This window comes from Flagellimonas maritima (genome assembly GCF_003269425.1).
GTDB lineage: Bacteria > Bacteroidota > Bacteroidia > Flavobacteriales > Flavobacteriaceae > Flagellimonas > Flagellimonas maritima.
This window is the reverse complement of record NZ_CP030104.1, coordinates 1,909,556-1,967,226: the sequence shown is the minus strand read 5'-3', so window position 1 is coordinate 1,967,226 and position 57,671 is coordinate 1,909,556. Positions and strand designations below refer to the sequence as shown.

The 57,671-nt window shown below is 37.6% G+C and carries 55 protein-coding genes and 2 tRNA genes (2 of these 57 running past the window's edge); 34 read left to right on the top strand and 23 right to left on the bottom strand.

Going from position 1 to position 57,671, the window contains the following annotated elements; all coding sequences use genetic code 11:
• Window positions 1–446, bottom strand: partial view of a BfmA/BtgA family mobilization protein gene (locus HME9304_RS08750; RefSeq protein WP_112378226.1) — the 5' portion only. It extends 214 nt beyond the left edge of the window; the window shows 446 of its 660 coding nt (coding positions 1–446); the start codon lies at window positions 444–446; its stop codon lies off the left edge, out of view.
• A 293-nt stretch (window positions 447–739) separates the two neighbouring features.
• Here HME9304_RS08750 and HME9304_RS08745 point away from each other — a divergent pair, with 293 nt between their 5' ends.
• Entirely contained in the window at window positions 740–1,420 is a 681-nt protein-coding gene (locus HME9304_RS08745) for an N-acetylmuramoyl-L-alanine amidase family protein (protein WP_112378225.1), read from the top strand.
• A complete protein-coding gene (locus HME9304_RS17300; protein ID WP_112378224.1) occupies window positions 1,398–1,613 on the top strand; it encodes a helix-turn-helix domain-containing protein in 216 nt (71 codons plus the stop codon). Before HME9304_RS08745 ends, HME9304_RS17300 begins: the two co-directional genes overlap by 23 nt.
• Before the next feature lie 1,285 nt (window positions 1,614–2,898).
• Here HME9304_RS17300 and HME9304_RS08735 read toward each other — a convergent pair.
• The 4 genes from HME9304_RS08735 to HME9304_RS08720 form a co-directional block, all read right to left on the bottom strand.
• Window positions 2,899–2,970 (bottom strand) — tRNA-Arg (locus HME9304_RS08735).
• Window positions 2,971–3,116: 146 nt separating this feature from the next.
• Window positions 3,117–3,521, bottom strand: a complete 405-nt coding sequence (locus tag HME9304_RS08730) for a response regulator (protein WP_112378223.1) — start codon at window positions 3,519–3,521, stop codon at window positions 3,117–3,119.
• A 132-nt stretch (window positions 3,522–3,653) separates the two neighbouring features.
• Window positions 3,654–4,067, bottom strand: coding sequence for a DUF6691 family protein (locus tag HME9304_RS08725; RefSeq protein WP_112378222.1), 414 nt, complete (start codon window positions 4,065–4,067; stop codon window positions 3,654–3,656).
• Entirely contained in the window at window positions 4,064–4,627 is a 564-nt protein-coding gene (locus HME9304_RS08720; protein WP_112378221.1) for a YeeE/YedE family protein, read from the bottom strand. Before HME9304_RS08720 ends, HME9304_RS08725 begins: the two co-directional genes overlap by 4 nt.
• 310 nt (window positions 4,628–4,937) lie before the next feature.
• On the opposite strand from HME9304_RS08720, the gene HME9304_RS08715 reads away from it, so the two are divergent.
• Window positions 4,938–5,819 (top strand): sterol desaturase family protein, encoded by an 882-nt coding sequence (locus tag HME9304_RS08715; RefSeq protein ID WP_112378220.1) that lies wholly within the window; start codon window positions 4,938–4,940, stop codon window positions 5,817–5,819.
• A gap of 140 nt (window positions 5,820–5,959) precedes the next feature.
• Here the strand turns inward: HME9304_RS08715 and HME9304_RS08710 are convergent, their stop codons facing one another.
• The 6 genes from HME9304_RS08710 to rseP all read right to left on the bottom strand — a co-directional run bounded on the left by HME9304_RS08710 (window position 5,960) and on the right by rseP (window position 11,928).
• Window positions 5,960–6,340 carry a rhodanese-like domain-containing protein gene (locus HME9304_RS08710; RefSeq protein ID WP_239023218.1) on the bottom strand — a complete coding sequence of 127 codons (381 nt, stop codon included), beginning with the start codon at window positions 6,338–6,340 and terminating at the stop codon, window positions 5,960–5,962.
• Window positions 6,341–6,342: 2 nt separating this feature from the next.
• Window positions 6,343–7,755, bottom strand: coding sequence for an MBL fold metallo-hydrolase (locus HME9304_RS08705; protein WP_112378219.1), 1,413 nt, complete (start codon window positions 7,753–7,755; stop codon window positions 6,343–6,345).
• Window positions 7,756–7,812: 57 nt separating this feature from the next.
• Window positions 7,813–9,546: a SulP family inorganic anion transporter gene (locus HME9304_RS08700; protein WP_112378218.1), complete on the bottom strand. Its 1,734-nt coding sequence runs from the start codon at window positions 9,544–9,546 to the stop codon at window positions 7,813–7,815.
• Between the two features lie 64 nt (window positions 9,547–9,610).
• Complete coding sequence (locus HME9304_RS08695) at window positions 9,611–10,243, bottom strand: Crp/Fnr family transcriptional regulator (protein ID WP_112378217.1); 633 nt, start codon at window positions 10,241–10,243, stop codon at window positions 9,611–9,613.
• Between the two features lie 110 nt (window positions 10,244–10,353).
• Window positions 10,354–10,427: transfer RNA gene (locus HME9304_RS08690), tRNA-Asn, on the bottom strand.
• 184 nt (window positions 10,428–10,611) lie between these two features.
• A complete protein-coding gene (gene rseP / locus HME9304_RS08685) occupies window positions 10,612–11,928 on the bottom strand; it encodes an RIP metalloprotease RseP (RefSeq protein WP_112378216.1) in 1,317 nt (438 codons plus the stop codon).
• A 155-nt stretch (window positions 11,929–12,083) separates the two neighbouring features.
• On the opposite strand from rseP, the gene HME9304_RS08680 reads away from it, so the two are divergent.
• The 8 genes from HME9304_RS08680 to HME9304_RS08645 all read left to right on the top strand — a co-directional run bounded on the left by HME9304_RS08680 (window position 12,084) and on the right by HME9304_RS08645 (window position 19,348).
• Window positions 12,084–12,758, top strand: coding sequence for an SCO family protein (locus HME9304_RS08680; RefSeq protein WP_112378215.1), 675 nt, complete (start codon window positions 12,084–12,086; stop codon window positions 12,756–12,758).
• A gap of 87 nt (window positions 12,759–12,845) precedes the next feature.
• Window positions 12,846–13,088 carry a FeoA family protein gene (locus HME9304_RS08675; protein ID WP_112378214.1) on the top strand — a complete coding sequence of 81 codons (243 nt, stop codon included), beginning with the start codon at window positions 12,846–12,848 and terminating at the stop codon, window positions 13,086–13,088.
• The gene (feoB, locus tag HME9304_RS08670) at window positions 13,085–15,322 is read left to right on the top strand and encodes a ferrous iron transport protein B (protein WP_112378213.1); all 2,238 of its coding nucleotides are present in this window, start codon (window positions 13,085–13,087) and stop codon (window positions 15,320–15,322) included. Before HME9304_RS08675 ends, feoB begins: the two co-directional genes overlap by 4 nt.
• A gap of 434 nt (window positions 15,323–15,756) precedes the next feature.
• Window positions 15,757–16,281, top strand: coding sequence for an RNA polymerase sigma factor (locus tag HME9304_RS08665; protein ID WP_123877412.1), 525 nt, complete (start codon window positions 15,757–15,759; stop codon window positions 16,279–16,281).
• A gap of 2 nt (window positions 16,282–16,283) precedes the next feature.
• On the top strand, window positions 16,284–17,075 hold the full coding sequence (locus HME9304_RS08660; RefSeq protein ID WP_112378211.1) for a HEAT repeat domain-containing protein: 792 nt from the start codon (window positions 16,284–16,286) through the stop codon (window positions 17,073–17,075).
• A gap of 45 nt (window positions 17,076–17,120) precedes the next feature.
• Window positions 17,121–17,873, top strand: a complete 753-nt coding sequence (locus tag HME9304_RS08655; RefSeq protein WP_112378210.1) for a DUF4097 family beta strand repeat-containing protein — start codon at window positions 17,121–17,123, stop codon at window positions 17,871–17,873.
• Window positions 17,874–17,938: 65 nt separating this feature from the next.
• Entirely contained in the window at window positions 17,939–18,604 is a 666-nt protein-coding gene (locus HME9304_RS08650; RefSeq protein WP_112378209.1) for an ankyrin repeat domain-containing protein, read from the top strand.
• 30 nt (window positions 18,605–18,634) lie between these two features.
• Window positions 18,635–19,348, top strand: coding sequence for a DUF4097 family beta strand repeat-containing protein (locus HME9304_RS08645; RefSeq protein WP_112378208.1), 714 nt, complete (start codon window positions 18,635–18,637; stop codon window positions 19,346–19,348).
• A 139-nt stretch (window positions 19,349–19,487) separates the two neighbouring features.
• Here HME9304_RS08645 and HME9304_RS08640 read toward each other — a convergent pair whose 3' ends face one another.
• The 4 genes from HME9304_RS08640 to HME9304_RS08620 all read right to left on the bottom strand — a co-directional run bounded on the left by HME9304_RS08640 (window position 19,488) and on the right by HME9304_RS08620 (window position 23,594).
• Window positions 19,488–19,880, bottom strand: coding sequence for a DUF423 domain-containing protein (locus HME9304_RS08640; RefSeq protein ID WP_112378207.1), 393 nt, complete (start codon window positions 19,878–19,880; stop codon window positions 19,488–19,490).
• Between the two features lie 350 nt (window positions 19,881–20,230).
• Window positions 20,231–20,593: a DUF2141 domain-containing protein gene (locus tag HME9304_RS08630; RefSeq protein WP_239023217.1), complete on the bottom strand. Its 363-nt coding sequence runs from the start codon at window positions 20,591–20,593 to the stop codon at window positions 20,231–20,233.
• 534 nt (window positions 20,594–21,127) lie between these two features.
• Entirely contained in the window at window positions 21,128–21,562 is a 435-nt protein-coding gene (locus HME9304_RS08625; RefSeq protein WP_112378204.1) for a hypothetical protein, read from the bottom strand.
• On the bottom strand, window positions 21,555–23,594 hold the full coding sequence (locus HME9304_RS08620) for a S9 family peptidase (RefSeq protein WP_112378203.1): 2,040 nt from the start codon (window positions 23,592–23,594) through the stop codon (window positions 21,555–21,557). The genes HME9304_RS08625 and HME9304_RS08620 overlap by 8 nt, the downstream gene beginning before the upstream one ends.
• Window positions 23,595–23,708: 114 nt before the next feature.
• Here HME9304_RS08620 and HME9304_RS08615 point away from each other — a divergent pair, with 114 nt between their 5' ends.
• The 6 genes from HME9304_RS08615 (at window position 23,709) to HME9304_RS08590 (ending at window position 30,445) form a co-directional block, all read left to right on the top strand.
• A complete protein-coding gene (locus HME9304_RS08615; RefSeq protein ID WP_112378202.1) occupies window positions 23,709–24,470 on the top strand; it encodes a DUF6090 family protein in 762 nt (253 codons plus the stop codon).
• 25 nt (window positions 24,471–24,495) lie between these two features.
• The gene (locus HME9304_RS08610; RefSeq protein WP_112378201.1) at window positions 24,496–25,254 is read left to right on the top strand and encodes an SDR family NAD(P)-dependent oxidoreductase; all 759 of its coding nucleotides are present in this window, start codon (window positions 24,496–24,498) and stop codon (window positions 25,252–25,254) included.
• Window positions 25,255–25,513: 259 nt separating this feature from the next.
• On the top strand, window positions 25,514–25,873 hold the full coding sequence (locus tag HME9304_RS08605; RefSeq protein ID WP_112379774.1) for an endonuclease domain-containing protein: 360 nt from the start codon (window positions 25,514–25,516) through the stop codon (window positions 25,871–25,873).
• A 201-nt stretch (window positions 25,874–26,074) separates the two neighbouring features.
• On the top strand, window positions 26,075–26,548 hold the full coding sequence (locus HME9304_RS08600) for a hypothetical protein (RefSeq protein WP_112378200.1): 474 nt from the start codon (window positions 26,075–26,077) through the stop codon (window positions 26,546–26,548).
• 135 nt (window positions 26,549–26,683) lie between these two features.
• Entirely contained in the window at window positions 26,684–27,595 is a 912-nt protein-coding gene (locus HME9304_RS08595; RefSeq protein ID WP_313789969.1) for a serine hydrolase, read from the top strand.
• A 27-nt stretch (window positions 27,596–27,622) separates the two neighbouring features.
• The gene (locus tag HME9304_RS08590) at window positions 27,623–30,445 is read left to right on the top strand and encodes an Npt1/Npt2 family nucleotide transporter (protein WP_112378199.1); all 2,823 of its coding nucleotides are present in this window, start codon (window positions 27,623–27,625) and stop codon (window positions 30,443–30,445) included.
• Here HME9304_RS08590 and HME9304_RS08585 read toward each other — a convergent pair.
• The 4 genes from HME9304_RS08585 to HME9304_RS08570 form a co-directional block, all read right to left on the bottom strand.
• On the bottom strand, window positions 30,435–31,679 hold the full coding sequence (locus tag HME9304_RS08585) for a serine hydrolase (protein ID WP_112378198.1): 1,245 nt from the start codon (window positions 31,677–31,679) through the stop codon (window positions 30,435–30,437). The genes HME9304_RS08590 and HME9304_RS08585 overlap by 11 nt on opposite strands.
• Before the next feature lie 4 nt (window positions 31,680–31,683).
• The gene (locus tag HME9304_RS08580; RefSeq protein ID WP_313789968.1) at window positions 31,684–34,578 is read right to left on the bottom strand and encodes a PEP/pyruvate-binding domain-containing protein; all 2,895 of its coding nucleotides are present in this window, start codon (window positions 34,576–34,578) and stop codon (window positions 31,684–31,686) included.
• 136 nt (window positions 34,579–34,714) lie between these two features.
• Entirely contained in the window at window positions 34,715–35,536 is an 822-nt protein-coding gene (locus HME9304_RS08575; RefSeq protein ID WP_112378196.1) for a ZIP family metal transporter, read from the bottom strand.
• The gene (locus HME9304_RS08570) at window positions 35,536–36,192 is read right to left on the bottom strand and encodes a metal-dependent transcriptional regulator (protein ID WP_112378195.1); all 657 of its coding nucleotides are present in this window, start codon (window positions 36,190–36,192) and stop codon (window positions 35,536–35,538) included. Before HME9304_RS08570 ends, HME9304_RS08575 begins: the two co-directional genes overlap by 1 nt.
• Before the next feature lie 236 nt (window positions 36,193–36,428).
• Between HME9304_RS08570 and HME9304_RS08565 the strand changes: the two genes are divergently transcribed.
• On the top strand, window positions 36,429–36,731 hold the full coding sequence (locus HME9304_RS08565; protein WP_112378194.1) for an antibiotic biosynthesis monooxygenase family protein: 303 nt from the start codon (window positions 36,429–36,431) through the stop codon (window positions 36,729–36,731).
• A gap of 28 nt (window positions 36,732–36,759) precedes the next feature.
• On the top strand, window positions 36,760–37,902 hold the full coding sequence (locus HME9304_RS08560) for a lycopene cyclase family protein (RefSeq protein ID WP_112378193.1): 1,143 nt from the start codon (window positions 36,760–36,762) through the stop codon (window positions 37,900–37,902).
• On the opposite strand, the gene HME9304_RS08555 is transcribed toward HME9304_RS08560, so the two are convergent.
• On the bottom strand, window positions 37,899–38,882 hold the full coding sequence (locus HME9304_RS08555; protein WP_112378192.1) for a polyprenyl synthetase family protein: 984 nt from the start codon (window positions 38,880–38,882) through the stop codon (window positions 37,899–37,901). The two genes, HME9304_RS08560 and HME9304_RS08555, sit on opposite strands and share 4 nt — an antisense overlap.
• A gap of 121 nt (window positions 38,883–39,003) precedes the next feature.
• Here HME9304_RS08555 and HME9304_RS08550 point away from each other — a divergent pair, with 121 nt between their 5' ends.
• The 7 genes from HME9304_RS08550 to HME9304_RS08515 all read left to right on the top strand — a co-directional run bounded on the left by HME9304_RS08550 (window position 39,004) and on the right by HME9304_RS08515 (window position 47,256).
• Window positions 39,004–39,546 (top strand): RNA polymerase sigma factor, encoded by a 543-nt coding sequence (locus tag HME9304_RS08550; RefSeq protein ID WP_112378191.1) that lies wholly within the window; start codon window positions 39,004–39,006, stop codon window positions 39,544–39,546.
• 11 nt (window positions 39,547–39,557) lie between these two features.
• Window positions 39,558–39,956 (top strand): hypothetical protein, encoded by a 399-nt coding sequence (locus HME9304_RS08545; RefSeq protein WP_112378190.1) that lies wholly within the window; start codon window positions 39,558–39,560, stop codon window positions 39,954–39,956.
• A 232-nt stretch (window positions 39,957–40,188) separates the two neighbouring features.
• On the top strand, window positions 40,189–40,794 hold the full coding sequence (locus tag HME9304_RS08535; RefSeq protein ID WP_112378188.1) for a TetR/AcrR family transcriptional regulator: 606 nt from the start codon (window positions 40,189–40,191) through the stop codon (window positions 40,792–40,794).
• On the top strand, window positions 40,795–42,129 hold the full coding sequence (locus HME9304_RS08530; RefSeq protein WP_112378187.1) for a TolC family protein: 1,335 nt from the start codon (window positions 40,795–40,797) through the stop codon (window positions 42,127–42,129). It abuts the gene before it with no gap.
• Between the two features lie 22 nt (window positions 42,130–42,151).
• Window positions 42,152–43,327, top strand: a complete 1,176-nt coding sequence (locus tag HME9304_RS08525; protein ID WP_112378186.1) for an efflux RND transporter periplasmic adaptor subunit — start codon at window positions 42,152–42,154, stop codon at window positions 43,325–43,327.
• 17 nt (window positions 43,328–43,344) lie between these two features.
• Window positions 43,345–43,707: a four helix bundle protein gene (locus HME9304_RS08520; RefSeq protein WP_112378185.1), complete on the top strand. Its 363-nt coding sequence runs from the start codon at window positions 43,345–43,347 to the stop codon at window positions 43,705–43,707.
• 39 nt (window positions 43,708–43,746) lie between these two features.
• The gene (locus tag HME9304_RS08515; RefSeq protein WP_112378184.1) at window positions 43,747–47,256 is read left to right on the top strand and encodes an efflux RND transporter permease subunit; all 3,510 of its coding nucleotides are present in this window, start codon (window positions 43,747–43,749) and stop codon (window positions 47,254–47,256) included.
• 66 nt (window positions 47,257–47,322) lie between these two features.
• Here the strand turns inward: HME9304_RS08515 and HME9304_RS08510 are convergent, their stop codons facing one another.
• On the bottom strand, window positions 47,323–47,673 hold the full coding sequence (locus HME9304_RS08510; RefSeq protein ID WP_112379772.1) for a toxin-antitoxin system YwqK family antitoxin: 351 nt from the start codon (window positions 47,671–47,673) through the stop codon (window positions 47,323–47,325).
• 363 nt (window positions 47,674–48,036) lie between these two features.
• Between HME9304_RS08510 and aspS the strand changes: the two genes are divergently transcribed.
• From aspS to HME9304_RS08480, 6 genes are all read left to right on the top strand, one after another.
• Complete coding sequence (gene aspS, locus HME9304_RS08505; RefSeq protein WP_112378183.1) at window positions 48,037–49,785, top strand: aspartate--tRNA ligase; 1,749 nt, start codon at window positions 48,037–48,039, stop codon at window positions 49,783–49,785.
• A 113-nt stretch (window positions 49,786–49,898) separates the two neighbouring features.
• Window positions 49,899–50,432: a hypothetical protein gene (locus HME9304_RS08500; RefSeq protein ID WP_112378182.1), complete on the top strand. Its 534-nt coding sequence runs from the start codon at window positions 49,899–49,901 to the stop codon at window positions 50,430–50,432.
• The gene (locus HME9304_RS08495) at window positions 50,404–51,237 is read left to right on the top strand and encodes a tetratricopeptide repeat protein (RefSeq protein ID WP_112378181.1); all 834 of its coding nucleotides are present in this window, start codon (window positions 50,404–50,406) and stop codon (window positions 51,235–51,237) included. The genes HME9304_RS08500 and HME9304_RS08495 overlap by 29 nt, the downstream gene beginning before the upstream one ends.
• Before the next feature lie 28 nt (window positions 51,238–51,265).
• Window positions 51,266–53,047 (top strand): chloride channel protein, encoded by a 1,782-nt coding sequence (locus HME9304_RS08490; protein ID WP_112378180.1) that lies wholly within the window; start codon window positions 51,266–51,268, stop codon window positions 53,045–53,047.
• A complete protein-coding gene (locus HME9304_RS08485; protein WP_112378179.1) occupies window positions 53,044–53,307 on the top strand; it encodes a hypothetical protein in 264 nt (87 codons plus the stop codon). The genes HME9304_RS08490 and HME9304_RS08485 overlap by 4 nt, the downstream gene beginning before the upstream one ends.
• An 81-nt stretch (window positions 53,308–53,388) precedes the next feature.
• On the top strand, window positions 53,389–53,583 hold the full coding sequence (locus tag HME9304_RS08480; protein WP_112378178.1) for a cold-shock protein: 195 nt from the start codon (window positions 53,389–53,391) through the stop codon (window positions 53,581–53,583).
• Between the two features lie 277 nt (window positions 53,584–53,860).
• Here HME9304_RS08480 and HME9304_RS08475 read toward each other — a convergent pair whose 3' ends face one another.
• Window positions 53,861–54,310: a nucleoside deaminase gene (locus HME9304_RS08475; protein WP_112378177.1), complete on the bottom strand. Its 450-nt coding sequence runs from the start codon at window positions 54,308–54,310 to the stop codon at window positions 53,861–53,863.
• 82 nt (window positions 54,311–54,392) lie between these two features.
• On the opposite strand from HME9304_RS08475, the gene dxs reads away from it, so the two are divergent.
• Window positions 54,393–56,168 (top strand): 1-deoxy-D-xylulose-5-phosphate synthase, encoded by a 1,776-nt coding sequence (gene dxs, locus HME9304_RS08470; protein WP_112378176.1) that lies wholly within the window; start codon window positions 54,393–54,395, stop codon window positions 56,166–56,168.
• A complete protein-coding gene (locus HME9304_RS08465; protein WP_112378175.1) occupies window positions 56,159–57,217 on the top strand; it encodes a DUF3078 domain-containing protein in 1,059 nt (352 codons plus the stop codon). The genes dxs and HME9304_RS08465 overlap by 10 nt, the downstream gene beginning before the upstream one ends.
• On the opposite strand, the gene dgt is transcribed toward HME9304_RS08465, so the two are convergent.
• Window positions 57,214–57,671, bottom strand: the final stretch of a protein-coding gene (gene dgt / locus HME9304_RS08460) for a dGTP triphosphohydrolase (protein WP_112378174.1). The gene runs 901 nt beyond the window's last position; only the last 458 of its 1,359 coding nucleotides appear in the window; its start codon lies beyond the right edge, outside the window; its stop codon occupies window positions 57,214–57,216. The two genes, HME9304_RS08465 and dgt, sit on opposite strands and share 4 nt — an antisense overlap.

The following is a 57,671-nucleotide window of genomic DNA, read 5'->3' as shown; positions in this document are numbered from 1 at the left end:
TTTATTTCAATTTTTTGCGCCTCTTCAGGAATGATTAAATCACCTATTTTCGACCCTTGAACCTCAGGGATTTTGAATGAAGGCTGCTCCTTGTTTTTTGCTTCTTTTTTTTGGCTTGATTCAAATCCGATTTCACCCGGGTGAAGGATGTCCAACGTTTCCAATGTTTGGTTGTGGACACGGACCATTTCACGAAAAGATTTTTCCATTGGAACAAAGAAATCCTGCTCCCTTTTTTTTAAGAAACCGATAAATTTTTTTTCTAGCTTTTTTAATTGGTCAGGAACGTTTGGAGCTATTTCGGTATAGATATCTAGACCTGTATTAAAGATATATAGGACCATTCTGTTCGCATATTCAGTTTCGGATTTACCACTTCTTCTGGCCAATAGTTTCATCTTCTCCTTATTGACCTTTCGAATCCGTATGTTATGATAATCAGACATAAATGTGGCACTAGTTGTGGCATAAATTTATGTTTAAGTAATTGGTTAGTAGGCTATCAATTGACAGATGCCACATTTGAATTGACGAATGAGGTTAATTTTATTTACAGTACCACTTAAATTTGTAGACAGTATATCTTTATATATAGTCAACAAGAGAAAAAAGCGTGAAAAAAATGCAACAATTCGAATCGGGGGTTCCCCGATTCCATCTCGCTTTCCTATTTTTTTTCACGCTACGCTTTGAAAAAGCGGAAACTGACGCAGTTAGTAAAAGATAACAAATTGAACCTATGAATAACTTGCTTGTGAAAGTAAAAATGAAGTTGTTGCCCTTTATCGTTTTAATATGGAGTATGGGTATGTATGGCCAGAGCTTGATCGATGGTCAGAACAAAAAATTTACAGTTGTGATTGATGCGGGGCATGGTGGCCATGACTCTGGAACCATAGATCAAAGCGGACGATACGAAAAGAACATCAACTTGTATGTGGCCAAATTTGTGAAACTCTATCTTGGGAAATATGCACCAAATATCCGGGTTATTTTGACCAGGGATAAAGATGTGTTTTTACCTCTGAAAAGAAGGCCTCTTTATGCTAAGTTATCAGGTGCTGATTTGTTCATTTCTTTGCACTGTAATCACAACCCGAATAGTCTGGCTCAAGGGGCTGAAATTTATCTCCAGGACACACATAGAATTGAAGCAGAAGTTAATCTTCAGATGGCAACTAAATTCGGATTGATTTTAGATAAAAATTTGGAGGAAAAATTGAACTATAAATCAAGGGGTATTTTACGGTCCAATTTACAGGTACTTAGGGAGAGTATTTCCTTTGTTCCCTCCGTTCTTGTAGAACTTGGATTTTTCTCAAATAACGATGAATCATCATACTTGAATTCAAAGAAAGGAATTAAGGGCATATCTTTGAGCCTTACAAAAAGCATTATTGATCACTTTGGAAAAATCTAATTCATTAAAAAAGTATCGCGAAATATTAGGACTGTCCCAAATCCAAATTTCAGAGGAACTTAAATTAAGTCAAGCAACCATTTCGAGAATAGAGCGTGGTAAGCTGTATGGGAAAGGTTTTGTCAGATACATCAAGTATTTGGTAGGAAAAAACTTTGATATGAACGAATATTTTAGGAATTGGGGCAATTAGACAAAATTTATTATTTTCACCGCTCATACTAGGAATTTTGACGAGTTACTACGTATGATTATTTGATGTGGGGGGATTGACAAAATCCCCCCTAAATCAAGGTCTACAAAAATTAAAAAAGGCGCCAATTGGCGCCTTTTTCTTTGACGAGTTATAGTATGACTATTTGAACGAAAAGTGGTTGAAAAAAACAACCAAGTTCATACTACTGCTCTAAAAATAATAATCTCAAAATATACGTATTAGTAATATCCATGAATCGTTGTTTTGGGTTTACGGATTGTATGTTTGAATTGATAAAACTAACTTCTGGGTCGTATTTTGGATTGAAAAAGATTTTCTTTAGCATTTTGGAACAAATGCATAAGAATTTGATGATATTCTATGTATTAATTTTTCTGCAAGTTTTAGCAATTTTCGATGAGACTTGGTCCAAATAATTAAATATTAAAATAAAGTACATACATTTGAAGCGCATGTGAGGAAGGACACAGCGGCAACGTGAGAACGACCGTGAGAAGCGCCGAAAGTCATGTGACGGAAGCATAAGACTTCTAAAAAAGCGGTGCATTAGTACCGCTTTTTTCTATTTAAACAGAAGCTCAGTGATGATTTTTGTAATTCTAAGGGCCATTTTACTTTAAGTTTGCAAAATGCTTTGAAAACGCCTTAAAATCAGTTTTTTTCTTTTATGCATTTGTTCCAAAATGCTGAAAAAAATCTAAGATAAAATTGCCGATGTTTTTAAGTCCATCATTTGTTGGACTTAAAAATTGAGACCTTATAAATATCACGGCTATATACCAAAAAGTAAATTAATTGAATTAAACCTTGCATATTCAAATTACGAATTATAAACGAATTATAATATAATTAGGGGCTTTCAAAACCCTTGTTGGTCAATTGGTTAGACTACCTAAAGTGTGCTTTGTTTACGGTAAAGTGTGCTTTGTTTACGCCAAAGTATGTTTTATTTACGAGATAGTTTTGACCAAATTCTTCGAATCAGGCTTGTAAACAACTGATTAGTTGCATATTGCCTCGAAAAATCCAAAATAATATTGAAAAACTTAAAGTGTTCTTTGTTTACGTAAAGTGTGTTTTAGTTACCAAAAGTGTTCTTTTTTTACGATCACTATATATCTGCGTTCGCAAAGATTCACACTCCCAAAGTGTGTTTTGTTTACGAAAAGTAGGGGTTTAAGTAGCTTTAATACTTAAACCCCATTTTCGACCCTAGTTTTAAAAAAACTCTTATATTTAGGGCGTTATAAGAGATGTTGAGTAGCCCTACCAGGATTCGAACCTGGATCTAAAGTTTAGGAAACTTTTGTTCTATCCCTTGAACTATAGGGCTAATTATTTTGCACATGAGCAAGGCTCTTCACTGTCCTTTGTATTCTAGCTGAACGCCTTTATTGTAACAGCTATGGAAGCCATATTTAATTGTGGATTGCAAAAATATGTTTTTTTGGAAATCTATAGATACCTAATTAAGGACTATTAAGAATTGGTCCTAACATTTTTTTCAAAAACCTTGTTCAACCCAACTTTGGTAAGAGGTTTATCATAATAACCAGAAACCACTTTATGTTTTTTTGCAATCTCCCTGTCCTTAGACCTAGAAAACGCTGATAATATATAAATTTCCGGTAATCTTTTTCCCTTGGCCAATAATTGAAAACTCTCAATGAATTCCCACCCATTCATGTTTTCCATAATTAGGTCAAGGAATATAATGCTTGGGAAAGCCTTTTTTTGAATTTTTAAATTTGAAAGTTCAGCTAAACCTTCTTCGGCACTTTCAAAAGTTTCTATTTTGAATTTTTCTTCATATTGTTCAAGACAGTATCTTGTGGCAAATTGAGAAACAAAATCATCATCGATAATCCAAATAGTTCTTGGCATAAGCTGTTGGCATTTATGAATGGGGAACCATCTTAATCAACCTGTAAAGTTAAACCATACTTTTTGAATAAGAAACCATATATCGTCTTACGGTATAAAATGCTCTTTAACTTGTAAAAAGTAGCTTAAAAATCAGTGTGGTAATCTGTTTTTAAGCAGTCCATACACATAAGTTCCAAAGATAGCGGAAACCAAAACCAGTAGCATTGGGCCGAATCCTGCTCCCAACAAGGTAAATATTGGTCCAGGACACGCGCCCGCCAAGGCCCAACCAAGTCCAAAAAGGATGCCTCCGAACAAATATCTTTTAAAGTTTCTTTCCTTAGGCTCAAATTTAATTTGTCTGCCATAAAAGGACTTGATATCAAACCTTTTTATCACCTGTATGCCCAATATACCCAAGATAAGTGCAGAGCCTATGATTCCGTACATGTGAAAAGCATGAAATTGAAACATTTCATAAATCCTGAACCAAGAGGCCGCTTCTGACTTAAACAAAACTATTCCAAAGAAAATGCCGATCAATACATACAAGAACTGTCTCATAGCTTAAATATTAAGGGAAATAAAATATGGATCATTACTAGACCACCAATAAAGAATCCTACAACAGCTATAAAAGATGGTATTTGTAGGTTGCTGAGACCCGATATTGCATGGCCAGATGTACAACCGCCTGCATAACGGGCTCCAAAGCCCACTAAGAAACCTCCCACTATCAGTAAAGTGATGCTTTTTATATCTGAAAACATGGATAGGGAAAAAAGCTCAGTTGGAAGATAAGCCTTCCCTGCACTATCAAAACCTAAAGAATTGAGCTGGGCAATGGTATCTAGACCAATACTAACCGATGTGTCCAAAGATAAAAAGTTAGCACCGATATAACCTCCAATACAAACCCCCAGTACTACCATAAGATTCCATTTTTGGGATTTCCAGTCAAATTTGAAAAAGTCCGCTTGTTTTCCTGCCCCACAAATAGTACAAAGTGTTCTTAGGTTTGATGACATTCCAAAATTTTTGCCCATCATAATCAATAAAAACATGACAAGCGCAATTAAAGGCCCTGAAATATACCATGGCCAAGGTTGTAAAATCCAATTCATTAGAAATTTTTTAAATTAAATACAAAAAAACCATTAGTTCCCAACATCAGACAAATAACGGGTTATGCACGAAATATTTTTTCATAATCTTATCGAAAATAATAGATTTTACACATTAAGGATTATGTAAAATTTTAGCGGTACTATAAATTTTAATTGTGAATCTTTTCCGTGATAAAATTTGTTCATAGTGATTCTCTTTTAAAATTCAAAACTATAAGGCTTCCATAGATTTTTTGGTAACCTTGGTTACATTACTATATACTAATTTGTCTTATTTTTAATACAACATGTCTGATAACGTTTTGCTATGCACGAATTAATTGAAGCTTTTACCAATGGTTTTTTGGGAACCACTCAATGGACATGGAAGTCAATTTTGTTTCAGGTACCATGGTACACCAATTATTTCTGGGGTTTGATTGTGATATCACTTTTAGTTTGGGTGCTGGAGATACTTTTTCCTTGGCGTAAAGAACAATCCATTTTTAGAAAGGATTTTTGGTTGGATGGTTTTTACATGTTTTTCAATTTTTTCATTTTCGCTATAATCATTAGTGGTATTTACAAGGTACTTGAAGTCTTGTTCAATAATTTAGGCATCAATGCCAAGAGCTTGGCTATTCTTGAATTTTCAAGCTGGCCGGTATGGTCACAGCTACTTGTTTTTTTTATTATTCTGGATTTTGTTCAATGGTTTACTCATTTGCTATTGCACAAATTTCCTTTTTTATGGCAGTTCCACAAAGTACACCATAGTGTAAAGGAAATGGGCTTTGCTGCTCACTTACGCTATCACTGGATGGAAAATATTTTCTACAAACCTTTAAAAACAATCGGTGTTATGTTATTAGGAGGTTTTGAACCTGAACAAGCCTACATCGTACATTTTGCTGCCATAAGTATAGGGCACTTGAACCACGCCAATATAAAGCTTACTTATGGCCCATTAAAATATATACTCAATAACCCGGTCATGCACCTATACCATCATTCTTATAAACTTCCAGAAGGAAAATTTGGGGTGAATTTTGGAATCAGTCTTAGTGCTTGGGATTATATTTTTAAAACTAACTATATCCCTGAAAGTAGTGGGAAAATTAAATTAGGGTTTCCTGGTGATGATGTTTTGCCAAAAAGATTTTGGGGCCAGTTACTGTACGGTTTTAAAAAAGATAAACATCAAAGCTGAGTCATATACAACATGCCATTAAAGGCACTTAAGCTAGTCCATTTTAAAAGAGCTATAAATTGGTTTTTACTTCCTTCTTAGCATTCAATAACACCAAATACATATACTATATTTAACAACATAGTTCATAGGTAGAACTATCAATTTTGAATACTCCAGTCATCATATCCTCCAGAGTAGTCGTAAACTATCTTGAAGCCATTGTCACTGAGAATTCCAGCTGCCTTATTGCTTCGGTTTCCTCTTCTGCAGTACAAATAAACAGGCCTGTTTTTATCAAGTGTAATAATTTGCTTCGAAAACATTATGCTATCCATAATATTAAAATTTACGGCTTTGTCAATATGTCCAATTTGAAATTCTTCAGGGGTTCGTACATCGATTAATTGAACTTCAGCCCCGATCACATCAGTTTTGATGGTCTTTTTATCAATTTTTTTAATAGTGCCTTGTTGCTGTGATTGACAAGCAATAAGGAGTAAGGAACAAAATACCAAAATTCTACTACTACTTTTCATCATAATTATTCTTTTAGGGTTGTCGGACATACAAAATCGGTGACGGGTATATCTGCTTCTTTTATTGCCTTAAACCCTCCAGCCACATCAACCAAATTGTGTATACCCCTACTTTTTAGAATTGATGCTGCAATCATACTACGATATCCTCCCGCGCAATGCACGTAAAACGTTTCTTTTTCGGGAAACTCCATTAAATGCTGATTTATAAAATCCAAAGGGGTCAATTTAGCGTTCTTAACATGTTCGGCAGAAAATTCTGTTTCTTTTCTAACATCGAATACCGGAACCTTTTCATTTAATTTATCCTTTAGGTCAATGGCATCAATACTTTTTACAGTATCAATTTCCTTCCCTGCAAGATTCCATGCTTCCAAACCCCCTTTCAGGTATCCAATTGTACCATCAAAACCTACTCTTGATAGCCTTGTAATTGTTTCTTCCTCTTTTCCCCTTGGGGCTACTAAAAGTATAGGCTGTTTTACATCTGCTATCAAAGCTCCCACCCAAGGAGCAAAGCTTCCTCCAAGACCAATAAAAATAGATCTAGGTATATGCCCTTTTGCAAAATCATCTTGATGGCGTACATCCAAAACTACTGCACCTGTTTCATTGGCAGCAGTTTCAAAGGCGGCTGGGGACAATGCTCGCGTTCCTCTCTCCAAGACCGTATCTATATCTTCATAGCCCTCTTTGTTCATTTTCACGTTTAAAGGGAAATATTGTGGCGGGGGAAGCAAACCATCCGTAACTTCTTTTACGAATTCTTCTTTGGTCATATCAGCTCTAAGTGCATAATTCATCCTTTTTTGATTGCCCAATGTGTCAACAGTTTCTTTCATCATATTTTTACCACATGCAGATCCCGCACCATGGGCAGGATATACGATTATGTCATCTGCCAAGGGCATTATCTTGGTACGAAGGCTATCAAAAAGAGTTCCAGCTAATTCTTCTTGGGTCATGTCCGCAGCCTTCTGTGCTAAATCCGGTCTGCCTACATCTCCCAAAAATAAGGTGTCGCCACTAAAAATGGCATAATCTTTTCCCGTTTTATCTTTTAGCAAGTATGTGGTACTCTCCATGGTATGGCCAGGGGTATGTAGCACTTTGATTGTTAGATTGCCCAATTTAAATTCTTGACCGTCCTCAGCAATGATTGCTTCGTAGGAGGGTTCTGCGTTTGGACCATATACGATTGGAGCACCAGTTTCTTTGGAAAGGGTAATATGACCGCTTACAAAATCTGCATGGAAATGGGTCTCAAAAATGTATTTGATTTTAGCACCATCACCTTCAGCTTTGGCCAAATATGGTTTTACTTCCCTAAGCGGGTCAATAATTGCCGCTTCCCCTTCACTTTCAATATAATATGCCCCTTGGGCAAGACATCCTGTATATATTTGTTCAACTTTCATCTGTCTAATTTTTATATCAAAGATACGTTTGACATATTTACCATACGGTTACCAAAGTTACAAAGGGTTCTTTTTTGACTGCAATGATATTCTTTCTTGAATTTTGCTTTTTACATTGTTGCTGGCACAGTATTCTACAGCTTCAAAAGTTCGTATAAAAAAATTTTCCTTTCCTATAATATCGATTAGTCCGCTTGTGTAAAATATATCTCGTGTAGGTCCTATGGCTCCTGCAATCAAAAATTGTATTTCTTTTTGTTTTAAATCTTCTACTATTCGCTTTAATGTAATTGCTGCACTGCTGTCAATATAATTGATTGCTTCAGCATTAAGAATGACATATTTCAGTTTTGGCCCTTTTATTTTTATATGCTTATAAAGTTCTTTTTTAAAATAATCCTTGTTGCCAAAATAGAGCTGGGCATCGAACCTAATGACGAGTTTGTCCTCCTCAATATCCACTTCGTTTGGAAATCTTGCAATATTCTTGAAATATTCTGTTTCTTTTATCTTTCCCAATACCGCAATATGTGGATGGGAAATACGGTACACCAGTAGTAAAAGAGAAAGCAATACACCCAAGAGGATTCCCTCTACCAAACCGATAAAAAGGGTCATGAAAAAAGTGATCATCAATAAAAAAAACTCGTCTTTTCTATTTTTGAACAGTACAATTGGATATTTAATATCAACAAGTTTGAAGACGGCAACAATAATAATCGCACCCAAAACAGCATTTGGTAGATTATAAAACAATGGAGTCAAAAACAATAATGTAAAAGCTATCAGAAGTGCACTAAAAATCAAAGCCATTCCTGTTTTGGCGCCAGCCTGTTCATTTATTGCGGTTCTTGAAAAACTGCCCGATACTGGAAAAGATTGAAAAAAAGACCCCAATAAGTTGGAAAGTCCCAATGCCCTTAATTCTTGATTTGCATCCAATTCGTATTCCGGATGCTTTTCTTCAACTGTTTTTGCTATGGAAATGGACTCCATAAATCCAAAAAGCGCAACTGTAATGGCAATCGGTATAAGTTGTCCCAATTTTTCAAATTGAATGTTTGGGGTTTGAAAAACAGGCAAACCTCTTGGAATCTCACCGACAATACGGATACCCTTTGATTCCAAACCAAGAAAGAGAACAGATAAAATTCCCAAAATCACTACCAATAATGGTGTTGGGATTCTTTTATTGATTTTGTTCATTAACAGGATGAAGAGAATAGCTACTGCCCCCAAAACCAGTGTATACGTATGTAGTTGGTCAAAGCTTCCTAAAATGCCAATGACAAGTGTGTGTATCTTGCTGGATTGTGGAAAATCAACCCCCAATACATGTTTTATTTGTCCCAATCCTATTAGAATGGCAGCTGCAGATGTAAATCCACTAATGACCGGCTTGGAAAGAAAGTTGACAAAAAAACCCATTTTGAGAAAACCCAACACCAATTGCAATCCTCCAATTATAAGCGTTAAGAACAATACTGTTGCTATGTATCCTTCGATTGAGGAAAGCTGTAAAATACCGATACCAGCGGCAACCAGCAGAGAATCCATAGCTACGGGACCTACCGCCAATTGTCTAGATGTTCCTGTCAGCGCATAAACAACTTGTGGGACCAATGCAGCATAAAGCCCATATATGGGAGGCATGCCCGCAATCATTGCATAAGCCATTCCTTGTGGGACCAGCATGACGCCCAAAGTAAGACCAGCAACAAAATCGTTGAACAGAAAGACCCGATTGTACTTAGTAATCCATGATAAAATAGGAAAAAACCGCTTTATCATTTAATAGAACTTTTTGTAAAAATAAGGCGCAAATCAATTTGTTGTTGTAACAAAGGATACAAACTTATAAATCTAAAATTTGAATATGGTTTCGGTGCAAGGTCAGTTTTTTCATGTTTTCCAGCTTTTTTAACAATCTGGAAATCACAACTCTTGACGTGTGTAGATCATAGGCTATCTCTTGATGCGTATTTTTAATGCTATTATCTTTGGTAACCTTTGACTTCTTTTTAAGATATGCAATCAATCTTTCGTCCAAATTTTTAAATGCAATGGTATCTACCGTGAAGAGCAGCTCGTTTAAGCGATTCTGGTAGCTTTCAAAAATGTAGTTGCGCCACCCTTTATATTTGGCCAGCCATAGCTCCATATATTTGACCGGTACCATCACAATTTTGGCTTCGGTCTCAGCAATGGCCTTTACCTCACTTTTCTTGTGTCCCATGCAACAGGCCATGGTAATCGAACAGGTCTCACCTTGCTCCAAATAATATAATAATAATTCATCCCCATTGTCGTCTTCCCGCATTACTTTGACAGCACCAGAAATCAACAATGGAATGCTCTTTACATAGTTCCCCACATTCATCAAGGTTTCACCGGAAGATACTCTGGTACACTTGCCTACCAATATAATTTCATCAATAAGCGATCGTTCAAATCGAGTTCCAAATATCTTGATCAATTCTTCTTTCATCTGTCTTTACTGAACTTCTAAGTTAAAGCATTTGTAGGAAGGTGTAGAAAGTTTGGTGCTGATTCTAAAAGAAAAAGAACCACACTTTCGTGCAGTTCTTTTTCTTTTTGCTCCCCCTCTTGGGCTCGAACCAAGGACCCTCTGATTAACAGTCAGATGCTCTAACCAACTGAGCTAAGGAGGAAGGTATTTCAATAAAACCTACAAATAAAATAATCAAAATCTTGCGGGCTTAACCGTCAAAGCTATTTTATTTTTGCGTAGGCGGGTGCAAATATAATTTTTTATTCAGAACACTACAAAAAAAACATCCTTTTTAAGGATTAATTTAAACCCATTGAATTTTAGGTGCCGTGGCAAAAAATTGATTAGATAAGTCTCTTTACAATATTCCAGATATCATTACCAAATATAACGGCCATAAGCCCCATCAAAATAACAAAACCCACAATTTGCCCACGCTCCAAAACCTTTTGGCTCGGGGGTCTCCCACTAATCATTTCATATAGTAAGAACATGACATGTCCCCCATCCAAAGCTGGAATCGGCAAGATATTTACAAATGCCAACCATACTGAAAACATGGCCATAAAATTCCAGAAAAAAGTCCAATTCCATGATGTTGGCATCATTTCAACGATGCCTATAGGACCTTTTACTTGTTTATATGCTCCCGTTTTTGAATTGAAGATTATCTTAAATTGCCTTACTTGATCTGTAAGGACTTTAATAGTTCTGGTAAAACCAGCTGGTATTGCTTCAAAAAATCCAAAAGTATCAGTAGTCCGTAAGTCTTCAAAATCTGGATATACCCCTATCCTGCCCTCTTCAGGTACCGTGATCAAAATCTCTTCCCTTCTACCATCTCTAAGTAATTCAATTTGTAATTCTTCGTTTGGTGAGGACTGAACTACTTGGGTGAATTCGTCCCAAAATCTAACTTCTTTACCGTTGACGCCTATGATTTCATCTCCAGCAATAATTCCAGCAGATTTAGCAATCGAAGAATCTAACGTAGCTGCAATCTTGGCTTTGCTTCTATAGGTCATGAAATTTCTTCCTTGGGTTTGGAGAACCTCTTTTTTGCCCTCATCTGTCAACGGAAAGGTCAATTTATTTCCGTTTCTATCGACTGTTACTTCATCCCCTAGAATAATATCAAGAAGTGCTTCATTGAAGCGTTTGGATTCCTTATCGTCTACGGCCAGTATTTTATCTCCTGTCTTAAATCCCAACTTCTCGCCAATAGAATCCACTTGGATGCCGTATTTTAAACTTTTGGATGGAATATAGGTGTCACCATTTCCGAATAACATAAATGTGTAGATGAACCAAGCCAGAAGAAAATTCACAATTACACCGCCCAACATAATAATAAGGCGCTGCCATGCAGGCTTGCTACGAAATTCCCAAGGTTTTGGTTCTTCCTTCATTTGCTCGGTATCCATGCTTTCATCAACCATACCGGCAATCTTAACATAACCGCCCAAGGGCAACCATCCTATGCCATAAACAGTTTCCCCAATTTTCTTTTTGAAAAGTGAGAACTTAACATCAAAAAAGAGGTAGAACTTTTCAACTTTTGTTTTAAATAATTTGGCTGGGATAAAATGTCCCAGTTCATGCAAAATCACCAAAACAGAGATGATCAATACAAACATCACTATTTGCGTAAATAAACCCATCGACAACTATATCTAATTTTAAGCCCACAAAAGTACGCTTTTAACACTTTCCCCAAAAAGATGCTTTGGTCAATTAACGTATTTAAGAAAGTTTTAGCAGCAAAACCAAAGGTTTATCTTGAAGAATCTACCCAGTGGTCGTAATTTTGCAATTCATGATGGATTTCTTTTCTAAATATAAGTTCTTCGGCGTTGTACTATTAATGTTATCCATGGTAATTATCTACTTGTTTTACAATGCACTGCAACCTGAAAAAACATTGCCTGTATACCAACCATCAATGGTGAGCCAAGAATTGGTGGACAGCACCTTACACTATAAAAAAAAATACCACACTATTTCGGATTTCAAGTTGATAAATCAAAACGGAAACGTTATCACCCAGAAAGATTACGAAGATAAAATATATGTCGCGGATTTCTTTTTTACCACCTGCCCCACTATCTGCCCGATCATGACCAAAAACATGGCACAGATACAAAATTCGATTTTGGATGATACAGATGTGTTGTTATTGTCGCATTCCGTTACCCCTGCCATCGATTCTGTTGCCCAATTAAAGAAGTATGCCAATGAGAAAGGCGTTATCGATAGCAAATGGAATCTTGTAACCGGGGACAAAAAACAGATTTACCAATTGGCGCGAAAATCATATTTAGCTGTAAAAACAGATGGTGATGGTGGCCCTTATGATATGATTCATACCGAAAACTTTATTCTAGTGGACAAAGAGAAACGAATACGCGGATTTTATGATGGCACCAATACAAAAGAAATAGAAAAACTTCTAAAGGACCTTGAGATTTTAAAGGCAAGTTATATTCAATAGGCTTCTTATCCACAAAACTTTAAAGAGTTTAGCTATTCTTTTTTACTTATTTTTGTCCTTAATTAAAATTAATCTAAATAAGAATTCTTGGCAACGGTTATCGATCTCGAACATGGACAAAAAGGAATTATCAGAGAATTTACCGGAATTACTCTTCCAATAAAACTGCTTGAGTTGGGATGTCTTCCCGGTAATATTTTGGAATTGATTCAGGTTGCACCTTTTAAAGACCCTATTTATATCAATGTAAATGGAAGCCATATTGCCATAAGACGTTCCTTGGCCAGACAGATTGAGCTTGACATTATTGAAGATTCGATGGGGGTATGAGCAAGAACATCAATGTTGCACTGATCGGAAATCCCAATACTGGAAAAACCTCTGTTTTTAACCAACTTACCGGCCTTAAGCAAAAAGTAGGAAACTATCCCGGTATTACCGTAGAAAAGAAAGAAGGAGTCTGCAAACTTCCAAGAGGCGTCAAAGCCCATATTCTAGACCTTCCAGGCACCTATAGCCTTAATACTACTTCATTGGACGAAAGTGTCGTAGTTGAACTATTGCTTAACAAGAATGACAAGGATTATCCAGATGTAGCCGTTGTAGTCAGTGATGTAGAAAATCTTAAAAGAAACTTGTTGCTCTTTACGCAAATAAAGGATTTGAGGATTCCAGCTATCTTGGTCATTAACATGTCTGACAGGATGACCCGAAAAGGGATTACTTTGGATATTGAAACATTGGAAAAAAAGCTTGATACCAAAATTGCCTTGGTAAGTACTCGAAAACGTATTGGGATTGAACGCGTTAAGGAGTTGATTGCCGATTATAAAACGTTGTCCTCTGTCCCAAATGTAAACACTTCCAGAATTTCCCCTAAATATTTTGAGCGTTTACAGAAAGCTTTTCCAAAAGAAGATTTGTACAAGCTTTGGTTGGTCATTACCCAAGACGTAAATTTTATGCCCATAGAAAAGAAGCGCATTCAAGACGCAACTTCTTTTTCTACAAAATCCAGCACAGAGCTCAAAAAATTACAGCATAAGGAAACCGTACTCCGTTATAAATTTATTAACGATACCTTAAAGGATACCTATAAAGTGGATTTTCAAGCTGCAAAGGGATTACGAGCGTCCTTGGATAAGGTTTTGACCCATAAGATCTTTGGGTATCTTATTTTCTTTGTCATATTATTGACCATCTTCCAAGCCATTTTCGATTGGAGCAGTTATCCCATGGATTTTATCGACGAGCAATTTGCAATGGCAGGCGAGTGGATCAAACACACCTTACCCCCTGGAGTTTTTACAGATTTATTGGCCGAAGGAATCCTTGCGGGCATAGGGGGCATCGTCATTTTTATTCCACAAATAGCCTTTTTATTTTTGTTCATCGCACTGCTCGAAGAAACAGGATATATGAGCAGGGTCGTTTTTTTAATGGACAAGCTCATGCGTCCGTTCGGGTTAAGTGGTAAAAGTGTCGTGCCGTTAATATCGGGTACGGCATGCGCCATCCCAGCAGTTATGGCAACAAGAACCATCGAAAACTGGAAAGAACGATTGATTACCATTTTAGTAACACCGTTCACCACCTGTTCTGCCAGATTACCGGTTTATCTTATCCTTATTGCGTTGGTCATTCCAAAAGGTCGCTTTTTAGGATTGAGCTATCAAGCCTTGACATTGATGTTTTTATATCTTTTAGGGTTTGGAATGGCCATTTTTTCGGCAATGGTCCTGAACAAAATTCTTAAAATAAGAAGTAGTTCGCTTTTTATGGTAGAAATGCCAACATATAGACTCCCTTTGATAAAAAATGTGGCTTACACTGTCTTGGAGAAAACGAAAAGCTTTGTGCTGGGAGCAGGAAAAATTATTTTGGCAATTTCGATTATTCTATGGTTTTTGGGATCTAATGGTTATTCTGATGATTTTAAGAACGCTGAAACAATCGTCAATAAAAGGATTGAAGAAGAAGGACTTTCAACCTACAGTAAGAATTACATTCAGAATAATATTTCCGCTTATACGCAAAGTACAAAAGTGAGTATTGTCGACCAGGCCGATGCCATTGGAATAAAATCTTTGCAGGATTCGGTTCAGACGATGAATGCCATCTTAAAAGAAAGAGCAAGAATACAGGAAATAGCAAGTTATAAGTTGGAACATTCCTATATAGGCAATGCAGGAAAAGCAATTGAACCCTTAGTCAGACCCTTGGGCTACGATTGGAAGATTGGGATTGCCGTAATTACTTCTTTTGCTGCAAGAGAGGTTTTTGTAGGTACTTTGGCAACCATTTACAGTGTTGGCAACGATGAAGAAGAAACCATTAAAAATAGAATGGCGGCAGAATTGCACCACTCAGGTAAAAAGCCGCTGTTCAACTTGGCTTCAGGTATTTCGTTAATGCTATTTTATGCCTTTGCCATGCAGTGTATGAGTACGCTTGCCATCGTAAAAAAAGAGACCAACTCTTGGAAATGGCCGCTACTTCAATTATTATCCATGAGCATTATTGCCTATCTTGTTGCATTGGCCGCTTATCAAATTCTAAAATGATGGAATTTCTACAACACATTTTAATGTACTTAATCTTAACCGCAGCGGTCGGGTATCTGTTATGGAAGTTTGTGCTGCCCAAGTCCTTTGTTTCAGGCAAAAAGAAGAACTCAAAATCTTGTGGCCAAGATGATTGTGGTTGTCATTAGTAGAATTGAAGTGTGAGAACATAAAATTTAGAACTTACGGCTTAATTCCCAGAGGTTATAGCTTAGACCTCAAAGAAACCTTTTCCCTACTCTCCACCTCATATTTTGTACTTCGTATTTTGAACATAGTTCAAAGCCCCTCTACAAGTTCAGTAGAGGTCACTTCTCAGAACATCGCGCATTTATCCTATATTGAGATCCAAAATTTAAAAAAAATTCCCCCACTCGTGTAACCTTTTCCAAATTCTTGATTCTATAACATAACAACACCAATTAAAAGAAGATTTGAAAGAGCTTTCAGATGAAATGATAATGCAAAAAGTTGCTTTGGGCAATCTGGATTTGTTAAAAGTTCTTTTTGACCGACATCACGAACATGTATATAATTTTTTGTACAAAATGTCGGGAGATAGCATGTTGAGCGAGGATTTAACGCAGGATACCTTTTATAAGTTGATCAAGTACAGGAATTCATATAAAAATGGGTCTTTTCTCGCTTGGTTGTTTACAATAGCAAGAAATAATCTAAAGACCCACTTTACAAGGAACCATCAAAACCATGATGATATCGATATACTCGAATTTAAACCTGTAGAAAATGGGGAAACTGATAAAGAAAACTATTCCCATTTACAAAAAGCACTCAACAAGCTCGATTCCTCGGACAGGGAACTTATCATCTTGAACCGCTTTCAGGAAGTGAGGTACGAAGAACTGGCAGAAATTGTTGGAAGTACCCCAGGAGCTGTAAAAACAAGGGTCTGTAGGGTATTGAAAAAACTTAAAAATATTTATTTAGAAAATATATAGCTATGAAAAACAATCATTTTTCGGATTTGCTCCCAGATTATCTGGACAATATGTTGAGCGATAGCGATAAGCAGAAAATAGAACAACATCTGTCAAGTTGTATACAATGTAAGCTAGAGCTGGACGAAATGAAACTCTTGTTCAATGCCTTTAAAAGCGATAATGTTTCTGTTCCTTCGGAAAGGCTCTCCGCTAAGTTTGAAGCAGCTTTGAGCCAGGAAAAGTCCGCTATCCCAAAAGTAGTTTCCATTGCTCCCAAAAAAGAAAAATCCAATTGGGCCTCCAACTTGCTAAAGGTGGCCGCAAGTGTCGCGTTGTTGGTCGCTTCGTTTCAAGTAGGTAGGGTGATCCAATCACAAAAAAACAATCAAGAGCTAATTGTCCTGCAAGATGAGAGCCTCCAATTTAAACAAGCCGCAATGCTGTCCTTAATGGAAAATCAATCTGCGAGCAAGCGTATTCAGGGCGTAAATTATATCGAGGAATTTCCAAACCCCGATGAAGCTATCGTAAAAGCGCTGGCAAACCGATTGCTCAATGATGAGAACGATAACGTACGGCTAAATGCCTTTGAGGCACTCTCAAATTTCACTGCTTCCGAAACAGTAAAGGCTGCTTTCATAAATGCGTTGGAAAAAGAGAAGAATCCCAGCATACAGGTAGCAATCATAAAGGCATTGGTGAAAATACAGGAAAAGAAGGCCATAGTTCCTATGCAAAAGTTGTTGGAACAGGAGGATACCCAGCCATTTATTAAAAAAGAAATAACAGAAGGATTACCAAAAATCATATAAACAGAAGTGCTGAGCATTGTCTAAGCATCAAAAAAACGAAAAATCATGAAACAGTTAACATTAATTTTATTTGCATTGGTTATAGGAACAAGTGCAAAATCCCAAACGGACTATGCACAATCCTTAAGTGGCATCGAATGGGTGAAAATCGAATCAAAATCGGACATTATATTAAAGACACACTCTTCGGACGAGCTTTTAATAAAAGGCAATAGAAATTCTGAAACTTCTGAAAGGGCAAAAGGATTAAAGCTTGTAGGCGAAGGAGGCTCCGACAATACACATGTTGGTTTTTATGTAGTACAGGACGGAAACACCTTGATTGTTAAAAGCTTAAGAAAAAATGATGAAGGTAAAATCTACTTGCCCAAAAACCAGAATATATCGGTTAAAAGTACATGGCATGGTGATATTGAAATAGATGGCTTCTCCGGGGAAATCGAAGCCGACGCAGAACTGAACGGAAGCGTAGACATCCTAAATATCAACGGCCCATTGACCGCCAACGCATTGAACGGGGATGTTACGGTAACATTTGGAAAGGTCAAACAAGATTCCCCTATCTCTATCTACACTACGAACGGGGCCGTAGATGTTACCATGCCCTCGAACACACCATCGGATTTGGCCATGAACACCACTAATGGGGACATTTATACCGATTTTGAACTTAAGCGCGAAGAAAAAAACGGTCTAAAGTCAGTTTCGGGCAGAAAGGTAAAAGCTACCATCAACAATGGAGGAGTGAACATCTCATTAAAGTCCACTAACGGAAATATTTATCTAAGAAAAAAATAAACTGTACTGAGCGAAGTCGAAACACTTGTGCTGAGCGAAGTCGAAGCATCAAAAAACAAACAATCATGAAAAAAACTAGAACCCTATTTTTAACGGTATTCACGTTATTTGGATTTTTTAGCGCACTAACCCAAATCAACGGAACAGACACCGATTCTTGTAAAATCCTACTAACGGCCATTAAGGAGATTGACGCGAACAAGGTTACGCAACTCCTTCAAACAACCGACCCAAATTGTATATGCAAATGGGACAGCGACCCAAGAACACCTTTAGTCTTGGCAGGAAGAATGGGGAATCTTAAAATCGTAAAGCGATTGATAGCCTCAGGCGCAGACGTAACATTTCACGTCAAAGGAGATGAAACCCCATTGATGGCCGCTGCCCTAAATGATAATGTAGCACTTATTGACCATTTGATACAACAAGGCGCTATGATAAACAAAGAACTTTCCGGTGATGGCACTGCGCTGTTGATTGCCGCAAGAGAAGGCAATTATGAGGTCGTAAACCACCTTATCAAAAATGGGGCCACAGTCAATTCTATAGTAAGAGGCGATGGTACCGCATTGATCCAAGCTGCAAAGAACGGTCATAAAAAGGTAGCAGAACTTTTACTGAAAAACGGAGCAGACCCTAAATTGAAAGCTCCAGGGGACGAGAACCCCATGTATCATGCCCTTGCCTCCAATGACAAGGAAATGGTTTCCCTTTTAAAAAAGTACCTGTAAGCAAATCAATACTATCAAAAAACGAATATCATGAAATACATAGCCGCAATTCTAATGGTGGGTCTTATGGGCGTATCGCTAAATGCCCAAAGAGTCATCGAAAAAAATATAGCTTATACAAATCAGGCTATAGCCGTAGAGGTAAAATTCGCTTCGGACATTGAAGTGAAGACCTGGGACAAATCAACCGTGTATTTTAAGGCGGAGCTTATGACCGAGGACGAAAAATACCTCGACCTGTACAAACTCGATGTAAAGGAAAGTCCTAACTCCATTACCATTACTTCAGATACAAAGGCAATTTTTAAGGCGCTCCAAGAGGAACGTGATAAAAACAGGCCAAATGGGAAAAAGCGTTATTATTTTACAAATCAAATGTACCAGTTTGATTATACCCTGTGCGTGCCCAAAAATGCAAATTTCTCCGTGAGCAGTATTAATGGGGACTTAAAGGCAGAAATCATTGAAGGGAATTTTACCGCCGATTTGATCAATGGTACTATCGATATCAAAAAATATAAGGGTGACCTAGATTTAAAAACCATCAACGGAGAGATAGATGTAACCCTCACAGATACTACACTTAGTGCGAAAACGGTTCATGGGTCAATTTATGCAGATAAAGAACTGGAATTAGAAGTGACCGACCGCCATGTTGGGCAGAAAATTAGGGGAAGCATTGGGAATGGTACAAATAGTTTACAGTTAGATACCGTAAACGGGAACATGTATCTTAGGCTTTAAAATTATTTAATAGTAATTTCCAATAGATTATATCATTGTCGCCAGACAGATGCGGTCGAGAAAGCTTAAATCATGAAGGCTTCTCCGACTCTACCCAAAGAGACCGTGCATGGATTTTCCCAATTCGAAACCATGTCGGTTATAGTATTGGAGCGATAAAAGAATATAGCAATAAGGCCCAACCAATCACTAACAATAAACCGCCCAATGGGGTAACGGGTCCAAGAAAACGAAGTTTTTTCCCGTTGGCCGTAGTTAGACATAACCCATAGATACTAAAGGAAAACAATAGGATCCCTATAACGAAGCAATACACAATATAGGTATCCAAATTACTTCCAAAACCAAGGTTAAAACTCAAAACAATAAGTAAAATAGAGTGGTACATCTGGTATTTCACCCCGGTTTCAAAACTACGGAGCAGTTCCGGAGTGAATTTTTTCTTTAGGGCGTGCGCGCCAAAAGCTCCAAAGATTACAGCTAAAAGCCCGTAAAGTGCACCCATAACTTGGGCCATTAAAATGGTTTCCATAAAAAAAGCTTGTTTCTTACAAAAGTATTTGATTTTCTGAAATTAGAATTGAGAAGTTGGAGGTTGGAGGTCGGAAGTCGGAAGTCAGAAGTCAGAAGTCGGAAGTCGGAAGTCGGAAGTCAGAAGTCAGAAGTCAGAAGTAAAAAACATAACTTTCGTCAACCTAAACCCGTTTTAGGTTCGCATACGAGTAGCGCTTACTAGGATGGGATTCCGAAACAAGTTCGTAATGATGAAGGCATTGATAATGAAAAAATTACTTTAAATCGCAAGTCGATAACTGACTTTTTTTAAACTACTGTTTATAATTTGTAAAGATTGATCAAACTCGTATCTGGAATTTTAAAAAATCAAAGATCAATCTCAATCTCAAAATCCGATTTTACCTCAAAGGCACATTCCTCATATTTTGGAGGACCGAAAGTTTTCATCTTGGCATTGGAAAAGGCAACTTTTTCTTTGGGAATGCCCAACCAGTTCGTATCCATTTTCCCGTTCCCGTTCTCATCGTGGTACAGTGCAATGGCATACTCCCCAGAAGGTATTCCGTCAATTTTGACAATCACTGTTCCCCTTTTGGCAGGTTCACTGTCTGCTTTGAAAACATCGTCAAAGCTTAAGAACGTTGCATCGGAATTATAAACCGCAACATTGATGTTTCCCTTTTCTGAAGGGACATTGGTAACATTGACCGTGAGCGTGTGTTGAGACATTACTATCGTTGGGATTAAAAACAAAGATAACAGTAGGCTTTTCATAATTAAAAATATGCAATAAAATTATACTGGATGTAGCAAATACAATACCAAAGATGATTTAACCCGTAGTGCTTTTTGCTATTTTAACGTGAGTTCGACGTAAGAATCGTATTTTCATACATATTTTCAATACCTTATAAAAGTATGTTAGGTCGAGCCTTTCGACTTGGCTCAAGATAAACCAAGGTCGAGACCAGCTTGAAAGATTAAATCATGAGAATTTCTCGACTGTGCTCGAAATGACTGCTAACATATTTAATGGCTTTCGTATATATTTCGTTACTATTTTATATTGAACTCACATTATTTTGCCTTTCAGCCCCAAAATTTGGAGGTTTACATGTTGAAACAGCACATTGTTGTCGTCACCCTGAACTTGTTTCGGTGCCCCATCCTCGGAATCAGTTTTAAAATTAGAGTATAGGATGTTGAAACGAGTTCAACATGACACCAGATTGAGATTTCCGGGTTTCATAATGCGCAACGGATTTATTTAATCTTTTCCAACTTCTCTTGTAGTCCCGCATCAATAAAATTAAAAAGGCTCTGTGTTTGGAGGCTATCTTTAAAATTGATGAACATCTTGAGCGAATCATTGTGCACCAATCGAATTTTTTGCTGCCTTAGATCATCTACAAAAACATATACTTTGGTCTGGGTCAACGAGTCTTTAAAAACACCTTTCTCTTTTTCCATCCAAGAAAAACCGTTCGACCGTTCCAATTCAGGTATTTTATCTACCCATTGTATAGAATCCATTTCGGTTAATGGAATGTTTTGGTAATAAATTCCCGAAAGAATTTTTAGCCGTCCCTCTTCTACTTTATGCCAATTTTTATAGTGCAGGATAAAAGCAAAAACACAGGCAATGAGTGTCAACACAATTAATATGTTCCATAACCAATGCCGTTTCTTTCTACTCATTTTTATTTACTGTTCTAAACTTATCGAACCAAGCGACCGTATGTGCTATCTTGGTAATTAGATTACTGGGTTTGCTGGCAATTCCATGGCTTGCCCCTGGAATCTCCACCAATACAGTTTCAATTTTACGAAGTTTTAAAGCATGGTACAATTGTTTGGCCTCACTTGGTGGAGTTCGCAAATCGTTCATCCCGACCATCACCATGGTTGGGGTCTCTATGTTACCAACGAGCGAAAGGGGTGAAAATTTCCAATAGTGCTCAAAGTTTTCCCAAGGCTGGCCTTCATATCTTGAATTGGCATAGCCAAAATAATTATCCGCAACCAAGGTCTTGCTGATCCAATTCATGACTGGTTTGGCCACAACTGCAGCTTCGAATCTGTTGTTCTTTCCTATCATCCATGCGGACATGATTCCACCAGCGCTCCCTCCCGTTACAAACAATTGGTCTTCGTGGGCTATTCCCATTTTTATACAATGATCTACCCCATCCATAGTGTCATCGTAATCCTGTCCTGGGTAGTTACGGTACAATAAGTTTGCAAACTCCTCCCCGTAACTGGTACTTCCCCGAGCGTTCGGATAAAAGACCACATAGCCTTCTGATGCATAGAGCTGCATTTCTATGGAAAAACGATCCCCATAATTGAGAATAGGTCCTCCATGATTTTCTACCATAAATGGATATTTTTTGGATGCATCATAGTTGGGGGGATAGACCACCCATCCTTGAACATCCCTACCGTCATAAGACGATTTGTACCAGACTTCTTCTACCTGTCCTAAAGCTCTATAATTCAGTAGCCCGATGTTTAAATCAGTGATTTTTTTAGGGTTTTTTGCCTTCGGACTTACGATTGCCAATTCTGCGGGGTAATTGGGCCGTGAATGGGTATAAGCGATAGTCCCTCCTTTGGAAACACTGTACGAACCGCTACCGTAAGGCCTTCCCAAGGTAGTCCCACCCCTATTGTCGGCAAGCTTGGTGACGTTTCCAGAAGTACTTACATAGCCAACCTTTCCATTTCCCTTATCGTCATAATTAAAATAAAGTCCATTGCTCTTGGCATCCCAAACCAATCCAGAAACACTTCTGTCCAAATTATCCGTAATGCTTCGCTTATTGCTCCCGTCACTATTCATAAGGTGCAATTTTCGGGTTTGATAGGCTTGGCGTTTATCCCCATAGCTGATGTAGGCGATATGTTTTCCATCTGGAGATATTGCGGGAGCACTATCCGGTCCATCCCTATCGGTCAAAGCGACTATTGTACCATCTTCCACATCGACCGAGTATATTTCACTATTGCGGAAACGGTATTCCCAGTCTTCTACTCGATTCCCCGAGAAGTAGATTTTAGAACTGTTGGGCGCCCAAGAAAGTGTTCCCCTATGATGCCAATCCCCAGAGGTAACCTGCCGTGCGGCTCCTCCGTTGGACGGCATAACAAAAATATGGTTGAACCCAGGTTGTATATACCCACGCCCATCTGCTTCGTGATAGACCCTATCCGTAATTCGAGGGGCATCTGCCCATTTCGCTCCTTTTGGTTTTTTGGGAATCTTGGCAATTACAGGTGACGTTTTGGGAACGTTCATGGAAAAAGCCAATTGCTTTCCGTTCAGTGACCATGTCAAAGAACTGGGACTAAAAGGCAGTTGGGTCAATTTGGCAATCTTGCCAGAGGCTACCCAATACATATAGATTTCCGAGCCTTCATCCGTATTACTGGTGAATACAATCCTATCTCCGCTAGGCGACCATTTTGCATTGGATTCAGCAACTTCTCTTGTCGTCATTTTTTGGTGTTGGCTTCCGTCAGTTTTTATGAGCCATAGGTTTCCCACGGCCCTATCCTTCATGATATCAAAGCCCATTCTTCGGTACACGACCCATTCGCCATTGGGTGAAATCTGAGGGTCGGACACATATTGCAAATCAAAGACATCCAGATAAGAGAAATGCTTTTTTTGGCCAGTTGAAAATTGAATTGAAGTAAGGAATACGAATAGAAGAAAAAAAGTACGCATGCTAGGCTATTTTGTGATTTTTAAAGGTAATGGAAAGAATAGAGTTTAACAACATCGCTATTATATGTCGAACCTAAACGCTAACTTCTTATTTTTATGCCAATAGCCAGGCCCATGATAAAATTCTTTCGTCGCTCACGCCAAAAAACACTCTTGGAGAATAAGTTCTCAAAGTATCTTCTTTATGCTGTTGGTGAAATTGTTCTAGTTGTAATCGGTATTCTTATTGCCTTACAAATCAATAATAGAAGTGAGTTTAAGAAAGAGCGAGAACAGGAACTTATATTGCTTGGCAATTTGGCAAACGAGATTGATTTAGATATCCGTCAAATTGATAATAACGTGGAACTGACAAATCAGCGACTTGATAGGCTGTACAGTATCATCGATTTGTTGGAAAACCCAAAGGGAATCAATGAATCCTCTTTTATCTCAAAGTCGTTTGAATTCGTTTTTGATAATTATTTTAAAAGCAATAGTGGCATATTTGATGAAGCGGTTTCCTCGGGGAAAATGAGCTACATCCAAAACGGACAATTGCGACAAGATATCTTTGACTATTACCGCAATGCCAATGAAAGTGGCAATGACGGCACCACGCGTCAAATGACAGACGAATTGATAACACCGATTTTTGTAGAAACCCTGTTTATGAACCCGGACGGATTTTTGACCTTAGGATTAGATATTCAAAATATCGCCAGTTTGAAAAGTCTAGATTTTGGAGCACTTAAGGAGAATAAGGATTTTTGGAAAATGGTACTTTTAAAATTTGGCAGTAACAAGGAACAGATTTTGAGATGGCAATTGATAAAAGAACGGGCCAATTCCGTAAAACAGAAAATAGAGAAAGAACTATCGATCTTGATTGATTAATCAATGTAGAACAACCATTAAATCTATGGATTTTAATAACAAGAATGTTTTGATAACTGGTGCTTCGAGAGGCATTGGAAAGGCTACGGCAATTGCTTTTGCCGAAAAAGGAGCAAAAATCGGCATTAATTACAGGACAAATACCGAAAATGCAAAACGAACATTGGAAGAGTTGCCAGGCAAAGACCACACCCTGTTTCAACAGGATATTTCAGAAGATGGCGGTCCCGAAAAACTCGTCAATGACTTTATTTCCCATTACGGAAAATTGGACGTGTTGGTGAATAATGCGGGAATTTCCATTTTTCATAAAATAGATGAGGTCGATTTTGAGCATTGGACGTCCGCTTGGGAAAACACCTTCAAGACCAATCTTTTTGCTGTATCGAATCTGTGTTATTGGGGTGCCATGGCCATGGTGAAAACAGGAGGCGGTCGTATTGTAAATGTGTCTTCTAGAGGAGCTTTTAGGGGCGAGCCCACTAAACCGGCATACGGGGCCAGTAAAGCAGCGTTAAACTCTATGAGCCAGTCACTGGCAAAAGCATTGGCTCCACATAAAATCTATATAGGGGTTGTTGCTCCAGGCTTTACAGAAACTGAAATGGCCGTTGTCACCTTGACCCCAGCAGAACGCGAAAACCTGCTCAGGGAATCCCCTTTTCAACGTATGGCACAACCCAAAGAAGTTGCTCACGCCATAGTGTTTTTAGCTTCGGAAGGTGCGGAGTACGCCTCGGGAACCATAATCGATGTAAATGGTGCTTCCTATTTGAGGAGTTGATTAAAAAACATCCCCTTTCTTCCTCCTCGCGTCGGAATTCATTCCCCTCTTTTTTCAAAGAGGGGAACCTTAGTTATTAACTGGTCAAAAAGTTCCTCCCTCTTGAAAGGGAGGTGTCCATATCGCCTTTTAGGCGATATGGACGGAGGGATTAAACCTCTAAACTCAAAAGAAAATCTCTCTTCACATCAAAATTCATTCGCCTCTTTGAAAAAAAATAGGGAGCTTGATTATAAATAATTCTTTAGTTTTAGCCCAAATGAAAAGAATCCACAATAAGAAGGAATTAATTCAAAAGCGCAAGGAATTCAGAAAGAACATGACCCCTGCAGAAGCTTTTCTTTGGAGGTATCTAAAAGCTAAAAAACTCAACGGAAAGCGTTTTAATCGACAACACAGCATTAATTACTATATCGTGGATTTTTATTGTGCCTCGGAAAAATTGATCATTGAATTGGATGGACAGGTACATTTTAACCTGACCGCCCAAGAATATGATGCAAAACGTACAGAATATCTGGAAAGTTTAGGGTTTAATGTAATCCGTTTTGAAAATAAAATGGTTTTTGAATGCTTGCCATCAGTACTTGAAGAAATCAAGAGCTATTTTAAGGGGTAATATCTTCCTTCTAGAGTAAGCAATCTCCTCTTTCTTCCTACTCGCGTCGGAATTCATTCCCCTCTTTTTAAAAGAGGGTAGCCTTTGATTATTAAACTATTATAAAAATTCCTCCCTTTTTGGGAGTTGTCAAAAATGCCTATTAAGGCAGTTTTGACGGAGGCATATTATCCTCTACCTTCTAAATAGTATTTTTATACCATGAAACCAGCTACAGTTGTCCAAATCAAAAAAGAACTTCAACACAGAAATCCTGATGAGTTGTTGCAATTATGTCTCCGCTTATCAAAATTTAAAAAAGAAAATAAAGAGTTATTGACCTATCTCTTGTTCGAAGCACGTGATGAAGAGGGCTATGTAGAAGCCGTAAAGCTGGAAGTCGACGAACTATTTTCCAAAATCAATACCAATAGCTATTTCTACATCAAAAAAAGTATTAGAAAAATTCTAAGAAACCTTAAAAAGTATATCCGCTATTCGGGAAACAAGGAAACGGAAGTAAATTTATTATTGTATTTCTGTCAAAAACTCAAGGATTTCGAACCTTCAATCCAAAAAAATACTACTTTGAACAATCTCTATGAGAGACAATTGGCATACATCCAAAAAAAAATAATGCTCCTACACGAAGATTTACAATATGATTATGGCCTTCTGCTGGATAAATTGGAATAATATTTGCCCCGAAGCTTAAATACATCAAGCTAAAAATAATAGTTATTGAGCGGGTAATGATTCGAATGGGGCAGTATTTTAGTATCTTTCAATACACTGTCTTTGGATTCTTAGACCCAGCCAATTGAAAACCTAATGACCAATATGAAGCTTTCCATCAAAATTTTGATATTCTTTTTTTGTAGTATCCCATATACTGTAGTTTGTCAACAAAAGCTTCCCTTATCAACCAACTCCGAGATAAAACCACTAATTGAAATTGAGGACGATACGTTAAGAACTCTTTTAAAAGCTGAACTATGTGCCAATCCTACTTGGAAAAGACTAATTGAATCCAAGAAAATGACCGTAGGAATCGTGGACATGCACGATACGAAAAGTTTGAGATACGCAGGCATAAACGACAAACATATGATGTATGCTGCCAGTTTGCCTAAAATTGCCATTTTGCTTGCTGCGATGGATGCGATGGAGAACGGAGAACTTGAGGAGAGTGCTGAGGTGAGAAAGGACCTTGGACTCATGATCAGAAAATCAAACAATGCGGCCTCTACAAGAATGATAGACCGTTTGGGCTATGACAAAATAGAAAAAACACTTAGGGCTCCAAAGCACAAATTCTATGATGAGGAAGTTGGAGGTGGGCTCTGGGTAGGAAAAAGATATGCCGCTGGAGGAAAAAAGAGTCCCGACCCTCTAAAAGGGCTGAGCCATGCCGCTACTACCAGACAGGTCTGTAGTTTTTATTATCAATTGGCCATGGGAAACCTTATAAGTACCAAACGGTCAAAGCAAATGCTTTCCATTCTTGTAGACCCAGGACTGCACCACAAATTTGTAAACACATTAGATCAAATAGCCCCAAATGCAAAACTATACCGAAAATCAGGTTCATGGAAAAATTTTCATTCAGATTCCGTTTTGGTTTGGGGACCCCAAAGGAGATACGTAATGGTAGTTTTACTGGACGACTCTTTTGGCGAACAAACCATCCGGAAATTAGTACGGCCCTTAGAAAAAGTAATGAAGAAAAGAAGGCTTTTGTAAACTGTTCCAATAAAACAGAAACCGGCCATGGTTAGAAAAACCTTAAAAAAGATATTTCAGATAAGGGAAGGGGAGCTTGCAATCTCATTGCTCATGCAATGTTACATTTTTTTGGTCATCATGGTTCTGCTCATAGTAAAACCAACTGTCAATGCCCTATTTCTTTCGGGGCTTGGAGCCGAAAATCTTCCTATGGCATATATGTTGACTGCATTGGTGGCCATCACGGGTTTTTATTTTTACAATAAAGCCATTAAACGATTTTCATTAAAGTCAATAATATATGTAACCCTTATTTTTTTTGGTCTTTGTTTTTTACTACTGAGTTTATTGCTTCATTTTTCATGGCTTAACGTTTTTTCTTTATATGCCTATTATATAGGCGTTTCCCTTTTTGCTGTACTGGTGGCATCGCAGTTTTGGATTTTGGCAAATATGGTTTTTAATTCGAGGGAGGCAAAGCGATTGTTCGGGTTTATTGGAGCAGGTGCCATAAGTGGTGGAATTTTAGGAGGGTATTTCACGTCGGTAATCGCTTCCAGCTATGGAAACAAAATCACGATAGCTTTCGCGGCACTACTCCTTTTCTTTTGTATTCCAATTTTGAATGCGGTTTGGAGCAGGCGTATAAAGGCTTTAAGCGTCTATACCATAAAACAGCGCATGTTTTCCGAAAAGGAAACCAGTGTTCCCGCTTTTAAGTTGATCATAAAATCCAAACATCTCGGCAATTTGGCAGGAATTGTTGCTGTTGGTGTTGTTATGGCAAAGTTGGTAGATTTTCAATTTAGCGACTTCGCACACAATGTATTTTCTGATTCCGATGAGCTCGCTTCATTTTTTGGGTTCTGGTTCTCTACCTTCAATGTAATTGCGCTTTCCATTCAATTGCTGTTGACCAATAAAATCATGAACAGGTTGGGCGTTGCTACCACCTTGCTTCTCATGCCCTTGGCAATAGCATTGGGATGTCTCCTATTCTTAACTTTTCCAGAATTATGGGTGCTTATTTTGTTGAAAGGAATTGACGGCACTTTTAAGCAATCCGTTTACAAAGCTGCACTGGAGCTATCTATCATGCCCATTCCATTTCAAATTAAAAATCAGGCCAAATCTTATATTGATGTAGTGGTGGACAGTATTGCTTCCGGTATTGCAGGGCTACTATTATTCTTTGTCATTAAAAAATGGGAGGTCAGTACCATTTATGTAACAGTGATTATATTGTTTTTTCTATTTGTGTGGATTTTTCTGATCTATCGATTACGTGAAGCCTATTTTGAATCGTTCCGTAAAAATTTGAAGACTTCATTGGTGCAATCCGGGAAATATTATGCAAGAAGGAATATGGCGGCAACTCTACGAAACACAAAAAATATATTGAACAATGGAACGGCAGAGGAAATTGTTCTACTTCTTAAAAAATTGGATGAGTTTAAGTTAAAAGCTATAAAATCAGATATTTTAGCACTGTTAAATCATCCATCGGACGAAGTCAAGACCCATGCCATAAGACAATTATATGTTTATGATAAAGGCACAGCATTTGAAAATGTTCAAAATCTGATTTACTCAAAAAAACCTTCTCTGGCAGCTGCTGCCATGGAATATTTGTTGGAAAATACACATATTGAGGATAAGGCACCTTTTGAATCCTATCTGAATAACGAAAATAAACAAATTGCAAATGCAGCACTTATTTGTTTGGCAAAAGAGGTGCGCAATAACAATAAACTCCGTAAAAAGTATGATTTTGATAATAGATTGAGATCGATCGTGGAATCAAACGCCTTTAACGATATCAATTTTGATGAACATCAATTAATAACAGCACTCCTTGCTATAGGATACGGAAATAATAAGGAGTTTTATTCTTTCATCAATAACCACCTAAAAAATGATAAACGCCCAGTAAAGAAGAATGCCATTAGGGCAGCTGGCCTTACAGCTGACTTTCAATTTGTGCATCCTCTTTTAAAACTTCTCGAAGACAAAACATACCGAAAACAAGCTATAAAAGCACTTAAAAGGTATGGAGATGAAATATCCAGGACGCTTTATAGTATGGAGAAACAAGAAATACTGGCAGATACCATAAAACCCTACATACCAAAAGTTATAGGAAGTTTCAAGAACCAAAATTCTGTTCGGACCTTAATTCAGCTTTTAAAAAATAAAGATATACGAACCCGCCTGGAAGCTTCAAGACGATTGCGAAAAATGAGACAGGCCGACGAAAATTTGAGCTTCCCGCAAGGAATTGTTGCGCAGCATATCTTAAAGGAAAGCAAAAGCTACTCCAATACGCTCAAAGCCATTGACAGTATCTCACATGTACATTATAATTGGAAAATGCATCCAAATTTACATGAATCTTACGAGGATTTACTTTTACTGCTACAAGAACAATTAAATCTAAGCCTGCAATGCATTTTTGAAATGTTAAGCCTCAGATACCATTTCGCCGATATGGAGGTAGCATATTATGGTATCACTAGTAATCAAGAACAAACGGCAAACAATGCCATGGAATTTTTGGATAATTTACTGCACAGCCGCTTAAAGGATACCATACTCCCGTTGTTGGAACACCGATTGCTGGAAACTACCGATACAGATTCTTCCAAGAAAATAACAATGAGCGAGTATGCATGCGTCAAAATGTTGATAAAAAATCGCGGTAAACGTATAAAACTGGCTTGTTTACAGATTATTTATCACTCCAAGGATAAAAGATATTTTGCCTTGTTAAAGCGATTGCAACGACATAAAAATCCTGAAATACAGCAAAAAGCAATCAAGACCTTAAGTCAATTAGAGATAAATATGCAAGAAATTATCAGTGCATAATTTCATCTATCGCCGATGCTAGATACATGTGTGCTCCCGCAGAATTCTTATTAAGCACGTTGGTCATAAGACAAACAATATACTTGGCATCATCCGGGTGTTCCACTATAATGACAGAATTCATATAGTTGAACACGTTACCTGCATAATCCCCACAATTGGGATTTTTGTTTCGGTCGCATTTATAAAAACTTCCTGATTTAAAATATACCGCTGCACTGTCCAACCTACTTGAGTGTGCATATCGTATCCTTCGATCTGTTAAGTACATTAAACGCTTCATTTCCAAACTGGAGGCTTCATCAATTACGTTGCCCTGTTCCAATTGCACTAAAAACTTCATAAGGCCTACGGGAGTGCCGATACTACCACCTTTTCTGCCCACATATTTTCCAGGACCTCGGGTAAAGAATCCACCCAATCGCCATTCGTCTTCTGTTATACCCAATACGCGCAAAGGTTCGTTTACGATTTCGTTTGCAAGGTCGGTCAGGGAGTCGCGTGGGGTTTCTTCAAAAAACTTATTGGCTCCATCTTCGGTAAGGGTCAAATAATCTTCTCCCAATCCTGCCATGAGCAGAGCTTCTCTATAAACTACACTGGCTGCACCATTATTACTTACGGAAACCATATGGTCTGCCCATTCAAAAAGTGAGAAAGTATCTTTTGCAACGACTCTTCTTCGGGTAACGTCTTCCTTTTTGGCATCATAAACAGGAACGGTATGGTGGTCTCCAGTTCCCCAAATATCAGATGCAACCTTTCTATTCCTCAAAATTACCATTCGTTGCTCAAAATCTTCAGGACACAATTTTGCCAATTGGTCAAAAAGTGCTACGAGTACCGCCAATTTTCCAACGCTGCCTGGTTGATAACCTACATTCTCCCTGTAGCCCATATATCGCAACGAATCCGGGTTACTGATATCCATGACGGTAGCCGAATATCCTGACCCTGGAAAAAGACGTCTCATTTTTTCCGATAATTCCTCGTCTTCCTGTAATAAAGTGCTCAAACTGTCATTTTTTCTTCCGAGAAGATTAAGTTTGATTTCACTTACCCTTTTGTATGCTCCTACAGGTATACGGTTATAATCTATACTATCCGCCAGCATTTTAGCTATGGGCAAAAGCCTTGAAATACCTGTACGTTCATACCCATCTATAGGGTATTTGGAAAAACCCAATACGACTATCAGAACAATGGGCAGGATAATTTTATATGCTATTTTCATGTGTTTAAATTGATGTGTTCAATGCAATTTTTTTATCAAAATCTATTTTTGGGGTAATGCTTTTCAAGTATTCTGATGTTTTGGCATTCGTGTTTTCAACAAAGGGCCTTATTTGGAATAACCACAGTTTGTCTTTTTTGAATCCCAGTTCTACATCATAAGCCCCCTTATAGGTTGAAGCCGTTTGTGCAGGCAGTATCTTCCGTATATCATTGGCCATATTTCTAAGGTCGACAATATTTTTCTCGTTAAGAATAAGGGAATCAAAAGTTTCATAGTGCTTTTTTACACCACCTGATTCAGGCAATCGAATATGATCGGGCTGTCTTGATGGTGACAGCAGCGTATGACCATAATTTGTTATCAAATGTGTTTCTGCAGATTGTCCGTCCACGGCGCCTCCTGCACCTCTACTGAAAGCGACCGTGATATCATCGTCCGTTCCCAGATTGATTCCTTTGGTTATCATTACACCTGAATAATCCACGTCTACACTTGGAATTATCAGAATTGAAGGGTATACATTTTCTGGATTCAGGAGGTAGCGCTGTCGCCATTTAAAACTTCTTTCCGTATAAGGAGAAGCCCAAACATCCTTAATCCCTTGAAGAATTTTTTCTTCGGAAAGCACATTGAACAGTGTAAGATTAAGACCGGCACCCGTAAATTCCTCTAAATCTTCCATGTTGGTGTCGCTTCTTAAAAAAACAGGAACTTCGCCTATTGTTCCACCTAGTACGGAGCCAAATTTCTGCTGTAGCTCTTTAACGAAATCTGGACGTAATTCGATTTTTTTAATGGCATCTTCCAAAACCTTCAATTGCTTCAACTGAAATTCTTCTACATCCTCTTCTTTTGTCCCACTATTTCGCATGGTTTCCGCTTTGGTAAAGGTGATATTCAAAAAATCCCAGTACGAATTGTTCGTCCCTGGCATTGATTGGTTCATGTGATCCTTAAAAATCCCAAACGGAATTACAAGGCCTTCCACTACCTGCTCAGGAAACATTTTCTTCAACTGCCCAAGATTGGCTGCTTTGGGTCCGCATAGTTTTCCAGAGTCCGATGCACTTACATTGCGCATGTCCAGCACTTCGTTTAGCGCTATTTTAATTTTATCCGTAGGTACCGTAATCTTGTTGGTATTTCTTTGTTTGTTGGCAAACAGTCTATGCTCTTCGGAATTCATGGCAGTACTCAATTTTAGAACAACATTGCCCGAAGCGGTCACAGCATAAAAAACTTCCTTGCCATTATATTTTGCCAATGCATTTAGGTTATCCGATGACAGCGCGGCATTTGGAATCCCTAGGTTACGAGCCAAAAGTTGCACATGGGAAACAAGGTTTCCTTCAGAAACGGTCATAATTCCTGCTACGGGCTTTAAATCTGATGGAGGTTTTTGAAATATATAAATTTTATCGTTCTGAACGGTTACTTCCTCTGGATTGCCCTCTACCACCACTAATTCTCCCTTGGCATAACCAGGATTAAGTCCCCGAATCGCAGATTGGCCATTAATGTTCATTACTTTATTGGTCAAGGATGATTCCTGCGCCAGGAAATTGCCCAATTCGCTCACACTTTCGCCCAGCGCCAAGCTCACTGAAGAACGTATGCGATCATCTATAAATCCATAGGCCAATGGTTCAAATTTGATATAGTCATTGACTACGTTCGCATAAACGGCTTTTACCATTCCTGCATTCCATTCTACCACACTGCGCGCTGCAACCAAATAGTCCTTTAGCTCCGCAATGGTCAAGTTAGAAATATTATCGGGAAGCAGTAACCTTCCTTTCAAGGCTTGCCATTCTTCTAGTTCTATAAGTCCCGTGCCCATGCTCGCCAAGGAAAGGGTATAGATTTTTTCCAATAGTCCCTTTAAAGTGTTAGGTTTCCAATCTTGACTTTTTTTGAGTAGAATATCCTCTAGCTCCACACTCATGTCCAATAAAAGCAACCGATTTGTACTGCTCTTTACTTCAGAGATTTTTTCGCGAATGTTACAGAGTATGTCCGCTATTTGTGGAATGATATTTTTAGGCTCCTGAAGTTTTTCCATGATTTCCAAAGAGGTGTACAATTCATCTTTAAAAATAGCATCGCCCTTCATTTCCAACACTTGCACCTTAAGTTTTGTGAAATCTATAGGAGCATGAAAATCTTCAAGTGTTTGTATCAACTCCAGTGCGGTCTTCTTTTGTTCTCCCGTTAGTTCATATTGATATTTTTTCAAAAAGGATTTTACCATTTCAATATCACCCACACTTGGCTTGCCATGAATCTTAATTCTAGCGTCCATAAACTTTGGAAAGTCTTCCGCCAAAATTTTACTTTGGCTCCGCATATCCTGCGCCAGGTTGGTATCACCATCATGTGGTATATCTCGTAATGATTGGCGAATCAAATAATAAAACTCCTTGATATTGTCATCATTCTTCAATAATTTTTTATAGAATGCAACGCCCCAAGCTTCTTCATCCTCAGATTGTACAGCTCCGCGATAGTATTGGGCTTTTCTAAGAATCCACCCATCATCAACACTGGCCAAATAACGGCCCAGTTGATATTGTTTTAATCGGTCGTTTGCATTGTAGGCATCCCAAAATTTATCCTTATCGGTATGTGCCAAAATCTCACCAAGGTAGACACGGTTCTTTTCAGCCAATTCTTTAACTATAGGTTTATAGCTTGCATGCTGTATTCCACCACCAATACTATCTGGACATGGGTCGCGAGGCTCCCTGATACTCCCATCCTTACAAAACCATCGTATTCTATGGTATGGTCCACGGAGGTCTTTCTTAAAATTTTGTATAAGGGATGTGATTTCGGAATTAGGAATTTCTTGCGATTGTACACCCAAAAAAAACATACTAAGCAGAGTTCCTAACAAAAGCTGCGATTTGGAAAACATAAAGCTATATTGGTCAGTACTGCGAACTTACAAAAATGCAGGCGGGCATTGGTGCTTAAATGGATAAAGTATTGGTCTTAAAGATTTATGAAATATATATTGGAATAAGATGATTTTACCCCAACCCTACATCCAAAATCATCATTATGATGAATCCACCAATGAAACCCATTGTGGCAATGTCAGTATATTTATCTCTTTGAGTTTCTGGAATTACTTCCTCTACCACTACAAAAATCATTGCTCCCGCAGCAAAAGATAGCGCATAGGGCAAGATCGGTTCAAAAGTAAGAACTGCCCAAGCTCCCAAAACTGCCGCAATGGGCTCTACCATTGCAGAGGCCTGACCAAACATAAAGCTTTTTGTTCTGCTCAATCCCTGCCTTCGCAAGGGCATTGCCACAGCAAAACCTTCTGGGAAATTTTGAAGACCTATCCCTAGTGCCAAAGCTACAGCACCACCAATGGTTGCGCCATCAAAACCTGCCGCTACACCCCCAAAAAGTACCCCAACAGCCAAACCCTCGGGAATGTTGTGCAAAGTAATAGCCAAGGTCAGTAAGGTTGTCCTATGCCAAGGTGTTTTAACTCCTTCGGCTTCGCTCTCTTTAAAATTAATGTGTAAATGAGGCAACACTTTATCCAATCCGAAAATGAAAAGAGCTCCCAATAAAAAGCCAACAGCTGCTGGGATTACTTTTACAAAACCCTCTCCTTCACTCATCTCGATTCCTGGGGCCAAAAGACTCCAAAAACTTGCGGCAACCATTACGCCACCGGTAAAACCAAGCATTCCATCCAACAAAGCTCGGTTCATTCCTTTAAAGAAAAAGACCAATGCTGCACCGGCAGCAGTTAGCCCCCAAGTAAATAGTGTAGCATAAAATGCCGCCAAAATAGGATCTATACGCTCAAAATATTGAATCACCTGTTCCATTAGTCGTGCTTTTTTACATAAAGATTGGATGCTATCTGATGTGATATATGGAACTCTTTTTCTTCCATTTTTATATGAAGGGAATCATCAAAATCCTCTTTTTCCAACACAGTCATAGTGTTTCCCAGAGCAATTTTATTTTTGTCCAAAAATTTTAAAAAAGTAGTCGATGTATCTTTTACACCTACACAGACAGCTTTTATGTTCAAAGGCATCTCGCTGAGTAATTGTTTGTCCCTTTCCATAAATTTTCCATCCTTGCTCGGAATGGGATCTCCATGGGGATCATACTTTGGAAATTCTAAAAGCTCATCTATTTTGTCTATTAATTTTTCACTTTTAATGTGTTCCAACTGTTCTGCAACTTCATGAACTTCATCCCATGAAAAGTCCAACTTTTTAACGAGAAACACCTCCCATAATCTATGTTTTCTAATAATGGAGAGAGCGGTCTTCTTTCCAAAACTAGTTAGGGAAACCCCTTGGTACGGAACGTAGTTTATCAAATTTTTTTCTGCCAGTTTTTTGGCCATATCCGTTACAGAAGATGGTTTAGTTTTCATCTGTTCCGCAATTGAGTTGGTAGCGACCAATTCACTATTATTCCCTCCCAAATGAAAAATTGTTTTTATATAATTCTCCTCTGAACGTGTCACACAACTAGTTTTTCCAAAAATACGTTTTTATTCATAAAAACATATTTTTAGATATGTCTAAATATTGTTGCTGCATATAATTATAGCAATGCATAAACCTATTTATTGATTATATATTAAATGAACTAAGTATAGAAAGTAGGTAGTGTTAATTTTTTTCCCAGTAAGAATCCCCATAAATCCTAATCTTTAATTATAATATTGTCATATAAAGACCAACAATAAATAATTGGCCCATGATTGCAAGGATTTGGCACGGAACAACTAAAGCGGAACACTATGAAGCGTATACATCTTTCATGAAATTAAAGGCAATACCCGACTATAGTAGCACCGAAGGTTTTGTAAAACTTTCTTTTTTGCGAAGAATAGAAGAAGGTATTGCCCATTTTCATTTAATAACATATTGGACAAGTCTTGAAGCGATCAAAAATTTTGCAGGCAATGATTATGAAATAGCAAAATACTATCCACAAGATAAAGACTATCTACTTGAGTTTGAAGAAAAAGTAAAGCACTATGAGGTCTTTACGGAATAAACTATTTTACATTCCTTATTTTTGATCAATGCCCAACTACGATTATATCATTATTGGTGGAGGAGCTTCAGGTTTGTTATTGGCCCATACTTTTGCCAGTGATGATTTCTTCAAATCAAAGTCTATCCTTATTCTGGATAAAGATGATAAGACCAAAAATGACCGAACTTGGTGTTTTTGGGAAAAAGGTGACGGTAAATTTGATCATCTTTTATATAAAAAATGGTCAAAGATTTATTTTGCGGGCAAAAAATTGAGACTTTCCAAATCAATAGAACCTTACAGCTATAAAATGCTCAGGGGAATCGATTTCTATAATCATTACATAAAAATTGTAAAGGCCTCTCCCAATATTACTTGGATAAAAGACCATGTTACAGATATACGGGAAAACGGAAATGGAGGGATTGTATCGACACAAACTAAAAGCTATTCCGGTAAAATTATTTTTAATAGCATTTTTGACTATACGAAAGTTCAGAGTCAAAAAAAATATCCTGTACTGCAACAGCATTTTTTGGGATGGTTCATAAAGACGGATAATACTATTTTTAATCCTGATGAAGCTACCTTCATGGACTTTTCAATTCCCCAGAAAGGGAATACGCGTTTTATGTACATATTGCCTTTTTCAAAAAATGAAGCACTTTTGGAATATACCTTATTTTCTGAAGCTCCTCTTGAACATTCAGAATATGAGGAAGGAATTCTGGATTATATAGAAAATAAACTAGACTGTCCTAATTATACTATTTTAGAAAAAGAACACGGAAATATTCCCATGACCTGTTATGAATTTCACCAACATAATTCTGACAGCGTAATGAATATTGGTATCGCAGGAGGTTGGGCAAAACCAAGCACAGGTTTTACATTTTACAACACAAGCAAAAAAGTGGATGCTCTGATAGTGCATTTGAAAAAGAACAGGCCATTGTCCCAGTTTCATAAAAAGGATAAGTTTTGGTTTTACGATTTATTGCTTTTGGACATTCTTTATAGGACCAATCATTTAGGACAATCCATATTTGAATCGTTGTTCAAAAAAAGAAAGCCACAACTCATCTTTAAATTCTTGGACAATGAAACCAGCTTTTGGGAGGACCTTCTTATAATGTCAGCTCCAAAACCACTGCCATTTGTCAAAGCCTTGTTCAAAAGGCTGTTCTAAACTGTTCGCCCCATCAGATTTTTTCCAAATTCCCTTAAAACAAGCTTGTTGGGCTTTGAAATATTTACCATCTCCAAGGCGCTGAAAGCCCTTTCTGTATATTCATGAATTGCTGCTTTGGTTTCTTCAACTGCCCCGCTTTCCTTAAAAATTGTTTTCACGGTTTCCACTTTGGTATCGGAATCTTCCGGTTTGATTGAATATAGATGCATAAGAGCCTCTTTTTGTTCTTTTTTACCCAGCTCCAGTGATTTTAAAAAAAGAAATGTCTTTTTATTTTCTATAATATCCCCCCCTACCTGTTTTCCAAAAGTTTCGGGATTGCCAAAAGCATCCAAATAATCATCTTGTAATTGGAAAGCGAGACCCAAGTTTTTACCAAAATCATATATAGCATCAGCGTCTTTTTCTGGAGCATTGGCGACAATAGCACCCATTTTCATAGCAGTAGCTACCAAAACGGCCGTTTTGTAGGCTATCATCTTTAAGTACTCCAAAATGGTTACATCTTCCCTAGTTTCAAAGTCCACATCGTACTGTTGTCCTTCGCATACTTCAATAGCGGTTTGGCTGAACAAAGAGGTAAGTTCCTTGAAGACTTCGAGAGGATAAGATTCAAAAAATTGATAGGATTTGATGAGCATGGCATCCCCGGACAAAATACCTGTATTTATGTCCCACTTTTCATGAACTGTAGTTTTTCCTCTTCTTAGTGGGGCATCATCCATAATATCATCATGTACCAAGGAAAAATTGTGGAACATCTCAACTGCCATGGCCGCATTCATCGCATTCATTGTGTTACTTCCAAATAGCTCTGCGGACATTAAGGTCAAAACAGGGCGTAAACGCTTCCCGCCCAAACCGAGTATATATATTATAGGTTCATATAGGTTTTCTGGTTCTTTAAGTTTGATTTGTCCCTCTAAATGGGAAACGAACAGTGCCCTGTACTGGTTTATTGATTTCGGATTCGTCATAACTCAAAAATACTGTCAATAAATCAAGTTTAGCAAAATTTGAAAAAAGTTTATCTGAAAAAACGCAATAGATTTGAAAACCTTCGTCTTTATGATTGAAGATAGCAAACAGCTTATTTGAATGGTTTCCAATAAAGAGAATTATAAGAAACTTACGGCTTTTTTTGATGAAGAATATAATTCTTTGCGAGGGTACGTGCATTCAAAAATTACGGACACCACGGAGCGTGATGCGGAAGATATTATTCAAGATGTTGCGCTAAGAGTATTTTCAAGGTCAGAAGAAGCTTCACCAATAAATAATATTGCCGGATTCGTTTACAATGCCATTAAAAACAGAATCATTGATATTATGCGAACCAAAAAAAATAATGTGGAAGACAGCGACGAAATTGAAAAGCAATGGGAAGATTTTGCAGAATTATTTTATGGCAATGCGGACGACCCTTATTCAGAAACTTTGAAAATTGCACTAAAAGTCGCAATTAAAAGTCTAAGACCGGAATACCGCGATATTATCATAGCTATCGATTTTGAAGGATATTCCTATAGGGAAATTTCTGAGCAAACCAATATTCCCCAAGGCACTTTAATGTCAAGAAGGCATCGAGCGCTGTCCTTATTATCAAAAAAATTAGAACTGGAGAAAATAAAAAGAAAATAAAAAGAAAAATTATGGATAGAAGAGATAAATACGAAAGAAAAGTTGAAAAATATGTGACCAAAGGATTCAAGATATTTTTTATGATCCTCCTTGGAATCATATTCATTTTTTTAATGGGCTATGCATTCATGCTTTTATGGAACTGGCTAATGCCAGAACTTTTTGGATTGGTCGTTATTAGTTACTGGCAAGCTATTGGGCTTCTCGTCCTAGCAAAAATCTTGTTTGGATTTGGTGATAAGTCCCCTAAAGGAAGGGGTTCTAAAAACAAACACCAAAATAAACTAAAAAGGTTTTGTGACTCCAAAAAAGAATACTCCCAGTGGCAACATTACGATCAATTTTGGAAAGAAGAAGGCGAACAAGCTTACAAAGAATACTTGCAACGCAATCAAAAAACAGATCAATGATTTCCAGAAATAGTGTTTCCATTGTAAGAAGAAGGATGAAAGCTAATACAGCATATATTTTCATGTATTCAGGAAATAAAACGACAATTCAGTCCAAAATAAATTCACATTTTCGTCTTCTTAGTGTTGATCATGGTAAGAATATTGAAAACAAACAGGACGTTAAAAAAATGTAAAACTTTGGAAACTTTTTTTGTTTCTAAAGTTTCCATGTTTATTTTTGGCGCTCAATATGAGAGAAAAAATATTACACAGAGCTACAGATTTATTCCTTAACCTAGGTTTTAAGAGTGTTACCATGGATGATCTGGCAAATGAAATGGGGATTTCAAAAAAGACAATTTATTCTCATTTTGAGAATAAGACCAAACTCATAGAGGAAAGCACCATGGATCTGTTCTACTGTATTTCTGACGGAATCGATGACATTATCGCTCTTAAAAAAAATCCGATCGAAGAATTATACGAAATCAAAAAGTTCGTGATGTTACATTTAAAAGACGAGAAATCATCACCGCAGTACCAACTTCGAAAATATTATCCAAAAATTTTCGAAACCTTAAAAAAGAAAGAGTTCGAAGTTATGCAGGAATGCGTGGTCGATAATATAAGACGAGGAATGGAAATAGGAATATATCGCGAAAACCTGAACATACAGTTTGTGGCGCGCATCTACTTCTCCGGAGCGGTAAGCCTCGGTGATCTCGACCTTTTTCCATCGACCATGTTTACAAAAGTTGAACTCGAGGACTATTACCTAGAATATCACTTAAGGGGAATCGTAACCCCAAAAGGAAGAAAAATATTAAACGCAATCATCAACTCAAACCAAGAATAAATGCGAATCATCACTTTATGTTTCTTATTAATTTTGCCTTGTCTTTCCAATGCCCAGGAAAGTCCAAATAATTTTAGTCTTGACGAAGCCATTATTTATGCCCTACAAAATAACTATAAGGCTATCAATGCCGATAGGGATATTGTAGATGCCCAAAAACAAAAATGGGAAACCATTGCTACAGGACTGCCACAGATAGATGGAACCGTTAACTATCTAAACCAATTGGAACAACAAGTAGTTCAGCTACCTGGAGAAATTATACCAGATGGTGAGCCCGGCACTTTTGTCGAAGTTGTTTTTGGACAGCCCCAACAAGCCACTGCTACCGCTACTTTAAGACAGCAAATCTTCGACGGCTCATATATTGTAGGCGTACAAGCAACTAAAGCTTTTTTGAGCTATAGTCAAAATAACAAGGAAAAAACGGACTTGGATGTTCGCAAAGCGGTAGTAGAGGCCTATGGAAATGTGCTTCTAGCCCAAGAGAGTGTGTTGATTTCTGAAAACAATAAGGCCACTTTAGAAAAGAATCTTTTTGAAACTAAACGGATTTTTGAAAACGGACTTGGAGACGAAGAAAGTGTGGACCAATTGCAGATTACACTATCATCAATAGAAAATCAGTTAAAAAACGCCAAACGATTAGAAAAAATAACGCTTCAGATGCTAAATCTAATCATGGGATTGCCTATTGGTTCTCCTACAACTTTAACGGAAGATTTGGATGACCTCGCCCAAGAAAAAATAGATTTGGGCGTATTGGATGCAGAATTAAAAATGGAAAACAATGTTGACTTTAAGCTTGCCAACAATTTAAATGAACAACGCTTCTACGAATTAAAACTGGCAAAAAGTAGGGCTTTGCCAACTTTAAATGCTTTTATTAACTATGGTGGACTTTCCTTTGGAGATAGTTTTACTTTTTTGGACCGCGGACAAGACTGGTTTGCTTTTTCAAACTTTGGGGTAGACTTGAATATTCCAATTTTTAGTTCATTGGGAAGAAGTGCTAGCACACAGAGAGCCAAAATAGCTTTGGAAAAAGCAAAAACACAATTAACAGAGGCCGAAGAGCAAATTCGCCTACAATTGGAAACTGCAAAAAGCGATTATATTTTGGCCATTGAGGAATACGGTACCTCAAAAGAAAACCTAAGACTTGCAGAGCGCATTGAAAACAAGAACCAAATAAAATACTCAGAAGGTATTGCCACCAGTTTTGAATTAAGACAGGCACAGACACAGCTCTATACCACACAACAAGAATATCTACAATCCATGGTAGACGTAATCAATAGAAAAACAGACCTGGAAAACATATTGAATCAATAATCAAAAAGAAAACCATACCATCATGAAAACAATTATATATTCATTACTAGCGGTATTCGTTTTATCTTCATGTGGAGAAGGCGATAAAAATTCCGTGGAAAGCGTTATTGCCAGCAACGATCTGGATGCCATGCGCGCTAAACAGAGTGAGATTTCAGAACAGCAAAAAGCATTGGAAAGTAAAGTGCAATTACTTGATTCCGCTATTGCAACTTTAGATGATAATGCAAAGCTCCCTTTAGTAACTACCATAGAAGCAAAATCTGAAAACTTCGATCACTATTTGGAACTTCAAGGCGATGTAATGACCAAACAGAACGTACTCATTTACCCAGAAATATCCGGGACATTACAACGCGTCTATGTAAAAGAGGGGCAAAAGGTTTCAAAAGGGCAATTGTTGGCCTCCATAGATGATGGGGGATTATCGAGCCAGTTGGCACAAATGAAAACACAATCTGAATTGGCCAAGACCACTTTTGAACGCCAAAAGAGACTTTGGGAACAGAATATTGGCTCAGAAATTCAATACTTACAAGCAAAAACAACTTACGAAGCACAAGAAAGTGCTGTAAAACAGATGCAGAGCCAAGTTTCTAAATCAACTATTAGAGCTCCATTTTCCGGTATTATTGACGATGTAATAAAAGATCAGGGAACTGTAGTGGCACCAGGCCCTGGTTCTGAAGTTTTTAGGATAGTCAACCTATCTAACATGTACATTGAAGTAGAGGTACCTGAAAGTCATCTGCCAACCGTAACTGTGGGAAAAAATGTAAATGTTTATTTTCCCGTACTGGGTGACAGCGTCACAACAAAAGTAAGACAAACTGGTAATTTTATCAATCCAAGCAATAGGTCCTTCACAGTGGAGATTCCTGTTCCAAGCAGCGATGGTAGGATAAAGCCAAATTTAACAGCTAGAGTTATGATAAACGACTATACCAATGAAAGCGCTATTTTGATTCCCCAAAGCATTGTATCTGAAAATGCCGCAGGACAACAATATGTTTATTTGGTAGAGAACGATTCGGTTTCTTCCGAAGCTATCGCCACTAAGAAAATCATTACCACCGGGAAAACCCAAGGAGATTATGTTGAGGTGCTGTCTGGGATAAACAATGGCGACGGGGTTATAGACGAAGGTGCCAGGAGTGTAAAAGAAGGGCAAAAAGTTAGAATCAAAAATAGTATATAGTCTTTAGTCGATAGTCTATGAACTCTGCTCACTTCTCTTTTGAAGATTTAAAAGTGTATCAAAAATCCTTAGATTTTGTGGATGATGTCTATGAACTATGCAAAGAATTTCCAAAAGAGGAAACCTATAGACTAACATCTCAATTTACAAGGGCGTCCACATCCATTCCTTTGAACATTGCTGAAGGTGCTGGAGATACCAACGCTCAGTTCAATAGATTTTTACAAATCGCTATGGGTTCTATTAAAGAAAGTGTTGTTCGTATAACTATCGCACGTAGACAAGCATATATTTCAAACCACAAGGAAATGAAATTAAAAAGTCAACTTGTTGAATTATCAAAAATGTTGACAAGCCTTCAAAACTATCTTAAGAAATAAAAAACTAACGTCTATCAACTATAGACTAAAGACTTAAATATGAGCAAACAAAAGAAAAAAGTAGACAAAGAGTTTAAGCTATCGTCTTGGGCCATTGACAATAAAACAACGATGTATGTTTTAATTGCCGTCATTCTCTTTTTGGGGGCTTCAGCCTATTTTAGTATGCCAAGAGAGAGCTTTCCGGAAATAAAGGAAACCAAAATATATATTAGCTCATTATATCCCGGAAACACCGCAGAGGATATTGAAAAACTGATTACCGATCCGCTGGAAGACAACCTTAAAACGGTTAGCAACGTTATCGAGATTACATCAACATCGCAAGAGGATTATTCTATGATTATCGTAGAATTTGATGAAAGAATTTCTGTAGAAGCTGCCCTGCAAAAAGTAAAAGATGAAGTGGATACCGAAACTTCTGGGGAAGATTGGCCCACCTTTAATGGGGCAAAAGTCGAGCCGAATGTGTTCGATCTTAGTATGTCCGAAGAAATCCCTATCCTGAACATTAATATTTCCGGTGATTATCCAGTAGATAAACTCAAAGAATATGGTGAATATTTGGAAGATGAAATTGAAGGGTTGCAGGAAATAAAGCAAGTGGATATTAGAGGCGTACAGGAAAAAGAAGTGGAAGTTGCAGTCGATATCTATAAAATGATGGCCGCGCAAGTAAGCTTCGATGATATCATTAATACCATAAGCAGAGAAAACATGACGACCTCTGCTGGCAATCTCATTACGAGTGGCCAACGCAGGACCATTAGAATTGTTGGTGAAATCGATGAGCCTGAAGAACTTGAAAATTTTGTGGTCAAGTCTGAGAACAACAACCCGATCTACTTAAAGGATATTGCCAAAGTTTCTTTTAAAGAAGAAGATAAAACAACTTTTGCCAGGGAATTTGGTCATCCTGTAGTCATGCTGGACGTTAAAAAACGTGCAGGGAAAAACATGGTTGCAGCGGCTGAACAAATTCAGGTAATGGTTGACGATGCGGTAAAAAATGTCTTCCCACAAGATGTAGAAGTAACCATTGCCAATGACCAATCCTCAAAGACCATAGGTCAGGTAGATGATTTGGTCAACAACATTATTTTTGGAATCATTTTGGTGGTTACCGTACTCATGTTCTTTTTAGGGTTTAAAAATGCGCTATTTGTAGGGTTTGCGATACCAATGTCCATGTTCATGTCTTTAATGATATTGAATCTTTTAGGCTATACCATGAACACCATGATTCTCTTTGGATTGATTATGGGTCTGGGTATGTTGGTTGATAACGGAATCGTTGTTGTAGAAAACGTATATCGTTTAATGGACGAAGAAGGGATGTCGCGAGTAGAAGCCGCTAAAAAAGGTATTGGGGAAATTGCATTTCCTATTATTATTTCAACACTTACAACAGTAGCTGCGTTTGTTCCACTTGGTCTATGGCCTGGAGTAATGGGACAATTCATGATTTACTTTCCTGTAACCTTGTCCGTGGTATTGGGTTCTTCCTTATTTGTAGCGATTTTTTTCAACTCAGTTCTGGTCTCTAAGTTTATGACGACAGAAGATAAAAGTATGCCACTGAAGCAGATTATAAGGATTACCGCAATTATAAGCGTCATTGGATTATTGATTCTGATTTTTGGTGGCGCTTATCGCGCGTTGGGTACTTTAATGATCGTAACGGCTATATTGTTATGGGGTTATAGGCTATTTTTAAGAAATTGGGCAGCTGGCTTCCAAAACAAGATTCTACCAAAGTGGGAGCGCTGGTATGAAAGAACACTTCGATTTTCGCTCAATGGAAGAAAGCCCATTTTTATAGCGATAGGAACATTTGTGCTATTAGTCATAGCATTCATGGGATTTGGTGCATCAGTGGGCAGTCAGAGAACCAAAGTGGAATTTTTCCCTGATAATACTCCCAATCAGATTATTGTTTATATCGAATACCCTGAGGGTACAGATATCAAAAAAACCAATACCATCACCAAGGATATTGAGCAGCGTGTTTACGACATTATCAATAAGGAAGCTTACATGAACGGTGACTTTAACTTTTTGACTGAAAGTGCCGTATCACAAGTTGGTGAAGGAGCTGGCAATCCACAAACTGATGGCGGCTCCGCTGCAGAAATGCCGCATAGAGGAAAGATTACGGCTACTATGCGTGAATATAAATTCCGAGAGGGAGCTGATAGTAATGAGTTGTTGAAAAAAGTTCAGGAAGCTTTGAAGGATGTATACCCTGGGGTAGCTATATCTGTTGAAAAAGATGCTGTGGGGCCACCGGCAGGGTATCCCATCAATATTGAATTGGAGGGCGATGACTATACTGAATTAATTGCTTCTGCTGAGAAAATGCGCAATTACATAAACTCCAAAAATATTCCGGGAATCGATGAACTTAAAATCGATGTGAACAAATCCAAGCCGGCTATGCTTGTAGCTGTAGATAGAAAGAAGGCAGGAGAGCTGGGCGTTGCCACTGGACAGGTTGGACAACAATTACGTAATTCAATTTTTGGGGCAAAAGCAGGAATTTATAAGGAAGACGGAGAGGATTATGACATATATGTTCGCTTTAATGAACAGAACAGATATAATACCAGCGCAATTTTCAATCAAAAAATTACGTTCAGGGATCAATCATCCGGCCAGATAAAGGAAGTTCCTGTGTCTGCAGTTGCAAAACAGGTAAACAGTTCTGGTTTTAGCGCAATTAAACACCGAGATGTAAGAAGAGTGGTTACTGTCTATTCGGCCCTGGCTCCTGGTTTTACAGATGCGGGTGCAATTGTTAGCAAAGTGCAGGATGAAATGCAAAATTTTGAAGGTATTCCAGACAATATTAAAGTCGATTATACTGGCCAGATTGAAGAACAAAACAAACAAATGGCATTTCTGATGGGTGCATTCTTTACAGGTCTTGGCTTAATTTTCTTTATACTGATTTTCCAATTCAATTCTGTATCCAAACCTGGAATCATCATGTTGGCTATTTTCTTGAGCTTGATTGGCGTTTTTGGGGGCATCGTTGCTACTGGTAGCGCTTTCGTTATCATGATGACGATGATGGGCATTATTTCATTGGCCGGTATTGTGGTTAACAATGGTGTTGTATTGTTGGACTATACCCAACTCTTGATAGATAGGAAAAAAGCTGCACTAAATCTCGAGGAAGAGGACTTACTGGAACCCGAAGATTTTATGGAAGCCGTAGTTAAAGGTGGTAAAGCAAGATTGAGACCCGTTTTACTTACGGCAATTACCACTATTTTAGGTTTAATTCCCTTAGCAACAGGATTTAACATTAACTTCTTTACACTTTTCAGCGAGTTCAATCCAAACATATACTTTGGTGGAGACAATGTTATTTTCTGGGGTCCATTGGCCTGGACAGTAATTTATGGATTGATAGTGGCGACGTTTTTAACATTGGTCGTTGTACCCATACTCTTTAGCCTTGTTTACCGAATAAAAGTTAGAATCAAAAAAAATAGGGTTAAAAAAGAAAGCAATAACAAAGAAACATTGGACATTGCTGCTTAACAATAATTTAAAATAAAAAAAAAGTCCGCGCTATAGCACGGACTTTTTTGTATGTACAATACTAAATTATTTGTCTATTGAAACCAATTCAGATTGATTCCAGTTTTTTACATTGACGATGCGGTTATCTGAAAAATCAACTTCTTTCAAAATTTGATCTTCCCAAAAGAACCATTTACCAGACTTTTTACCTTCGTTGTACTTGCCCGAGGCGATTTTTTTACCACTTATATTGTACATCAACCATTGTCCATGCAACTTACCTTTTAGTAAATAACCTGTTTGGGCTATTTCACCGTTTTCGTGAAAATATGTAGCTTTTACCATTTTCCCAACTTTTTCCAAAGTCGGTTCAGTGCCTTGAGCATATATACAAACCGAAAACATTACCGCTAAAAAAAATATTCCTTTCTTCATTATGTTATGGGTTTTGAACTTGTGTTTTAACATTAACGATACAAAGGTAAATATTATTTTACATTAAATACATATTTTAATAACAATTAATTTACATTAAATTAACTTTAAGTCTGTAAACTTCTTATTTACATTTATTTAAATATCTTTTAATAAAAAATTTTAAGTTATTTTATCGATTAATTTTAGCCGTGTAGCGTTTAAAATCAAGTACTAAAGTCTTGTTCTGATTGTTAAACACATTAATTCCTATGGTTCTTCAACTATTCAAAATCTCTCCCAGATTTATAATACCTTATAAAATACTTATATCTAGTTATAATTATTTCTATTCCTATTAAATTTGCCGTTCAGATAAATAACATGTTTAGAAGCATTACTTGCGGTGATCTAAGGATATCGCACATTGAGTCAGAAGTTGTATTAAGTGGATGGGTACACAAAGTAAGAAACAAGGGATTTGTTGTTTGGGTCGACCTGCGTGATCGGTATGGCTTGACCCAGTTGGTTTTTGACCAAGACCGTACCTCTAAAATTCTTTTGGAGAAAGCATCATCCTTAGGGCGCGAAACCGTAATAAAAATTAAAGGGAAAGTGATAGAAAGAGCTTCTAAGAACCCCAATATTCCAACTGGTGATATAGAAGTATTGGTTACTGATCTCGATGTGCTGAACGAATCCATATTACCTCCATTTACTATTGATGATGATACTGACGGCGGCGAAGACATTCGAATGAAATACCGCTATTTGGACATTCGAAGAAAACCGGTCAGGGACAATCTTATTTTCAGGCACAAGGTTACCATGGAAGTCCGCAATTATTTATCAAATCAAGGATTCATAGAAGTTGAGACCCCATACTTGATAAAATCGACACCTGAAGGCGCAAGAGACTTTTTGGTGCCCAGCCGAATGAACGAAGGACAGTTCTATGCACTACCACAATCTCCACAAACTTTTAAGCAATTGCTTATGGTAGGTGGAATGGACAAATATTTTCAAATAGTAAAGTGCTTCAGGGATGAAGACCTAAGAGCGGACAGGCAACCCGAATTCACCCAAATAGATTGTGAAATGGCATTCGTGGAGCAAGAAGATATCCTAAAAACATTTGAAGGATTGACAAAACACCTGTTAAAAGAAATCCGCGGCGTAGATTCAGGTGATTTCCCAAGAATGACCTACGATGAAGCCCTGCGCTTGTACGGTAACGACAAACCTGACATTCGCTTTGGAATGCAATTTGCTGAACTGAATTCAGTATGCCAACATAAAGATTTCAATGTGTTCAATTCCGCTGAATTGGTAGTCGGCATAGCAGTTCCGGGGGGCGCTTCTTATACACGCAAAGAAATTGATAAACTTATAGATTGGGTCAAAAGACCCCAAGTAGGGGCCAAGGGCATGGTCTATGTAAAATGTAATGAGGATGGGACCTACAAATCTTCTGTAGATAAATTCTATGATCAAGAAGATTTGGCAAAATGGGCAAAAGCAACAAACGCAGAAAAAGGAGACCTTATATGCGTTCTTTCGGGAAATATTAATGAAACAAGGGCTCAATTAAGTGCACTCCGCATGGAATTGGCAGAGCGATTGGGACTAAGAAAATCCAATGAATTTGCACCGCTATGGGTTGTAGACTTTCCCTTATTGGAACTTGATGAAGAAACAAATACCTACCATGCCATGCATCACCCATTTACTTCTCCTAAACAAGGACAAATGGAATTACTGCAAACCAACCCGGGAGAAGTAAAGGCCAATGCTTATGATTTAGTTTTAAATGGAAACGAAATAGGCGGAGGTTCCATTCGTATACACGATAAGCAAATACAGGCGACCATGTTCAAGCACCTTGGTTTTACTCCAGAGGAAGCAAAGGCACAGTTTGGGTTTTTAATGGATGCATTTCAATATGGTGCGCCGCCCCACGGTGGTATTGCTTTTGGTTTGGACAGGCTTGTAGCAATTTTGGGAGGACAAGAAACCATTCGGGATTTTATAGCCTTTCCTAAAAATAATAGTGGTAGGGATGTAATGATTGATGCTCCTTCACCTATTAACAATGAGCAACTAAAAGAGCTGCATTTAAAACTTGATCTATAATTTTTTTATTTTGCAATAAGCCTACCTGCATTTTCAACCTCTAGTTTTGAAATAATTATAATCTATCGACTAAGTTATAGTCGATAGATTAAAAAATTTAATTGCAAAAACAGATGAAACCATTTTATCCCTTAATCGCAATAATGGTTGTTGCTACGATTGCCTTGATTTGGACTCCGGAGGTCAAAAAAAATCACGAATCTTTGACAGGTGTCAAAAAACACGAACATGACATTGGGTATATTGATCCTTCAAAAGCAAGACTCAATAAAGGATTCCATGTCTGTAATAAATCTAGGATTTTTCAATATTATAATCCGGAAAAAGCAACTTACAGTAAAGGAAAAAATGGTTTGCGCCGTTTTATTCTAGAAAATTATAAAAACAAAAATTACAATGATTCGGGATATTTGACCATCCGTTTTGTTATCAATTGCAAAGGTAAAGCTGGACGGTATATCATTCATGAAAATGACCTCAACCTAATGCCAAAACACTTTGATCCGGACCTTGTGGAACAAATATTTGAGCTTACTTCCAAATTAGAAAAATGGAACCCCAATTTTATATTCGAAGAATATAGAGATTCCTACATGTATTTATCTTATCGTATTGAAAATGGAGAAATTACAGAAATACTGCCTTAGTTTACTTTTGGTATTGGTACACTTTGCCTGTAAAGAAAAGGAGCCAAAACAAACAGTTGAACAAATAGCGGCACAAGCTGAGAAAGTATACAAAAAGGCTATTGAATATCCACAAGGCTCTCCAGAATGCATGAATTTGATTGAAGAAGCTATTCGCATTGATTCTACCTATGCTGAAGCCATTCGTGAACTTTCCATCGCTTACCTGAAAAGAGGTATACCGCATAAATGGAAACCAATAATAGATAGAGCAGTTCACTACAATCCAAGAACTTGGCAACCAGTAAGGGGTACTGCTTATTTGAAAGTTTATCGGGATTATGAAAAGGCAATTGCAGATTTTAATGCAACTGATACCATAACACCAAATTTTATTGACTATACTGGAGGTCATAGTGTTGATTACTGGAGAGCTATAGCGTATTTAGGACTTAAAGATTATAAAAACTGTATTTATTATTTTGACAAGCATATTAAAAAAGAGACCGAAGAAACAGGAGAGGATTGGGTAGAAATCAATGCTTTTTTATATAGAGGAATTGCTTATTTTGAATCTGGAAATACAACTAAAGCGCTTGAAAATTTCGAAAAGATCATTTATCATTTCAAAAATTCAGCAGATGCAGAATATTATATCGCTTTAATTCTCAACCAGAAAAAAGCGTATAAAAAAGCAAAATCACATATTCAGAAAGCAAAATTGGACTTTAAAAAAGGATTTTACAACAATGGTGTCTATGTAGAGCCTTTGCGACAAATTTACTGGGAAGATTTAGAAGAGCTAAGCAAGATTATTGGGAACTAAATCAGTACATTTAATTCAACCTTAACCCATGCCTAGCACCAAAAAAATTCTCACCAACTTTTTAAAATGGAGATACAGGCACATCTCCAACAAGACGTTTGTTCACCTCATGAGTATCGTCGTTGGGTTATTGGCAGGTTTAGCTGCGGTTACATTAAAAAATACTACATATTTTATAGAGGCTTTGTTGAAAAAAGGTGTTGTCTTTTCAGAAAATCAACTCTACTTCATCTTGCCTATTATTGGTCTCACTTTGGTCTATATATATGTAAAATTTGTACACAAGCACCCAATACAGCATGCTGTCTCATCCATTATCTTTTCTCTTTCAAAAAAAGGGGGGCTGTTACGTTTAAAAGATATATATACGCCATTGATCGCAGCACCATTGACCGTTGGCTTTGGTGGTTCTGTGGGTTTGTTGGGGCCTGCGGTCAAATCCGGTTCTGCAATAAGTTCAAATCTTAGCAGACTATTTCATATTGATGCAAAAGTTAGGTCCTTATTGGTGGCATGCGCATCCGCAGGTGCAATTTCTTCCATATTTCAGTCACCCATAGCTGCTATTATTTTTGCTGTCGAAGTATTTACGTTGGATTTTACGATGCTCTCCATGTTGCCTTTGCTTTTGGCATCGATTTCAGGAGTACTTACCTCCTATTTCTTTTTGGGGAACGAAACACTTTTTAGTTTTTCATTGTCCGAAGGGTTTCAGCTTGAGGATACTTTTTTTTACATTTTACTAGGAGTGGGCACTGCATTCTCTTCCATATACTTTACCAAAATGTATTTTGTAATCTTTGATTTTTTCAAACGCTTTAAAAGTCCAAAATATAAGCTTTTGGTTGGTGGTATCGCAATTGGAATTATGCTCTACGCCATACCACCATTGTATGGGGAAGGTTTTGGTTTCATCAATAATCTTTTAGACGGCAATCATATAAAAGCATTGGGGAAAACTCCCTTTGACACATACACAGATAATATTTGGGTTGTTATTGTACTTTTATTCGGCATCACGATTTTTAAGGCCATAGCCATGACGACCACTTTTGCTGCTGGTGGTGCTGGCGGAATATTTATACCTACAATGGTTATGGGCAGTGCCTTTGGAAATGCAATGGGAAAAGTTATCAATAATCTGGGATTGGGATTCGAGGTTTCAGAAAGTAATTTTACGCTAATTGGTATGGCAGGATTGATTGCTGGTGTTATTCATGCCCCATTGACAGCCATCTTTTTAATTGCAGAAATAACTGGGGGATATCAACTTTTTGTCCCATTGATGATTACTGCATCAATTTCCTATTTAATCACTAAAAATGCATTGGACTATACTATATATACCAAAGAATTGGCAAAGATTGGAGCTGTATTGACCCACAATAAAGATCAGATGGTACTGGGCCTTATGGAGTTGGACAATGTTATCGAAAAGAATTTCAAGTCTGTGCATCCAGAAATGTCCCTCGGACAAATGTTGCATGAATCAGTTTCAGTATCAAAAAGAAATATCTTTCCGGTTTTGGACGAGGAAGAAAAGTTGATGGGTATAATCGTATTGGATGACATTAGACAATTGATGTTCGATACTGAATTGTACAATACAATTTTTGTTAAAAATCTGATGCATGCGCCCCCAGAATATATTTTTCATGAAACAGATAGCATGCAACAAGTCATGCGAAAGTTTCAAGATAGCGGAGCTTGGAATTTACCTGTGATTAAAGAAGGAAAATATATTGGTTTCATTTCTAAATCAAAACTTTTGACAGCATATCGCAGAAAATTGATAAATTATTCCCGATGAAACTTAAAATAAGATATTTAATAATACTGGTTCTATTGGCTTCCTTTAGTTCGATCATCTACGGTTTTACGATAAAAGAAGATATCCCGGTAACTGCAAATAAATACATTGGCTTTGGTACATTAGGACTTTTCTTGGTCGCAATGCCGCTTTTTTTGGCTACAGAAAGCAGAGGAAAAAAAATGAAAGATTATATGCTAACCAACGAAAACATTAAAAAAATGCAGGGCAAGGATAAGGAAAACCCTGAAAATCAATAATTTTCACAAGATTTAAAACCTAATTTGTATAGGTATATTCAAAATATCCTACTTTAGTATTTTAACTATTTATTTAATTTCATGACTGGTACAGTAAAATTTTTTAATGAATCCAAAGGTTTTGGATTCATTACCAACGACGACACAGGAAAAGACATTTTCGTTCATGTTACCGCATTGAACGGAGTAGAATTGAACGAAGGCGACAAAGTGGAATACAAAGAGGAAGAAGGAAGAAAAGGAATGGTTGCTACACAAGTGCAAGTAATTGCGTAACAATATTGTATTCTTGATTTGATTACGACCCCGATGGATTGATCGGGGTTTTTTAATTTAATATAAGTTCTATATAAAATAGTAACGAATTGTAGACAAATTCCATTAAATAGGGTGGACCGTTGCTTCGAGCGCAGTCGAGAAGTCTTCATGATTTTAATTTCAAGCTGGCCTCGACTTTAGTTTATCTTGGGCTGAGCCGAAAGACTTGACCTGACATAATTTTATAAAAAATTGAAAATAAGGACTATGATCTGAACCTTATGTCGAACTCACTTTAATTTAGATTTCTTCTTTGTATAAAAAATCGTTTCAACAATTCTGAAGCTTCGTTTTCCATAATGCCTCCCGTAATCTCTGTTTTTGGGTGTAAATTTGTTCCCATAACGTTAAAGCCTCGTTCCAAATCCGCGGCCCCATATACAATCTTGGAGATTTGACTCCAGTACAAAGCACCCGCACACATTTGACAAGGTTCCAAAGTAACGTACAAAGTACAGCCATGTAAATATTTTCCGCCCAGAAAATTTGAGGCTGCCGTTATGGCCTGCATCTCTGCATGGGCAGTAACATCATTCAGTCGTTCGGTAAGATTGTATGCCCTACCAATAATCCTATTATCCACTACCACCACAGCACCTACAGGAACTTCACCATTTTTAAAAGCGTATTCGGCCTCTTGCAAGGCTTTTCTCATAAAGTAACTATCGTCAAAAGGATTTTGCACAATTTCAAAACAATTTTAAAAAAGGCTAAACTAAGCATAAAATCATTTTGCTGATTATAGGTACTTTTGTTTTTTTATTTCCTTGGAAGAAATTTTAGCACATATTAATGCCCCGCAAGACCTTAGAAAACTATCTCTGGAGAAGTTGCCCCAACTTGCTAAGGAGTTAAGGGATTTTATCATTGATATTGTATCCACAAAAGAAGGACACCTAGGTGCAAGTTTAGGCGTTGTTGAACTTACCATTGCACTACATTACGTTTTTAACACCCCCAAGGATAAACTCATCTGGGATGTAGGGCACCAAGCCTACGGCCATAAAATTTTGACAGGAAGAAAAAATATATTCGATACCAACCGACAGTTGGGGGGTATTAGCGGTTTTCCCAAACGGAGCGAAAGCGAATACGATGATTTTGGAACCGGACACAGTTCCACTTCTATTTCTGCTATTTTGGGAATGGCAATAGCCTCTAAACTGGACCATGATTTACATAAACAACATATTGCGGTCATCGGTGATGCATCTATTGCGAGTGGAATGGCGTTTGAAGGCCTTAATCATCTTGGCGTAACAGATGTAAATGTATTGGTAGTTCTAAACGATAATGCCATCGGTATTGATCCGAGCGTAGGTGCCCTCAAAAAATACTTGACCAATGTAAAGGACGGTACAGCAAAAGATGAGAATATTTTTGAATGCCTCAACTTAAAATATTCGGGACCTATTGATGGACATAATATTCCGGAATTGGTTCAAGAACTAGAACGACTTAAAAAAGTAAGTGGACCAAAATTGCTTCATATTATTACCACTAAAGGGAAAGGTTTAAAAAAAGCCGAGGACAACCAAGTCACTTATCATGCCCCGGGCAAATTCAATAAAAGCACAGGAGAGCAGATTAAAAGCATTAAACAAAAAGAACCACCAAAATATCAAGACGTATTTGGGCATACCATTGTTGAACTTGCAGAGCAAAATAAAAAAATAGTGGGCATCACTCCTGCCATGCCCACGGGCAGTTCATTAAAATTTATGATGGATGCAATGCCCGAAAGGGCTTTTGATGTCGGTATAGCCGAGCAGCATGCCGTAACATTCTCAGCAGGTATGGCAACACAGGGCTATGTTCCATTTTGCAATATCTACTCCACTTTTTTACAGCGTGCCTATGACCAAGTCATTCATGATGTTGCTTTGCAAAAACTTCCGGTCATTTTCTGTTTGGACCGTGCTGGGCTCGTGGGACAGGATGGGCCCACGCATCACGGCGTATTTGATATTGCCTATTTAAGATGTATTCCCAATCTAATAGTTTTTGCGCCAATGAACGAAATGGAACTCCGCAATATAATGTACACAGCCCAAAATGGTTTGGATTTGCCCATTGCCATACGATATCCTCGTGGCAAGGGTGCGACCTTAAATTGGAAGAATAAATTTGAAGCCATAGAAATCGGGGCCGCTCGCTGTCTAAAAGAAGGATCTGACATTGCAATTCTCACTATTGGCACCCTTGGTAATCAAATTTACACACTATTGGAAGAATTGGAAAATTCCCAAGTCGTAGGGCATTTCGATATGAGGTTCATAAAACCTTTGGATAAAAAAATGCTAAAAGAAATTTTTAGGAAATATAATCATATCATTACTATTGAAGATGGTTGTAAAACAGGAGGGTTTGGGTCTGCTGTTTTAGAATTTGCAAATATTGAAAACTTTTCGACCCCAGTTAAAATCTTTGGTGTCGCCGACAAATTTATATCCCATGGAACAATTGATGAAACTTGGGAAATGGCCGGTATAGATTTTGATGAAATAAAAAATTATATTAAATCAACCTCACCATGCGACTGACTTGCTTTTTCGCTGTTTTTTTCTTTCTTTCCTTATCATTACAAGCACAAGTAAATCCTTTAAAAGTTTTTGAAAGGGATACCACGGCATCAAATTTTCAAGTACAGCGCATAAAAGATATCAAACTAAAGTATATTACCAGGGGCGCGAGACTTACGGACCCGAGAACTGTACTGAACAGGGTGAAACCCGTTCGCAAAAGATACAAACGCTTTAAGCCACAATCGTTTTGGACCAAAATAAATGAGTTTGGACTGAACATTAACGAAGTAGCCTTTGTAAACTGGAACGCGGGAGGGGAAAACTCCGTTTCCGCTCTAGGTAGTGGACGTTTTGTAAGAAACTATAAGTTTAGATACCTCAACTGGAACAATGAAGCGCAGCTCAGGTACGGTATCAATGCCCAAGAAGGAAGAAAGCTTAGAAAAACAGATGACCAGATTCGCTTGGCCTCTGCCATAAGCTTTAGAAAGGATACTATCACTAGTTGGTATTATTCGTTCAAAGCTACGTTCAATACACAGTTTTCCAATGGTTTTAAATATCCGGACAGAGATACTCCAATCTCCAGGTTTATGTCCCCGGGATATTTATTTTTAGGAGCAGGTAAGTCATACATTCCTGAGGGAGGCAAATTCAACTTATATATATCCCCTCTTACCCAAAAAGCAACGTTTGTGCTGGATAAGGATTTATCAGAACAAGGTGCTTTTGGTGTAGACCCAGGGGAAAGTATCTTTATGGAAATTGGATTTTTAATAAATAACTCATGGGAGACCGAGATTTTAAAAAATGTCATTATGAACCATAGGGTCAGTCTCTATACAGATTATCTTTTGAGTTTTGGAAACGTTGATGTGGATTGGGAAATGAATTTTAACCTAAAAGTCAATAAATTCATCAATGCCAATATAGGCACCCATGTAATTTATGATGATGATATCAAATTTGACGAAGAACTTGCAGAAGATGGCACTATAATTAACCCGGGAACACCCAGAATACAATTTAAGCAATTATTGGGAGTGGGCTTGACCTATGCTTTCTAAATATGCTTGCCCATCAATTTTTTATGAATATGTACCGCTGCACTATCTGATAAACTTGCAACAAAACAGCAGGTATCCAGCAAGATCTTATAGATGGATGCATCTGTACTTTGATAATTTTCCGGTAGACTTTGTACCAATAGCTTATCATAATTGCTCTGCTTTCCCTCTTTTTTATGTATTAAAGCAGTCGCATAAGTATCAAGTATATCTGAAATAATTCTATACCCAGCCAATTCCTTATCGATTACCTCGTTGGATCTGTATATTTTTTCAACACTTAATTTTATAATATCGTCCACTTGCGCTTTATAACTTCCCCTGTCCAATAAAGCGCTATTAAAGGCTCCTGACAAAATCTCACCTTCATTCTTTTCAAATACTTCCACTGCATCCATAATCAAAGTATTTATGGCCAATGCCCTTAGATAGCTCAATCTGTCATTGGAATATT

Excerpts from the sequence above, each read along its gene's own strand:
- HME9304_RS08745 (WP_112378225.1), top strand. The coding sequence starts at position 740 with ATGAATAACTTGCTTGTGAAAGTAAAAATGAAGTTGTTGCCCTTTATC.
- HME9304_RS08730 (WP_112378223.1), bottom strand. The coding sequence starts at position 3,521 with ATGCCAAGAACTATTTGGATTATCGATGATGATTTTGTTTCTCAATTT.
- HME9304_RS08725 (WP_112378222.1), bottom strand. The coding sequence starts at position 4,067 with ATGAGACAGTTCTTGTATGTATTGATCGGCATTTTCTTTGGAATAGTT.
- HME9304_RS08720 (WP_112378221.1), bottom strand. The coding sequence starts at position 4,627 with ATGAATTGGATTTTACAACCTTGGCCATGGTATATTTCAGGGCCTTTA.
- HME9304_RS08715 (WP_112378220.1), top strand. The coding sequence starts at position 4,938 with ATGCACGAATTAATTGAAGCTTTTACCAATGGTTTTTTGGGAACCACT.
- HME9304_RS08710 (WP_239023218.1), bottom strand. The coding sequence starts at position 6,340 with ATGATGAAAAGTAGTAGTAGAATTTTGGTATTTTGTTCCTTACTCCTT.
- HME9304_RS08705 (WP_112378219.1), bottom strand. The coding sequence starts at position 7,755 with ATGAAAGTTGAACAAATATATACAGGATGTCTTGCCCAAGGGGCATAT.
- HME9304_RS08700 (WP_112378218.1), bottom strand. The coding sequence starts at position 9,546 with ATGATAAAGCGGTTTTTTCCTATTTTATCATGGATTACTAAGTACAAT.
- HME9304_RS08695 (WP_112378217.1), bottom strand. The coding sequence starts at position 10,243 with ATGAAAGAAGAATTGATCAAGATATTTGGAACTCGATTTGAACGATCG.
- rseP (WP_112378216.1), bottom strand. The coding sequence starts at position 11,928 with ATGGGTTTATTTACGCAAATAGTGATGTTTGTATTGATCATCTCTGTT.
- HME9304_RS08680 (WP_112378215.1), top strand. The coding sequence starts at position 12,084 with ATGATGGATTTCTTTTCTAAATATAAGTTCTTCGGCGTTGTACTATTA.
- feoB (WP_112378213.1), top strand. The coding sequence starts at position 13,085 with ATGAGCAAGAACATCAATGTTGCACTGATCGGAAATCCCAATACTGGA.
- HME9304_RS08660 (WP_112378211.1), top strand. The coding sequence starts at position 16,284 with ATGAAAAACAATCATTTTTCGGATTTGCTCCCAGATTATCTGGACAAT.
- HME9304_RS08655 (WP_112378210.1), top strand. The coding sequence starts at position 17,121 with ATGAAACAGTTAACATTAATTTTATTTGCATTGGTTATAGGAACAAGT.
- HME9304_RS08650 (WP_112378209.1), top strand. The coding sequence starts at position 17,939 with ATGAAAAAAACTAGAACCCTATTTTTAACGGTATTCACGTTATTTGGA.
- HME9304_RS08645 (WP_112378208.1), top strand. The coding sequence starts at position 18,635 with ATGAAATACATAGCCGCAATTCTAATGGTGGGTCTTATGGGCGTATCG.
- HME9304_RS08640 (WP_112378207.1), bottom strand. The coding sequence starts at position 19,880 with ATGGAAACCATTTTAATGGCCCAAGTTATGGGTGCACTTTACGGGCTT.
- HME9304_RS08630 (WP_239023217.1), bottom strand. The coding sequence starts at position 20,593 with ATGTCTCAACACACGCTCACGGTCAATGTTACCAATGTCCCTTCAGAA.
- HME9304_RS08625 (WP_112378204.1), bottom strand. The coding sequence starts at position 21,562 with ATGAGTAGAAAGAAACGGCATTGGTTATGGAACATATTAATTGTGTTG.
- HME9304_RS08620 (WP_112378203.1), bottom strand. The coding sequence starts at position 23,594 with ATGCGTACTTTTTTTCTTCTATTCGTATTCCTTACTTCAATTCAATTT.
- HME9304_RS08615 (WP_112378202.1), top strand. The coding sequence starts at position 23,709 with ATGATAAAATTCTTTCGTCGCTCACGCCAAAAAACACTCTTGGAGAAT.
- HME9304_RS08610 (WP_112378201.1), top strand. The coding sequence starts at position 24,496 with ATGGATTTTAATAACAAGAATGTTTTGATAACTGGTGCTTCGAGAGGC.
- HME9304_RS08605 (WP_112379774.1), top strand. The coding sequence starts at position 25,514 with ATGAAAAGAATCCACAATAAGAAGGAATTAATTCAAAAGCGCAAGGAA.
- HME9304_RS08600 (WP_112378200.1), top strand. The coding sequence starts at position 26,075 with ATGAAACCAGCTACAGTTGTCCAAATCAAAAAAGAACTTCAACACAGA.
- HME9304_RS08595 (WP_313789969.1), top strand. The coding sequence starts at position 26,684 with ATGACCAATATGAAGCTTTCCATCAAAATTTTGATATTCTTTTTTTGT.
- HME9304_RS08590 (WP_112378199.1), top strand. The coding sequence starts at position 27,623 with ATGGTTAGAAAAACCTTAAAAAAGATATTTCAGATAAGGGAAGGGGAG.
- HME9304_RS08585 (WP_112378198.1), bottom strand. The coding sequence starts at position 31,679 with ATGAAAATAGCATATAAAATTATCCTGCCCATTGTTCTGATAGTCGTA.
- HME9304_RS08575 (WP_112378196.1), bottom strand. The coding sequence starts at position 35,536 with ATGGAACAGGTGATTCAATATTTTGAGCGTATAGATCCTATTTTGGCG.
- HME9304_RS08565 (WP_112378194.1), top strand. The coding sequence starts at position 36,429 with ATGATTGCAAGGATTTGGCACGGAACAACTAAAGCGGAACACTATGAA.
- HME9304_RS08560 (WP_112378193.1), top strand. The coding sequence starts at position 36,760 with ATGCCCAACTACGATTATATCATTATTGGTGGAGGAGCTTCAGGTTTG.
- HME9304_RS08555 (WP_112378192.1), bottom strand. The coding sequence starts at position 38,882 with ATGACGAATCCGAAATCAATAAACCAGTACAGGGCACTGTTCGTTTCC.
- HME9304_RS08550 (WP_112378191.1), top strand. The coding sequence starts at position 39,004 with ATGGTTTCCAATAAAGAGAATTATAAGAAACTTACGGCTTTTTTTGAT.
- HME9304_RS08545 (WP_112378190.1), top strand. The coding sequence starts at position 39,558 with ATGGATAGAAGAGATAAATACGAAAGAAAAGTTGAAAAATATGTGACC.
- HME9304_RS08535 (WP_112378188.1), top strand. The coding sequence starts at position 40,189 with ATGAGAGAAAAAATATTACACAGAGCTACAGATTTATTCCTTAACCTA.
- HME9304_RS08530 (WP_112378187.1), top strand. The coding sequence starts at position 40,795 with ATGCGAATCATCACTTTATGTTTCTTATTAATTTTGCCTTGTCTTTCC.
- HME9304_RS08525 (WP_112378186.1), top strand. The coding sequence starts at position 42,152 with ATGAAAACAATTATATATTCATTACTAGCGGTATTCGTTTTATCTTCA.
- HME9304_RS08520 (WP_112378185.1), top strand. The coding sequence starts at position 43,345 with ATGAACTCTGCTCACTTCTCTTTTGAAGATTTAAAAGTGTATCAAAAA.
- HME9304_RS08515 (WP_112378184.1), top strand. The coding sequence starts at position 43,747 with ATGAGCAAACAAAAGAAAAAAGTAGACAAAGAGTTTAAGCTATCGTCT.
- HME9304_RS08510 (WP_112379772.1), bottom strand. The coding sequence starts at position 47,673 with ATGAAGAAAGGAATATTTTTTTTAGCGGTAATGTTTTCGGTTTGTATA.
- aspS (WP_112378183.1), top strand. The coding sequence starts at position 48,037 with ATGTTTAGAAGCATTACTTGCGGTGATCTAAGGATATCGCACATTGAG.
- HME9304_RS08500 (WP_112378182.1), top strand. The coding sequence starts at position 49,899 with ATGAAACCATTTTATCCCTTAATCGCAATAATGGTTGTTGCTACGATT.
- HME9304_RS08495 (WP_112378181.1), top strand. The coding sequence starts at position 50,404 with ATGGAGAAATTACAGAAATACTGCCTTAGTTTACTTTTGGTATTGGTA.
- HME9304_RS08490 (WP_112378180.1), top strand. The coding sequence starts at position 51,266 with ATGCCTAGCACCAAAAAAATTCTCACCAACTTTTTAAAATGGAGATAC.
- HME9304_RS08485 (WP_112378179.1), top strand. The coding sequence starts at position 53,044 with ATGAAACTTAAAATAAGATATTTAATAATACTGGTTCTATTGGCTTCC.
- HME9304_RS08480 (WP_112378178.1), top strand. The coding sequence starts at position 53,389 with ATGACTGGTACAGTAAAATTTTTTAATGAATCCAAAGGTTTTGGATTC.
- HME9304_RS08465 (WP_112378175.1), top strand. The coding sequence starts at position 56,159 with ATGCGACTGACTTGCTTTTTCGCTGTTTTTTTCTTTCTTTCCTTATCA.